41 protein-coding genes and 1 tRNA gene are annotated in these 49099 nt (G+C 60.2%); 22 read left to right on the top strand and 20 right to left on the bottom strand.

The genetic code is table 11. From position 1 onward, the window contains the following. Window positions 1–364 precede the first annotated feature (364 nt). Window positions 365–913, top strand: a complete 549-nt coding sequence (locus HMPREF2842_RS09355; protein ID WP_070614891.1) for a DUF6609 family protein — start codon at window positions 365–367, stop codon at window positions 911–913. Window positions 914–991: 78 nt separating this feature from the next. On the opposite strand, the gene HMPREF2842_RS04670 is transcribed toward HMPREF2842_RS09355, so the two are convergent. After that, window positions 992–2389, bottom strand: a complete 1398-nt coding sequence (locus HMPREF2842_RS04670) for a chloride channel protein (RefSeq protein WP_070643016.1) — start codon at window positions 2387–2389, stop codon at window positions 992–994. A 342-nt stretch (window positions 2390–2731) separates the two neighbouring features. Between HMPREF2842_RS04670 and proC the strand changes: the two genes are divergently transcribed. Continuing rightward, the gene (proC, locus tag HMPREF2842_RS04675) at window positions 2732–3577 is read left to right on the top strand and encodes a pyrroline-5-carboxylate reductase (RefSeq protein ID WP_070643018.1); all 846 of its coding nucleotides are present in this window, start codon (window positions 2732–2734) and stop codon (window positions 3575–3577) included. Window positions 3578–3719: 142 nt separating this feature from the next. Here the strand turns inward: proC and HMPREF2842_RS04680 are convergent, their stop codons facing one another. Both HMPREF2842_RS04680 and HMPREF2842_RS04685 read right to left on the bottom strand, forming a co-directional pair. Continuing rightward, window positions 3720–4382 carry a potassium channel family protein gene (locus HMPREF2842_RS04680; RefSeq protein ID WP_005504725.1) on the bottom strand — a complete coding sequence of 221 codons (663 nt, stop codon included), beginning with the start codon at window positions 4380–4382 and terminating at the stop codon, window positions 3720–3722. Continuing rightward, window positions 4375–5994: a TrkH family potassium uptake protein gene (locus HMPREF2842_RS04685; protein WP_070643020.1), complete on the bottom strand. Its 1620-nt coding sequence runs from the start codon at window positions 5992–5994 to the stop codon at window positions 4375–4377. Before HMPREF2842_RS04685 ends, HMPREF2842_RS04680 begins: the two co-directional genes overlap by 8 nt. A 434-nt stretch (window positions 5995–6428) precedes the next feature. On the opposite strand from HMPREF2842_RS04685, the gene HMPREF2842_RS04690 reads away from it, so the two are divergent. From HMPREF2842_RS04690 to HMPREF2842_RS04700, 4 genes are all read left to right on the top strand, one after another. After that, window positions 6429–7706: an ArsR/SmtB family transcription factor gene (locus HMPREF2842_RS04690; protein WP_070643022.1), complete on the top strand. Its 1278-nt coding sequence runs from the start codon at window positions 6429–6431 to the stop codon at window positions 7704–7706. Between the two features lie 90 nt (window positions 7707–7796). Further along, window positions 7797–9902: a FadR/GntR family transcriptional regulator gene (locus HMPREF2842_RS04695; RefSeq protein ID WP_070643024.1), complete on the top strand. Its 2106-nt coding sequence runs from the start codon at window positions 7797–7799 to the stop codon at window positions 9900–9902. A 263-nt stretch (window positions 9903–10165) separates the two neighbouring features. Next, window positions 10166–10264 carry a 30S ribosomal protein bS22 gene (locus HMPREF2842_RS09075; protein WP_005504750.1) on the top strand — a complete coding sequence of 33 codons (99 nt, stop codon included), beginning with the start codon at window positions 10166–10168 and terminating at the stop codon, window positions 10262–10264. A gap of 144 nt (window positions 10265–10408) precedes the next feature. Continuing rightward, complete coding sequence (locus tag HMPREF2842_RS04700; RefSeq protein ID WP_070643026.1) at window positions 10409–11098, top strand: histidine phosphatase family protein; 690 nt, start codon at window positions 10409–10411, stop codon at window positions 11096–11098. Window positions 11099–11250: 152 nt separating this feature from the next. On the opposite strand, the gene HMPREF2842_RS04705 is transcribed toward HMPREF2842_RS04700, so the two are convergent. The 6 genes from HMPREF2842_RS04705 to gluQRS all read right to left on the bottom strand — a co-directional run bounded on the left by HMPREF2842_RS04705 (window position 11251) and on the right by gluQRS (window position 18285). Further along, complete coding sequence (locus tag HMPREF2842_RS04705; RefSeq protein ID WP_070643029.1) at window positions 11251–11661, bottom strand: PLD nuclease N-terminal domain-containing protein; 411 nt, start codon at window positions 11659–11661, stop codon at window positions 11251–11253. A 102-nt stretch (window positions 11662–11763) separates the two neighbouring features. Beyond that, window positions 11764–12678: a 1,4-dihydroxy-2-naphthoate polyprenyltransferase gene (locus tag HMPREF2842_RS04710; RefSeq protein ID WP_005508295.1), complete on the bottom strand. Its 915-nt coding sequence runs from the start codon at window positions 12676–12678 to the stop codon at window positions 11764–11766. A gap of 109 nt (window positions 12679–12787) precedes the next feature. Beyond that, window positions 12788–14143: an AMP-binding protein gene (locus HMPREF2842_RS04715; RefSeq protein WP_070643031.1), complete on the bottom strand. Its 1356-nt coding sequence runs from the start codon at window positions 14141–14143 to the stop codon at window positions 12788–12790. Window positions 14144–14302: 159 nt separating this feature from the next. Beyond that, entirely contained in the window at window positions 14303–15256 is a 954-nt protein-coding gene (locus HMPREF2842_RS04720; RefSeq protein WP_049356266.1) for a 1,4-dihydroxy-2-naphthoyl-CoA synthase, read from the bottom strand. A 134-nt stretch (window positions 15257–15390) separates the two neighbouring features. Next, entirely contained in the window at window positions 15391–16878 is a 1488-nt protein-coding gene (gene putP, locus HMPREF2842_RS04725) for a sodium/proline symporter PutP (protein WP_049341036.1), read from the bottom strand. Window positions 16879–17259: 381 nt separating this feature from the next. Further along, complete coding sequence (gene gluQRS / locus HMPREF2842_RS04730; RefSeq protein WP_070643033.1) at window positions 17260–18285, bottom strand: tRNA glutamyl-Q(34) synthetase GluQRS; 1026 nt, start codon at window positions 18283–18285, stop codon at window positions 17260–17262. A gap of 308 nt (window positions 18286–18593) precedes the next feature. On the opposite strand from gluQRS, the gene HMPREF2842_RS04735 reads away from it, so the two are divergent. Continuing rightward, on the top strand, window positions 18594–19502 hold the full coding sequence (locus tag HMPREF2842_RS04735) for an MBL fold metallo-hydrolase (protein ID WP_049356271.1): 909 nt from the start codon (window positions 18594–18596) through the stop codon (window positions 19500–19502). 108 nt (window positions 19503–19610) lie between these two features. Here HMPREF2842_RS04735 and HMPREF2842_RS04740 read toward each other — a convergent pair whose 3' ends face one another. From HMPREF2842_RS04740 to HMPREF2842_RS04750, 3 genes are all read right to left on the bottom strand, one after another. Further along, a complete protein-coding gene (locus HMPREF2842_RS04740; RefSeq protein ID WP_070643035.1) occupies window positions 19611–20630 on the bottom strand; it encodes a glycosyltransferase in 1020 nt (339 codons plus the stop codon). A gap of 277 nt (window positions 20631–20907) precedes the next feature. Then, a complete protein-coding gene (gene menD, locus HMPREF2842_RS04745; RefSeq protein WP_070643037.1) occupies window positions 20908–22737 on the bottom strand; it encodes a 2-succinyl-5-enolpyruvyl-6-hydroxy-3-cyclohexene-1-carboxylic-acid synthase in 1830 nt (609 codons plus the stop codon). A gap of 78 nt (window positions 22738–22815) precedes the next feature. After that, on the bottom strand, window positions 22816–23859 hold the full coding sequence (locus tag HMPREF2842_RS04750; RefSeq protein WP_049360810.1) for an o-succinylbenzoate synthase: 1044 nt from the start codon (window positions 23857–23859) through the stop codon (window positions 22816–22818). A 293-nt stretch (window positions 23860–24152) separates the two neighbouring features. On the opposite strand from HMPREF2842_RS04750, the gene HMPREF2842_RS04755 reads away from it, so the two are divergent. The 3 genes from HMPREF2842_RS04755 (at window position 24153) to HMPREF2842_RS04765 (ending at window position 27434) form a co-directional block, all read left to right on the top strand. Next, entirely contained in the window at window positions 24153–25832 is a 1680-nt protein-coding gene (locus HMPREF2842_RS04755; protein ID WP_049360813.1) for a phosphatase PAP2 family protein, read from the top strand. A gap of 167 nt (window positions 25833–25999) precedes the next feature. Then, complete coding sequence (locus HMPREF2842_RS04760; RefSeq protein ID WP_005504776.1) at window positions 26000–26377, top strand: cupin domain-containing protein; 378 nt, start codon at window positions 26000–26002, stop codon at window positions 26375–26377. 223 nt (window positions 26378–26600) lie between these two features. Next, the gene (locus HMPREF2842_RS04765) at window positions 26601–27434 is read left to right on the top strand and encodes an oxidoreductase (RefSeq protein WP_070643041.1); all 834 of its coding nucleotides are present in this window, start codon (window positions 26601–26603) and stop codon (window positions 27432–27434) included. 101 nt (window positions 27435–27535) lie between these two features. Here HMPREF2842_RS04765 and HMPREF2842_RS04770 read toward each other — a convergent pair whose 3' ends face one another. The 3 genes from HMPREF2842_RS04770 to HMPREF2842_RS04780 form a co-directional block, all read right to left on the bottom strand. Next, entirely contained in the window at window positions 27536–28315 is a 780-nt protein-coding gene (locus tag HMPREF2842_RS04770) for an amino acid ABC transporter ATP-binding protein (RefSeq protein WP_070643043.1), read from the bottom strand. 33 nt (window positions 28316–28348) lie between these two features. Beyond that, window positions 28349–29152, bottom strand: a complete 804-nt coding sequence (locus tag HMPREF2842_RS04775) for an amino acid ABC transporter permease (RefSeq protein WP_005504788.1) — start codon at window positions 29150–29152, stop codon at window positions 28349–28351. A gap of 148 nt (window positions 29153–29300) precedes the next feature. After that, window positions 29301–30140: an ABC transporter substrate-binding protein gene (locus HMPREF2842_RS04780; RefSeq protein ID WP_049349163.1), complete on the bottom strand. Its 840-nt coding sequence runs from the start codon at window positions 30138–30140 to the stop codon at window positions 29301–29303. A 254-nt stretch (window positions 30141–30394) separates the two neighbouring features. Between HMPREF2842_RS04780 and HMPREF2842_RS04785 the strand changes: the two genes are divergently transcribed. The 4 genes from HMPREF2842_RS04785 to HMPREF2842_RS09080 all read left to right on the top strand — a co-directional run bounded on the left by HMPREF2842_RS04785 (window position 30395) and on the right by HMPREF2842_RS09080 (window position 34359). After that, window positions 30395–31126: a demethylmenaquinone methyltransferase gene (locus tag HMPREF2842_RS04785; RefSeq protein ID WP_049349165.1), complete on the top strand. Its 732-nt coding sequence runs from the start codon at window positions 30395–30397 to the stop codon at window positions 31124–31126. Between the two features lie 54 nt (window positions 31127–31180). After that, window positions 31181–32242, top strand: a complete 1062-nt coding sequence (locus HMPREF2842_RS04790) for a polyprenyl synthetase family protein (protein ID WP_070643047.1) — start codon at window positions 31181–31183, stop codon at window positions 32240–32242. Window positions 32243–32623: 381 nt separating this feature from the next. Further along, window positions 32624–34207 (top strand): sodium-dependent transporter, encoded by a 1584-nt coding sequence (locus HMPREF2842_RS04795; protein WP_070615271.1) that lies wholly within the window; start codon window positions 32624–32626, stop codon window positions 34205–34207. Window positions 34208–34215: 8 nt separating this feature from the next. Continuing rightward, window positions 34216–34359: a methionine/alanine import family NSS transporter small subunit gene (locus HMPREF2842_RS09080; protein WP_080974200.1), complete on the top strand. Its 144-nt coding sequence runs from the start codon at window positions 34216–34218 to the stop codon at window positions 34357–34359. A gap of 98 nt (window positions 34360–34457) precedes the next feature. Here the strand turns inward: HMPREF2842_RS09080 and rarD are convergent, their stop codons facing one another. Together rarD and HMPREF2842_RS04805 are read right to left on the bottom strand one after the other, a co-directional pair. Continuing rightward, window positions 34458–35429 carry an EamA family transporter RarD gene (rarD, locus tag HMPREF2842_RS04800; protein ID WP_070643049.1) on the bottom strand — a complete coding sequence of 324 codons (972 nt, stop codon included), beginning with the start codon at window positions 35427–35429 and terminating at the stop codon, window positions 34458–34460. 188 nt (window positions 35430–35617) lie between these two features. Then, complete coding sequence (locus tag HMPREF2842_RS04805) at window positions 35618–36955, bottom strand: DUF6882 domain-containing protein (protein ID WP_070643053.1); 1338 nt, start codon at window positions 36953–36955, stop codon at window positions 35618–35620. Window positions 36956–37234: 279 nt separating this feature from the next. On the opposite strand from HMPREF2842_RS04805, the gene HMPREF2842_RS04810 reads away from it, so the two are divergent. Continuing rightward, window positions 37235–38569 carry an SseB family protein gene (locus HMPREF2842_RS04810; RefSeq protein ID WP_049338047.1) on the top strand — a complete coding sequence of 445 codons (1335 nt, stop codon included), beginning with the start codon at window positions 37235–37237 and terminating at the stop codon, window positions 38567–38569. Between the two features lie 114 nt (window positions 38570–38683). Here HMPREF2842_RS04810 and HMPREF2842_RS04815 read toward each other — a convergent pair whose 3' ends face one another. Then, window positions 38684–39274, bottom strand: a complete 591-nt coding sequence (locus tag HMPREF2842_RS04815; RefSeq protein ID WP_049353820.1) for a Fur family transcriptional regulator — start codon at window positions 39272–39274, stop codon at window positions 38684–38686. 194 nt (window positions 39275–39468) lie between these two features. Here HMPREF2842_RS04815 and HMPREF2842_RS04820 point away from each other — a divergent pair, with 194 nt between their 5' ends. Next, window positions 39469–39732, top strand: coding sequence for a hypothetical protein (locus HMPREF2842_RS04820; RefSeq protein ID WP_005504804.1), 264 nt, complete (start codon window positions 39469–39471; stop codon window positions 39730–39732). A 139-nt stretch (window positions 39733–39871) separates the two neighbouring features. Then, on the top strand, window positions 39872–40756 hold the full coding sequence (gene htpX / locus HMPREF2842_RS04825) for a zinc metalloprotease HtpX (protein WP_005504807.1): 885 nt from the start codon (window positions 39872–39874) through the stop codon (window positions 40754–40756). 223 nt (window positions 40757–40979) lie between these two features. Here htpX and HMPREF2842_RS04830 read toward each other — a convergent pair whose 3' ends face one another. Continuing rightward, entirely contained in the window at window positions 40980–41471 is a 492-nt protein-coding gene (locus HMPREF2842_RS04830) for a YajQ family cyclic di-GMP-binding protein (protein ID WP_005504808.1), read from the bottom strand. Window positions 41472–41612: 141 nt separating this feature from the next. Here HMPREF2842_RS04830 and HMPREF2842_RS04835 point away from each other — a divergent pair, with 141 nt between their 5' ends. From HMPREF2842_RS04835 to HMPREF2842_RS04845, 3 genes are all read left to right on the top strand, one after another. Then, window positions 41613–41999: a hypothetical protein gene (locus HMPREF2842_RS04835; RefSeq protein WP_005504812.1), complete on the top strand. Its 387-nt coding sequence runs from the start codon at window positions 41613–41615 to the stop codon at window positions 41997–41999. 267 nt (window positions 42000–42266) lie between these two features. Then, window positions 42267–42348, top strand: a tRNA-Tyr gene (locus tag HMPREF2842_RS04840). Between the two features lie 348 nt (window positions 42349–42696). Next, on the top strand, window positions 42697–43074 hold the full coding sequence (locus tag HMPREF2842_RS04845; RefSeq protein WP_005504813.1) for a thioredoxin family protein: 378 nt from the start codon (window positions 42697–42699) through the stop codon (window positions 43072–43074). 96 nt (window positions 43075–43170) lie between these two features. Here the strand turns inward: HMPREF2842_RS04845 and HMPREF2842_RS04850 are convergent, their stop codons facing one another. Continuing rightward, window positions 43171–44445 (bottom strand): DNA-3-methyladenine glycosylase family protein, encoded by a 1275-nt coding sequence (locus HMPREF2842_RS04850; protein WP_070643055.1) that lies wholly within the window; start codon window positions 44443–44445, stop codon window positions 43171–43173. A gap of 236 nt (window positions 44446–44681) precedes the next feature. Between HMPREF2842_RS04850 and HMPREF2842_RS04855 the strand changes: the two genes are divergently transcribed. Further along, complete coding sequence (locus HMPREF2842_RS04855; protein ID WP_070643057.1) at window positions 44682–46526, top strand: DUF2079 domain-containing protein; 1845 nt, start codon at window positions 44682–44684, stop codon at window positions 46524–46526. Between the two features lie 647 nt (window positions 46527–47173). Further along, window positions 47174–49099 (top strand): DEAD/DEAH box helicase (locus HMPREF2842_RS04860; protein ID WP_070643059.1); only part of this gene is annotated, 1926 nt, incomplete at its 3' end.

The following is a 49099-nucleotide window of genomic DNA, read 5'->3' on the forward strand; positions in this document are numbered from 1 at the left end:
AATCCGGAACTCATGACCGAATCTCCGGCTGCGCCAGGTAAGTGAGAGCTGGTTATTGGGTTATGCCTTGCCTTTTCGTCGATAGGTTAGTGTCTTCACTGCGGGTTAAAGACCCACGGCGAAGGCACTAACCTATCGAAAACCTCGGTCTAAAAAGCAGGCGGCCCCGGATGCATGCACGCATCCGGGGCTGTCTCTTTTGCTTTTTTGACGAATTCTCTATTGCTATTTTGATATAATCATAGGAGATGTAATTAATAGTCAGAAGGACTGGGTAATATTGATATATTGCAGAATTTTTTCATATTAAAATTTAGTGACGTAACAAGAGAAGTGACTCTACGAGAGGCTATTGGAGGTATCGATGAGTTTTCTAAACTATAACAAAGATGAAAAGCTAGAATTTAACTATAAGAGGGCATGCGGCCTGTGGTTAATTGTGGTGGCGGCAGTTATAGCAATAGCCGCCATGACTGGAGGAAAGCAAATAATAAACATGCAAGTATTCAGTATTGGCTATGTTATTAGCTTTTTCTCGATCAACATGAACAAAAAGGTGCTAAATAGCCTGTCTGATGGTCCTTCAAGTGAATTTCAAAAGAAAGTATCTTCACGTGCCGTTATTCTATTATTTGTCTTGATGATTTTGCTGGGCGGCCCATTCTTTGCAACTGAAAATTGGAGACTGATTTGGCTGGGAGCGCTGATGGCAACCGCGCTGCATTTCTTCCCATACTATTTTGTGCATGGAAAGTCAATGATATATCTGGGTCTTATCTGTGCCATTAACGTGTTTGCAGGATATATTTTTACCAGCATCCCGTTAGAGGTAATTGCATATATCGATGCGGCGATTAAGCTCCTCTTCGGAATCTATCTGCTATTCCTTTCAAAGCCGTCAAAACAAAAGTAAGGCAAATCTTCGGCACGGCAAAACAGGGCGGCCCCGGACGCACACACGCATCCGGGGCCGCCCGCCACCTGTCAGGACCTACTTCTTAGCGCCGAACGCCCGTGTCCACGCCCAGCGGGTCAGCACCGCCGTGCTCACCGCAACCGCCATCGGCAGCCACGCACTCGCACCCTGACCCGTAAAACCAATCAACAACGTCAACGCAGACAACGGCGCATTCATCGAAATACCCAAAAACGCCGCCGTACCCGTCAACGCCGCCGCATACAACACCATCGACGCGCCACCCGGCACCCCGCCCAAACCCGGGAACGCCCACAGCACCAGCGCCGCCACACAAAACGCAACCGCCGCACCCAACGCCAAACCCGGCGTCAACGTACCGCCATAAGAACCGAAACGCAGACTCAACACCACCACGGCAGCCTTCGCAACAGCCAACGCCAACACATACACTGCCGCCGATGCGGTCAAACCGCCCGCCGCCGCATCCAACGACACATTAAACGTGTGCTGAGTCAGCAGACGACCATTACCCAGAATCTCCGGAAGCCACAGCGAAACCACCGCGACCAGCGCAAACGCCACAGGAATACGCCACAGAAGAGAACGATCCTTCGCCTTCAACTTCTCCGCACGCTGCGACAACGCCCTAAAACCCAACGCCAATGGAGTCAACACCACACCCGTCAGCGCCGCCACTGTCAGCGTCGTCGCATCCAACGGAAGCTGCGGCACCGGGTACGTCGGCTCATTGACAATCACCAGATTTGCCGTGACCGTCGCCGTCCACACCGTCACCGCACCCACATATAGCGACCGCAGGCTCAAACCAACAGCCATCGCCTCCACAAGGTACACCACGCCACCAATCGGCACCTGATACACCGCCGCCAAACCAGACGCCGCACCCGCCGCCACCAGCAGACTACGCTCACGAACACCCAACAGCGCGGCACCGTCAGCGCCCACAAAACCAAGACGCTCCAGCAGATTCGAGGTACGGCCAGCCGCCAAAGCACCCAGCTCACGAGGCGCGACCTCCTTACCCACAGGAGAGCCCGCACCCACCGCAACAATCTGAATCACCGAATGCGAAATCTGCCGCCACAGCGACGGGGTGCGGTCCTCCTCGGTAGCACCGGCAATCTGCGACTTCACGCCGACCACACGCCGCCCACCGGACTGCAGGTAGTACCACACCAGCGCCACAAACGGGCCCAGCGCCGCCAAAACCAGGGCACGACGCGCCGGATCGGCGCCGTCAGTCACCATCGGGTGATGCCCCTCAGACTGACCGAAAGTTAGCTCCTGCATAAAATCCAGCACATAGTGCAGAGCAATCGCACCCAAACCGCTGAACACGCCCGTGACCAGCGCGGCAAGGGTCAGCCCCAGTAGGAGGCGAAACGAAAAAGAACGGAAACCCGCAGGGTTCTGCGGGCTATTCGAGGAAGAACCAGTATGAGAAGACATAGAAAAATGAGGGTTGTCGTGTGTTGGTGTGCTTCAACGGGGCATTCCAAAGGGCACTGGGTGAAGTTGTTTTCATTCTACGCCCGCAGAATTACGCCCTCCCCGGCATGCCAGAACGTGAGAAGCGTAGCCCCGCCCATTGGGTCGCGGAGCATGAGGTGAAGCCGCCGCCCAGAAAACGCGGAAGAAACACGAGGCAGGTCACATGCCCGTAGCCGCACCCGCTATGCTGGAAGGGTACGCCTCCACGCGCCCGCCGCGCACCGAACAGTAGCCCCCGGAACACACCGGCGGCACGCCTGCCGGCACCCGGCGCAGGCACCCCATTAGGAAGGATCAACGATGACCGCAACTATCGCTTTTCTCGGCACCGGCTCCATGAACGGCTCCATCGCCGCAGGTCTGCTCGCTGCAGGCCACGACCCCGCCCACATCCGCGCTACCGTGCGTAGCAAAGAATCTCGCGCCGCCCTCGCCCAGCGCCTCGGCGACAAGGTCGAAATTATCACCACCGGCGGCGAAGCTGACGGCAACCACAAGGCAACCGCCCACGCAGACGTCGTGCTACTCGGCGTGAAGCCCTACGGCATCGTTGAGCTTGCCCGTGATATCGCACCCGCCCTCGCACCGAATGCTGTTGTGGTGTCCGTTGCTGCTGGCGTGACCCTCGAAACTCTCGCTGAGTGCCTTCCCGCAGGTCAGCCCATTGTTCGCTGCATGCCGAACACCCCCTCCTCCGTGGGCAAGGGCGTGCTCGCCATCTCTACCACCGATACCGTGAAGGACGAGCAGAAGAAGCTCGTCGAAGAGGTCCTGGGCACCGTCGGCTTGGTCGTTGAGGTCCGCGAAGATCAGATGGATGCGGTCACCGCCGTCTCCGGTTCCGGCCCGGCATACGCGTTCCTGCTTGCGGAGGCGATGGCAACCGCCGGTGAGAAGCTCGGCCTGGACGCAGACACCGCCCTCAAGCTTGCCAGTGCAACCGTTGCCGGTGCGGGCTTCCTGCTCGACACCAACCCGGATGCGCCCGCCCTGCGCCGCGCCGTGACCAGCCCGAACGGCACCACCGAGCGTGCACTGAACACCTTCGTGGACGGTGGCCTCTTCCAGCTGACCGAGGACGCGATGCGCGCCTGTGCGGCACGTTCGGCGGAAATGAGCCAGCTGTACACCGCTGACGAGGACTAATCAGCGGGGACTAATACCGTCCGGTAGTATCCCCTCTGACTAGGTGAAACTACAGAAAAACAGCCTCCTCCCGGCAGAACGGGAAGAGGCTGTTTTTCTATGTCTATTCGCGGGCTTCTCAAAGCAGCGAGGAAAAATGCGCTTAGGGCCGCGCCGCGAAACGCTCAATCAGGTCCACCTGACCGGACACAATCAGAATGTCACGTGAATGAATGCGGGTGGTGGCGTCCGCGTAGGTGAAGTCCTCACCGGGCGACTTAATACCGACCACGGACACGCCGTACTTGGAGCGAATATCCGACTCGGCGAGGGTAAAGCCGTGGGTTTCCTTCGGCGGGCGCATCTTCGCAATCGCGAAGTCGTCATCAAACTCAATGTAATCCAGCAGACGACCCGAGACCAGGTGCGCGGCGCGGCGACCAGCGTCAGCCTCCGGGTAGACCACGTGGTGCGCGCCAATACGCTCCAGAATCTTGCCGTGCGCGGGGGTAATAGCCTTCGCCCAAATACGCTCCACACCAATGTCCACGAGGTTCGCGGTAATCAGCACGGACGCCTCCACGGAGGTACCCACACCCACCACGGCGGAACCGAAATCGTCCGCACCCAACTGGTGCAGGGTGTCGATATCGGTCGCGTCGGCGGAGACCACGTGCGTCAGCACGCCGGACCACTTCTGCACCAGCTCGGGATCCTTCTCAATAGCAAGGACCTCCTTGTTCTGCAGGCGCAGCTGGGCCGCCACCGCGGAGCCGAAGCGTCCCAGACCAATCACGAGGACGGGGGCGTTATGTGCACTAGCCAATGGTGGGCCTTTCTTCGGGGAACTTGTAGAGGCGGCGGCGTGAACGCAGCGCCAGGCCGGTCGCGGCGGTTGTGGTGCCCACACGGCCAATGAGCATGAGCACACTGAGCACGTACACGCCTGCCGGAGGTAGGCTCGCGGAGAGGCCGTTTGAGAGGCCGCAGGTCGCGAAGGCAGAGATGACCTCGAAGATGACTTCTTTGAGATCTGCGCCGCTAATGATGAGAATCGATGCGGTGCCAACACCTACCACGGTAGCACCCATAACGATCACAGAGATGGCAATGCGCAGAGAGGATTCGGGGATGGTGCGATTGAACGCTACGACCTTCTGGTCACCTCGCGCCTCGGCAAGAATCGATAGGGCAATCACGGCGATGGTGGTGACCTTCACGCCGCCTGCGGTCGAGCCGGAGCCGCCACCAATGAACATGAGCGTATCCGTCAGCAGCGTGGAGACGGGGGTGATGGCGTCCATGTCAACCAGGTTGAACCCGCCCGAACGCATCATGACGGAGGCAAAGATGGCGTTGAGGATTTTATCGCCGGGAGAGTAGGAACCGATGGTTGCGGGGTTATTCCACTCGAAAGCACCCCAGAAGAAGGCACCGAAACCGAAGAAGAAGAGGGTGGTGACTATGGTCAGTTTTGCGGTGAGCTGCCAGTGCGATGGGCGGAAAGGGTTGCGCTGAATCGCAATGAACACGGGGAAGCCGAGCGAGCCGAGGAACACCGCGATGCAGATGGGTACGAGCAGGAAGAGATCGTGGCCGTAGGGTACGATGCCGTCCGAGTGCGGGGTGAATCCGGCGTTGTTGAATGCCGAAACCGAGTAGAAAATGCCGTGCCACAGAGCCTCGTGTGGTGCTTCGCCGAGCGCGAGGAAGCGCGGGGTGAGGAGCATTGCAATGAATGCTTCGATGGAGAAAGACGCGTACGCCACCGCTTTGACGATGCCGCCGACCTCGCCGAGTCGGCTAATATTCAGGTCTTCCTGGGCGATGAGTTTGGTGCGCAGACCCATTTTGCGGCCGATAGCCAGCGCCAGCAGGGAGGTGATGGTCAGCGTGCCCAGGCCACCCACCTGGCAGGCGAGAAGAATCATTGCCTGACCGAAGGTTGACCACTGATCTGCTGTGGAGACGGTGGTCAGACCGGTCACGGTGACCGCGCTGGTTGAGGTGAAGACCGCGTGGTGTAGCGCGACGCGCTGCCCGTCTGCCGAAGAAATCGGCAGGGACAGCATGATGGTGAAGAAGATGATGACTAGAAAGAAGGCACCGATTGCGGTGCGTGAGGGAGACGCCAGAACTGAGGAATCAATGAAGTCGCGGAAGCGTTCGAGAGTCTTCTGGTTGAACTCTAGTGGGGTTCGTTTGCGCTGAGTCTTGGGGTCTTCGTGGTCACGTAGGGTAGGCAGACGGTCAAGATCGATGCCGGGCACGCTGGTGAGGATGCTGAGCTTTTCAGCTTCGAGGCGGTCGCGGCGGCTTCGGCGAACCTGCTGCTTTTGCGGTTCGGAGGTGGCACCGCTGAGGGTGTCCCAGCGGCGGTTGAGCTGGCCCTGGGGGTGGTGGTGTCGGCGCCGGGTGCGGCGGAGTATGCGTCCCATGCGCCTCCTTCAGCGGTGTCTGGGTGTTCTTCAGCGGGTGTTTGGGTGTTGGTATGTTGGGCGGCGGTTTGAGCCTGTGTTTAACGCCTTCTAGTGTATCGCGCCGGGTGCCCGCTGAGGGGGTTGAGGCTCTGGTGGTTCGGGGGTAAATATGTGAGCTTGGAGAAGACGTGTGGCTGGTTTTGTGGGGTGGAGCCACGAAAACTATATATTCTGTATTGGTTATATAAGTATTGAGGGGTTTGCTGGGTCGCATATGCCTAGGATGAGATACAGGAAACCACCATGAGATGTGATAGGCACTTCATGCTTTTCTCCCCTTCAGTGCTCCATATTGAGCTAGCACTCAGTAGTCTTTCAGAATTTTTGAAGGTAATTTCTGTATCACCCTCATTCTAAGCTTGAGGCGCCACTTTATATGTCATAATCGCTATATGCATTCTGATGTTTTTTCTGTCATCGCGGATCCGACTCGCCGCCGAATTGTGCGTATTCTCGCTGAGCAAACCCACACGGTGGGCGCAGTGGTTGAAAAGCTGGGCATGAGCCAGCCGACCATTTCGAAGCACCTGAAAGTCCTTCGCGATGCAGATGTGGTCTCCGTGACCGTGGAGGGGCAGCGCCGCCTCTACTCCCTGAACCCGGATGTATTCGCCACCGTGACCGAGTGGATTAACGAGACCGTTCAGATTGCACGCCAGTCCAATGAGGCGCACGCACCCGTGGCACTGCCCGGTGGCGTGACTGTATCTGCCTCCGATAAGGCGACGGCTGAAAAGATAGCAACTGAGAATGCAGTCGAGAAGGCTGGGCAGAAGCCGGTCGAGAAGGCCTCTGAGAAGAGCGCCCAGAAGCCTGCAGTCGAAGAGCCCGCTCAGAAGCTTGCGCCCGCCGCAACCGCGGAGAAGGCTGATGAGACCGGCTCTGAGACTTTCGTCGTTGAGGCACCCACCTCCGAAGAAATCGAGCAGGCTCGCATTCAGCGCGCCCGCGCACAGTACCTGACCCCCAGCGCGCGCATCTACTCGCGCCCGGCGGAGCAGGCTGCTGAGAGTGCCGCTTCCGAAGCTGTCGCTGAGAAGGCAGGAGCTACTGAGCCTACCCCGCAGGAAGAGGCAGTGGATAGCACCCCGATGCGTCCCTTCACTCCCGCATCCTACGGTTACGACGCTGGGGTGACCCCCGCGGCGTCGGCATCCCCCGCTCAGGCCGCTACCCCTGCGGCACCTGCTGAGGTGAAGCCCGCTGAGACCACCAAGACCACTGAGGCTAAGCCTGTCGTAGCGCATAAGCCGGTGGTATTCCCTCAGCCTGCCGCTACTGTGTCTTACGGTATTGACCCGGCTGCGGTTGTGGGTGGTTCGATTCAGCCTATTGCTGTGACCCCCGAAGCTCCTGCTACCGAGGAGCCTGCGGTGGCTGAGAAGACTGTCAACGAACAGTCCGCAGAAAAGGCTGAGGAGAAACCCTCGGTTGAAGAAACCGTAGCTACTGAGAAGCCAGCAGTTGAAGAATCTGCACCTGAGAAGGTCGCGGCAGAAGAGTCTGACAAGGCTGAAAGCAAGTCTGAGCCCTCCTCTGAAGAGGCTGAGTATCAGACCATGCCCGCCTACGATTCGGTGTACCGCCCCAGCACTGAGACGACCAGCACCGAGGCGAAGGATAACCACCGCGGTGGTCTCTTCGGCTTCCTGCGTGGTCGCCGCCGCTAAAGCGCGCCCTGACGCCGTTCGACCTCCGGCATAACTCTGTATAAAGCACACACACTCTCACTCACCTTATTGACCGAAAGACGCATTCACGTGGCTATTCATCGTAAAATTCTGCGCTGGCTCGAGAACGAACTGTTCGAGGGCAACATTCAGCTGGGCCAGGACCTGCCCAGCGATAGCGAAATTGCGCGCGCTATTGGTGTGGGTCGTTCCCGTACCCGCGAGGCTCTACGCACCCTGGAAGATATGGATCTGGTGCAGCTGTACAACGGTCGCGGCAAGGAAATTCTGGTGCATCTGAGTGACGAGCCGGCTTCCGCGGCGAGTGCCGCTCTGCGCCTGCACATGTCCAGCTCGGGTTACCCGACTCGTGACCTGGTGCAGACCCGTATTCTGCTGGAAAGCTGGGCGATTGCGCGTATTGACCCGAAGACCGCCTCCTTCGCGGAGATGGATGAGGTCCTGGCGCAGATGGAAGATTTCGACCTGTCGATTCGTGATTTCCTGGAGCTTCTGCTGACTTTCCACCACCAGGTGATGCGTTGTGCAGGTAATGAGCTGCTGGTGGGTCTGCTCGCGTCGGTGCGTCAGCCGAGTTTTGAGTCGATGCTGTCGCTGGTGGGTCGTATGCCGCTGTGGAGTAGCGCTGTGGAGCGTCTGCGCGCTGAGAGTCGCGCTATTGCGGAGGCTTTGAAGGCTGGCGACGCTGCGACGGCTCGTTCCATGGTGATTGGTCAGCTGCGCGGCATGTATTCCGATGCCGGTATTGACCTGGAGCAGGAAGCGACCTCTGCGAACGGTCTGCCGGGTGAGCCGATTGCTTCTGAATTTGCGCCGGTTGATGTGGATGAGTTTGCCGCTGATGACTTTGATGATTTGATGCAGGATGACCCGTCCTTCGCCGATGTGGGGGCACTTCCTGCCGCGGATGCTCCTGTTGCGGCACCCGCTTCTGTGGAGCCTGCGGCTGAGCCTGTTCAGGCTTCTGCTCCGTCTTCTGCCGTGGAGTACACGGTGCCTGAGGGCGATATTGTCTACATTGAGGAGACTGCTGCTGAGGCTCCTGTGGAGCGGGTTGATGAGCCTGCTGAGGTTCTTTCTAGCTCTAACGCTTCTGGCTCTGACAAGGTAGAACGTTCCATTCCCGCTGTTGCTCAGCCCGCACCTGCTGCTGCTCCCGCGCAGCCTGCCGCTCATTCGGTGAGCGCGGATGTGCCGCTGAGCTTCGGCACCCCGCGCCGTAGCACCTCGGTATCGCAGGTTACCCCGGCTGCTTCTGCGGCACCGGTTGCTTCTGTAGCGGCTAGCTCCCAGACTCTCGCTTCCCAGCCCCTCAGCTCGCAGACTCTCAGCTCCCAGACCCCCAGCGGTCAGCTGCCGAGTGTCCCTGCCGCGTACGCGCAGGAAGAGGCTGCGGGTCCCGCGAAGGTTCTGCGCGCCTCCACGGCGGCTCCGCGTCGTCGTAGCGGCCAGATTGTTTCCCCGGTGCGTGCGACCATCATTAAGCCTGTGGATCGTAGCAAGGTGCTGACTGCGCCTGCCCGTGCCGCGCGTCCTGCGGCTGTTGTGACTGCCGCGGCGCCTGCGGAGTCTGAGTCGGCTGAGAAGGTTCTGCGTGCCCCTGCGCGCCAGGAGGCGCCCGCCGTTCAGCCTGCTGAGCCTACCCGCCTTGAGGCGGCAGCGACCATCCACGACACCTACGAGAAGCTTCCGCATGATGAGCCGGTGCAGGAGCGCGGCGGCATCTTCTCGAAGATGAAGCGTTTCTTCGGCGTGGATGTGTACGAGCCTGAGCATGACGAAGCGCAGGAGAGCGCTGAGAAGGATCAGGCAGTGAAGGAGCAGGTTCTGAAGGCTGAAACGAAGCCCGAGTCCCAGCCTGAGCCCCAGCCCGTCATTGATGAGGAGGCGCTGGCTCGTGCCGAGGCTGAGCGCGCTGAGCGTCTGAAGGCGTTGCATGCGGCGGCTGAAGAAGAGGCAGCTGAGGAAAGCGCCGTTGAAGAGGTTTCGGCGGAAGAGCCGGTTGAAGAACCCGCTGAGGCTTCTGAACCCGCGCAGGAATCGGCTGAGGAATCGGTAGAGGCCGACTCCCCGGCTGAGGAGAGCGCTCCTGATGCTGCTGTAGCTTCCTCCGGTTCGGTGCTGTCTCATGGCCGCGCTAAGGGCTCGAAGAAGTCGAAGAAGAAGCGTCGCTAGGGTTACCGAATCCCCATTTTGGGCCCGATATACCCCGGATATACCCGCGGGAAAAGCGGAAATTCAGGGAAAAACTCCTGAAAAGCCGCTCTCGAATGGTGAAAATGGGGGTAAACCTAGTACTCTAGGTAGGTAGCGCTCTAAAACGCAAGGGTATTTCTGTGCCTAAAATGCGTTTTGGATCGGTTATACCGGTATAAATATCCCCGGGTAGCTACCGAGTCGAATGGCTCGGCCGGGTACGAGTAAAGTGAGGAAATCCTATGGGTTCCGTTATCAAGAAGCGCCGCAAGCGTATGTCCAAGAAGAAGCACCGCAAGCTGCTTCGTAAGACCCGCCACCAGCGCCGCAACAAGAAGTAAATAGACTTCTTTCGCCCCGCCCTCCGTATGGAGAGGCGGGGTTTTTGCGTTCCTACAGTTTTTGCGGGCCGGGTTTTGTATTTGTAGAGGGTATGTGCGGGTCACCTGTTTGGGGTGCGGCGCGCTATCTGAGAGACTGGGATTATGACTGAAACTTCCACCATTAAAGTTCACCTCATGCGTCACGGCGAGGTGCACAACCCCGAGCGTATCGTGTACGGCCGTCTGCCCGGTTACCGTCTGTCCGATAAGGGCCAGCAGATGGTGCGTCTGAGCGCTGAGGAGTTCGCGGCTCGTGCTGAGCGAGGCTCCCGTTTCGTGCATCTGGTCTGCTCGCCGTTGCAGCGTACCCGTGAATCTGCCGCCCCGGTTGAGGAGCTGCTGGGCCTGACCGCGCAGCCGGATGAGCGCGTCATTGAGGCGGATAACTACTTTGAAGGTCTGCACGTGAACGCGCAGGAGCTGCTGAGGAACCCGCGTCACTGGACGAAGCTGTACAACCCGGCGCGCCCCTCCTGGGGTGAGTCGTACCTGGATCAGATCCGCCGTATGGCGGCGGCTGTTCAAGATGCGGCGCGTACCGCCTACGAGCGCGGCGGCGAGGGTGCGGAGGCGATTATTGTGTCGCACCAGCTGCCGATTTGGATTACTCGCCTGGGCGTTGAGGGCCGCATGCTGCAGCATGACCCGCGTGCCCGTGAGTGCAACCTGGCGTCGATTACGACTCTGGCGTTTAACACCACTGATTTTGAGCATGAGATGCCGCATTTTGTGGGGTATTCGGAGCCTGCTGCGCCGCTGTACGGTGGCGTGATTCAGCTGCCCGGTAGCTAACAAACCCGGTAGCTAAAACATCCGGTCGCTAAGTTCCTGAAGCTGTTTTTGAGCATAGAGAAGAGGCTGTGAGCCCATCCGTTGCGGATGCGCTCACAGCCTCTTTCTGTAAATCTTGAGGGGCGCACGAGCTGCAAACCTAGCTGTCCTGACTAGTTCTGCCCGTTACCCTGATTTGGCGTGCCGTCCTCGGGGTCCTGCTTGTTGTTCGATTCTGCTTCGCGGCTGCGGCGTTCGCGTTCTGCTTTTGCTTTGAGCCAGCGCAGGTACTCTTCATCGTCGTCGGGGGAAGATACCGAGGGCGCCGGGGTGCTGCGTCGCTGACCGAAGCTGGGGCGAGGAGCGCCTGCTGCGGGCTGTGCTGCGGGCTGTGCTTTGGGGCGGCCCAGGATAAGCCACATGAGCGGGCCCACCACGGGGAAGAGCAGGGTGACGAGAACCCACAGCCACTTGGGCAGGGTTCGCGCCTCGTGTGCGGGGGTGCGGACGGCGTCCAAGAGGGTGTAAAGGGTCAGCCCCACGATGAGGGCGGCGCCGCCAATAATCAGCATGGCTCGAATCATAAGCACTACTATGACATACCGCCGCGTTATTGCGGAACTGTGAACGGGGTGCCCGCCAACGGCTTAACGGCGCGGCAATCCGGCGCAGATTCGTACGTCGGCTTAGTAACCGGTGAACACCTGAACCTCGTGGCTAATAATATCCAGCGAGCCCAGCCACACGGCGAGGGCAAGAATCACGGAGTACACGAGCGCCACAATACCCGCCTGCTTGAGAACGGGAATCAGGTCGCGGCCGCCGCGCGTCCACACGGTCACGCAGGAGTGGATGGTCGGGCCGACCAGCAGGAAGATCAACAGGAACCAGGGGTTCTCATCGAGCAGGAGCACACCCAGGCCCAGTGCCAGCGCCATCTCCACGATGTAGGTGATGCGCGACCAGCGTTCGCCCAGGCGGACCGCCATGGTCAGCTTGCCCGCCTCAATGTCGGTGGGAATGTCACGTACGTTATTCGCCATGAGCAGTGCACAGGAAATCAAACCAATGCCGATAGCACCAACCCAGCCGAGCAGGGTCAGGGTGTGCGCCTGTGTGTAGAGGGTGCCCAGGGTCGCAACCAGACCAAAGTAGACGAAGACGAACACGTCGCCCAGGCCCATGTAGCCGTAGGGGTGCTTGCCGCCGGTGTAGCCCCACGCCGCGAAGACGCTGGAGGCGCCAATCGCCAGGAACCACCACTGGTTCGCCAGAGCCACCAGGGCAAGACCGGCGAGCATCGCTAGACCGAAGCAGGCGAAGGCGGCGTACTTGACGGAGCGGGGGCTTGCCACGCCGGAACCGACGAGGCGTAGCGGACCCACGCGGTCTTCGTCGGTGCCCTTGATGCCGTCGGAGTAGTCGTTGGCGTAGTTCACGCCGACCTGCAGGAAGAACGCGACGAGGAACGCCAAGAACGCGTAGAGCGGCTTGAATTCGTTGACCTCGTAGGCGGCAGCTGAGCCGGCAATAATGGGGGCGACGGCGAGCGGCAGGGTGCGCAGGCGAGCGCCTTCAATCCATTGGGCGGCAGTTGCCACGGGGGTTCCTTCCGGGTCTAAGTGCGTATGATGCGTGGGTTTTGTGCGTGACGGTCAGGGTGTGCGGGCGGCTGCGTGTGCGGGGTGAAAACCCGCGGATGAGCCTGCTTTAGCCCTGACGGTAGTCTCTGTCCAGGATACTGTATATTTCTGCACGGTCCGGCTTGCCGGTGCTGGTGAGCGGGAAATCGGGCAGGATGCTCAGCTGCTTGGGGGCGGCGGGGGCGCCGAGCTTTTCGGCGCAGCGGGCACGCAGCAGGGCGCAGAGTTCTTCGTTCAGGGCGGGGCGATTCTCGGTAGGTGCAGCCGCTGCACCGGCAGAAGGTACGAGCGTGACCGCGGCGGCTATGGCTGTGCCCCAGCGGGCATCGGGCAGGCCGACTACGCAGGCTTCGCGTACGACGGGGTGCTCTTCGAGGACGGTCGCCACGGCGCGGGCGGAGATTTTTACGCCTCCGCTGATGAGTACGTCGTCGCTACGGCCGAGCACCTGCAGGCGCTGCTCACTACAGTTCTTGTTGCTGTTGGGAGCTGCTGCAGGGCTCAGCAGCCCGTAGTCGTCGGTGCGGTACCAGCGGGTGCCGTCGGCGGCGGTGAAGAAGTGCTCGGCGGTGCGGGCGGCGTCGCCAATGTAGCCGCTGGCGAGGTGCGCGCCGCTAATCCAAATACGACCCACCTGCGCGGGCTTCCCACCGGTATCCGGTACGGCGGGCATACCTTCTTCGGGTACGAGCTCAACCCGCACGCCGGGCAGTACGGAGCCGGAGTAGACGCATCCGCCGGCGGTTTCGGCGCTACCGTAGGTGGTCACAGTGTTCAGCCCCAGGGCGGTGGCGGCGGCGAGCAGATCGGCGCTGGCGGGGGCGCCTCCAAGCAGGATGCCGGTGAAGGAGCCGAGCGCCTCGTGAATTTCAGCGCCCAGGTGCGGGTTGGCGTCCGCGCTTTCGAGCAGCTTATGGAGCTGGGTGGGCACCAGAGAGATAAACCGGCGTGCCGAGCTCATGCGCTCAACCGCCTGCAGGAACACCTCGGGGCTAAAGTGCACGGGCTCAATGACGGAGCGGGCAATGACCGGGGCGGTACCGGCGAGTACGGAGCGGGCGAGCACCTGCGCGCCGGCAATATAGTGCGCCGGAAGGGCCAGGAGCCACTGCGATGCTGCATCGGAGTTTGAGCCGAAGAAGCGCTCGGTGGCTGACGCACTGGCGGCAAGAGCTCGGGCGGTCAGTGCGGTGCGTTTGGGGGTTCCGGTGGATCCGGAGGTGCCCACCACCAGGGCAATAGGCTCCGCAGCCGCGCCCGCACCAGCATCCGCCGCGTACCCGCCCAGTAGCTGCTCAAAGGCGCCCAGCATGGTGTGCGGGTCGGCGGGCTGGTCGGCGCGCACCTGTACCGCCTGCGGGTGCAGGGCTGCCTCCTGCGGAGCGGGGGAGGGGACGAGCCCGGGTACGGGGGTATTCATCATGGCTAAATCCTTAGCGGCTGCGTGCTGTCATGCGCCGGTGTCATATGCCGGTGCGGCATCAAATGCGCCGGAGCCGGATTCTTAGCTGAGGTTCTCAGGGTTGAATCCGGCTCCGAGCCTATGCATCTGAATCTACTTCTGCAGAAAAGGGGCTGTCTCTTAGAAGTAGTAGGGGTAGTTGGACCAGTCCGGGTCACGCTTCTGCAAGAATGCGTCACGACCCTCCACAGCCTCGTCGGTCATGTACGCCATGCGGGTTGCCTCACCGGCGAAGACCTGCTGGCCGAGCATGCCGTCATCAGGCAGGTTGAAGGCGTACTTGAGCATGCGGATTGCCTGCGGGGACTGGCGGGCAATGTGCGCCGCGTATTCCAGTCCCTTGTTCTCGAGCTCTGCGTGGGGGACTACGTCGTTGACCGCGCCCATTTCGTACATGCGCTGTGCGTCGTATTCCTTGGCGAGGAAGAAGATTTCGCGGGCGAACTTCTGACCCACCTGGCGTGCGAGCAACGCCGAACCGTAGCCTGCGTCGAAGGAGCCGACGGTTGCGTCGGTCTGCTTGAACTTGCCGTACTCTTCGGAAGCGATGGTCAGGTCGGCTACCACGTGCAGGGAGTGGCCGCCGCCTGCAGCCCAGCCGGAGACGAGTGCGATAACAACCTTGGGCATGGTGCGGATGAGGCGCTGCACTTCCAGGATGTGCAGTCGGCCTGCGCGTGCCGGGTCGATGCTTTCTGCGGTGTCGCCGCTGGCGTAGTGGTAGCCGTCGCGGCCGCGGATGCGCTGGTCGCCGCCGGAGCAGAATGCCCAGCCGCCGTCCTTGGCGGAGGGGCCGTTGCCGGTGAGCAGTACGGTACCTACGTTGGAGGTCATGCGGGCGTGGTCGAGGGCGCGGTAGAGTTCGTCCACGGTGTGCGGGCGGAATGCATTGCGGACCTCGGGGCGGTCGAATGCGATGCGCACGGTGGGCAGATCGCGTAGGATTTCACCGTTTTCGTCGCGCTGAACCTGGCGGTGGTAGGTGATGTCGGTGAAGTCTTCGAAGCCTTCGACGACGCGCCAGTCGGCGGGGTTGAAGATGTCCGAGACCTTTTCGGGAAGTTGTGCAGTCATAGACCCTATTCTACGTTGCCCGGGCGCTGTCTGAGGCTGTGAACCTGGTTGCCAGGTATAGCGAATCAGGTTGCCGAGCATATAAGAAGGCTCGGACCGCGTGTGTGCGGCCCGAGCCTTGGGGAAGAGACTCTTTACTTGACCTTGGCGAGCTCAACCGCGCGGTCGAACTCTTCGTCAATGGCGTCGTTCTTCTTGTAGGTCATGAGCGAAACCACGATGGCGACAAGCAGCGCCGAAGCGAAGCCGGGAACCATTTCGTAGAGCACAGACTTCATGGGGCTCTGGCCCCATGCGAATGCCACAACGGCGCCGGTAATCATGGAGGCCAGTGCACCCTGGGTGGTCAGCTTACGCCAGTAGAGGGAGAGCAGAACGGTCGGGCCGAATGCCGAACCGAAGCCAGCCCAAGCGAATGCGACCAGCTGCAGAATGGAGCTGTTGGGGTTCCATGCCAGGGCACCGGCGACCAGCGCCACGATTGCCACGCCTGCACGGCCGAGCCACAGGGACTTGCCGGCGCTGAGCTTCTTCGAGGAGAAGATGCCGTAGAGGTCCTCCACCAGAGCGGAGGAGCACACAATCAGCTGCGAGGAGAGGGTGGACATAATTGCCGCCAGAACCGCAGCCAGAATTAGGCCCGCAATGAGGGGGTGGAACAGAATCTGGGCGAGGTCCAGGAAGACCGACTCAGCGGTTTCCGGGTTGGTGAGGGACGCCTCGGGGTGGCGTGCAAAGTATGCGATACCCATGAACGCGCCGCTCAGTGCGCCGAACACGGTCAGGACCATCCAGCTGATGCCGATGCGGCGGCCGGACTTGGCGTCAGCGGGGGTGCGCATTGCCATGAATCGCACAATAATGTGCGGCTGACCGAAGTAGCCCAGACCCCATGCGAGGGATGAAACAATACCGGCGAAGGTGGTACCCGCGAAGATGCTCAGTGCGTCGGGGCGTACCTGGCTGATGGACTCAACCACGGGGCCCACGCCGCCGAGGTCAATGATGGTGACGACCGGAACGGCAATCAGTGCTGCGAGCATGAGCAGACCCTGAACCATGTCGGTGTAGGACGCGCCCATGAAGCCGCCGAAGAAGGTGTAGAACACGGTAATGCCTGCCAACAGGAGCATACCGGTGTGGTATTCCTGACCGAAGGAGGACTTGAAGAACAGACCGCCGGACACCATACCGGAGGAGACGTAGAAGGTGAAGAATACCAGAATCACGACACCGGAGACGATGCGCAGCACGCGCTTGGTGTCATGGAGGCGGTTGCTCAGGAAGACTGGGACGGTCACTGCGTCGCCTGCTACTTCGGTGTAGCTACGCAGTCGCGGTGCCACGAACGTCCAGTTGCACCATGCGCCGATGGTCAGGCCGACGGCGAGCCATGCCTGGGAGAGGCCGCTGAGGTAGACGGCGCCGGGCAGACCCATGAGGAGCCAACCGGACATGTCGGAGGCGCCCGCTGAGAGTGCGGCGACGGTGGGGGAGAGCTGACGCCCGCCCAGCACATAGTCGTCGAGGCTGTTGTTCTTGCTATTTGCCCATAGGCCGATTGCGATCATGGCAACAAAATAAATCGCCAGCGCGATGACCTGGTATGTACTCGCGGCCATAATGTTCCTTCTCTCCTGGTGGTAGTGTGCGCCTGTGTGTATTTATGCGCTACCCCATAACTTTATGAGTGGCATAGGATACAGTCTAGGCTTTGAGGGGCTGAAAATAAAGTCTATTTGACGCCTAGGGATGAGAAGCTGTGGAATAAATATGTATTTGCTGTGTAAAATCCATGGTCGTACACGTGGGGCGATGTGGGAGCGTGTGCGAAAAAGTGCCCGAAAAATCCCTGAAATTCAGGGTTTCGGGCACTTGGGTGAAAGATATGTAGTTGAAAAGCAACGCAAACGCTCAATGGCATATGCATCTAAAACGAATTAAACGAAAAATTTAAAAGCCGTTCGGAGTGTTGAACTGTTACACAACAATGTCACAGAGGCTTAGAGATCCCTCACGACCCACGGCTCAGAAGCCATACGAGCCGGGTCAAAACGCTCCAAAATCGCCGCCGCATTGGGCACCGGAACATCCGCGGAATGGGCGGAGCCATCAGCGTTATACACCGGAATAGAAGCGGCAATCCAGCCCAAAATCGTCGGAGTCTCGACACCCGCCTCACGTAGCTGCGGCAGGGTTACCGCCCCGTCACGCTTCGCCAGGCGCTTACCCTCCTCGTTGAGTGCCAGCGGCACGTGAGCGTAACGCGGCTGCATCAAACCCAAAAGCTGCGCCAAATACGACTGGCGAGGCGCCGAAGGGAGCAGGTCATCACCGCGCACAATCTGCTCAACCCCCACAAATGCATCGTCCACCACGGAGGTTAGGTTATAGGCGTAGGTGCCGTCATTGCGTACCAGCACAAAATCATCCACCAGGCCGGTGTAGGTGCCGTAAAAATCATCCTGCACCGTGTAGCTTGTGCACTCGGCGCGCAGACGCAGGGCCGGCGGACGCTGGGTGCGGCGCTCCTCCCGCTGCGCTTTGCTCAGCTCACGGCAGGTGCCCGGGTATGCGCCCGGCGCACCGTGCGGGGCACTCGACGCCTCCTGAATTTCGCGGCGGGTACAGAAGCACTCATAGACGAGGTTTGCCTCGCGCAGCTGCGCAACCGCCTGCTCATAGGCGGCAAGGCGCGTGCTCTGGTACAGCACACCTGCTTCCTTGCCCTCGGTGCTTTCGCTACCCTCAACACGCTCTGTCGGGGCGCCGGGGCTCGCATCCCAATCCAGACCCAGAGCTGCCAAATCAGCAATCTGACGCTCTGCAGCACCCGGGCGCACGCGATCCAAATCCTCCACGCGCAGGTAGAAGGGCTTGCCGCCGCGGCGCGCCATAGCCCACGCCAAAATGGCGGTTCGCAAATTACCCAGATGCAAATCCCCCGAGGGGGAGGGGGCGTAGCGTCCGGTACCGCTGGGGAAAGGCGGGTTCGAAGGGGTGGAAGACGAGGTGGGGGAAGAAGCCATACTCCTATCCTATAGGGGTGTTAGATGCGGGTTGAACCGTGCGCACGATTCTAGATTGAGCGGCATCGTGACATAAATATTGCTTCTACGGATGCACGCCAGGCTTTTCGAGGGGCTCCTTTGGTGATGATGTGCTGTTCAAACAATCCGGAGAGGTTGATAAGCCTCACCACTTTCTTGTTGCTAGAGATAAGTTTGCGCAAAATAATGCACTTTCATTGCCTTGAATTGTTACCGAACCGTAAATTTCTGTTCTCTGAAGCCCGAATAACTCCTCAGCCGCTAAAAATTCCAGTAGGGTTGTATCTATGGCTCGTACTATTGAACTCGCAGACGGCGTGTACCGCATTGCGACCGACAACTACCGACTGAACACCGGACTGGTCCTCGGACTGGAGCGTGCACTAGTCGTAGATACCGGCGCAGGTCCCCGTCAGGCAACCGAAATTTATGATGAGGTTCGCCGTCTCACGCGCCTTCCTATTACCGTTGTAAACACTCACGGACACTATGAGCGTTTCTTCGGCAACGATGTTTTCGCGGCAATGGGTACCGAAGAATTCTGGGCGCATCCTCGCGCCGCGCGTGCAATCCGTAAATACGGTGAGGCGCAGCGTCCCTACGTCGAGACGCTGGAACCGGAAATGGCACACAATCAGGGTGCCGCCACCAATATTGTCGTTCCCAACCGCCTGGTCGCCAATAGGGGCGACGGCATCACTTTCACCCCCATCGACCTGGGTGAGCGTAGCGCAACCCTCATGTACATGGGACCCGGCCACACCGACGGTGACATTATGGTCGGTGTTGAGGACGTGCTGTTCATGGGCGGTCTGATTGAAGAGGGTACCGACCCCTACTTTGAGGATTCTTTCCCCGACCGTTGGATTGACACTCTCGGTGCCGTGCTCGAATTTGATCGCTACCGCGTGTTTGTGCCCGGTAACGGTGAGCCGGTAGACCGCACCTTCGTGGAGCGTGAACGCAACACCATGGTGACCGCTATTGAGTCGATTCGTTCCTCCACTTTAAATCGTGATGACGAGGCGACGACCGCGGCAATGTATAAGCTGCCGTATGCACCGGGGGCTACTCGCTTCCTGCTGGATCGTTTGGCTCAGCTTGAAGGTGCACCGGTAGCGGCATATCTCGAAGCGGATCACCCGGATACCAGTGGTTTCACGGGTCCGATTACTCTGGGTCAGGCTTCGTACTAAAACCCCGTATGCAATATGCCTCATGGGGCATAAATACAGGTGAGGGCTGGTTTCTATGATAGAAACCAGCCCTCACCTTTTATATACCCATAACCTTAGGGCACGTATTTAGCGCTGAACGTACTGGGCGCGCATTGCCTCGCAATCAGCCTGCAAAGAAGCCGGGACTTCACCCATTGCCTCGCAAAGCTGCACGAAACGGTGACGCCAATCCAGGTGCTGCAGCGCCTGACGAATCTGCTGCTCACCCTGCGCGGGGGTCCAACGGGAGACCGCATCGGCAACCTGCGCGAGGCCCGCGCGTGCATCCGCATGATCAATGTCGATGGTCGCGCCATCCCAAAGGATTTCACGTACGGTGGTGGTGTTCGGAACCTTGCCGACCACGGTCACGCCCGAAGCCAGGGCATCGGTCCAACGACCGGTGATGTACTCCTTGGTCGGGTGAGTGTACGGCGCCGGGCTGACCGAAGTGGAGAACGCCAGCAGGAACTTCGCGCGGTTCAGCGAATCCTGCAGATGCTGAGCCGACTCGCGGTCATTTGCACCGAAGGGCGGGCGGCCCTCAAAGCTCAGACCCAGCTCAGCGGCGAGGGCGGCGGTCGCCTCGTCATCTTCGTAGGCGGCGGGCTGACGGCCCACGCGCAGCAGGTCGGTGCTCTTCGACTCCAGCGCCGCCAGACGGTCGCTGAACTTGCTCCAAACATCCGCACCCCAGGGCAGAACGCCGGGGGCCTTCACGCCCGCAGCGGTCCAGGGCTGAACGTCGTCAACGTCCGCAACGAAAATACGGTCGTAGGTGGAGGACTTAGCCACCGCGGGAATACGGTCATCCCAGAAACTATCAATCACCCAGCCGTAAATCGCGCCGTAGCGGCGGAACGCGAAGGAACGCTGCGAAATGGCGTACAGCTGGCCGGGGTCAGAAGCAATCACCAGGCAACGCTTAGAGCCGCCCTTGAGGCGGGGCAGGCGCGCCAGAAGCTTGGTCTCCTTGCTGAGGGATGCGCCCACATCCACGGTGTGCACGGTGCCGCCGGTGTAGCGGGCGAGAAGCTCCGCCATGGCGTGTACGGGAACCCAACCGGCTCCGGAGGGGACGGCAACAATAATATCGAGTGAGCTCATGAGAATCCTTGGGGGCAACGTCCGCCGCATGCACCGGGCTCACCGGGGTAAAACCTCGGGTCGCGGGCGGTGTGCATCAGCGGCAAGAGCGTGAATGTCAATAAATGATAGATAGGGTGCCTTACGTCAGCAGGCGCGCAAAAAACGCGAATGCAGCGGCGAGTGAAACCGCTACGACCGGCTAGCGTTCAGCCACGGAAGGCTATGGCACAGGTAGTTTTCAGTATATCGGTCAACCCTGCGCACGGGGCTTAGCCTGCAGCCTTTAGAAACAGCTTTAGGGTGTGTGAATGCGCACCTCAACGCCCGATTCGGTGCCAAACCCGGCAGCCATGCGCGCCAAATCAGTATTCGGGGCGGCAGCCACCGTGAAGAAACGATCCACAGCCGCAGTGAACTGCTCCTGACGAGCCATATCACCGTGTTCAAGGGTCGTGAAAATACCGCCGCCGGCATCGTCAAAGACCTCAACGCGCAGTTCGGGCAGAAGCTCAGTATTCGGCAGGTTCAGCGAGGACACATCGTGCTGGAAGGTCAGGTCACCGCACAGCAGGGTCACCGGCAGGGCGGCACCACCAATGACCGGGCGGGAGTTCTCATCTACACCGGCAGGGTAGTAGCCAGACAGGGATACACCAATAGCGGTTGCAATCGTGCCGTCAATACCGGCAAGACCGCGATTAGCAAACACGCGCGCGGGGGCGGGCTCGCCCAGGGAGGGAGCTGCCGCATCCAAATCACGCACCAGGTTTGAGGAGCCCAGCACCATGAGGCGGCGCTGAGCCACCGCATCCTGCCAGACGCGGCGCGCGTAGGAACGACCGGCGGTGCGGTTGCGGTAATCGGTGTAGTCAACCGTGCTCTCAGCACCGGGATGTTCGTAGGCGGCAATGGCGCGCAGGCACTCATCCTGCAGCTCGCGGGCGGGCTCAACCCACTGCTCTAGCCAGCTCAGCTCGTCCACCAGCTCATCAGCGGCAGCAGAGGATGCGCACGCAAACTCGGCGAGCTCGCGCGGGGTTGACAGCTCCACGAAGGAGCGAGCGCCCGGCTCGTACCAGCTGGCGCGGCGCGGGGCGTAGAACGCGCACTGAATATCTTCGCGTTCCAGCAATGCGGTAATCGGGCGCGAAAGCGTCGGGTGGCCGAAGAGCACCACACGCTCAATCTGCGCGGCGGGGGCGAACGAACCATCAGCGAGCAGCTGCGGGTAGTGAGGAATGGAGGTTGCGCCGTGGCGCGCCTCGGAGGAAGGCTCCGCAAACAGCGGCAGGTTCAGCACGCGCGCGAACTCAGCCGCAAACTCGCCGGCACCGTCAGCGGCAACCACCACGGTGCGGTGCGCCGGAGTGAACTCCGCCAGGTCCGCCTGCGCCTCCAAAGAATCCAGAAGCCAACGCTGCTCGGCGCTGGAGAGCCCGGAACCTTCAGCGCGGGCGGCGCGGGCACGGCCCTCAGCCTGCGGGTCGTAATCCTCCAGCAGGCTCTGCGCCCACTGCGGCAGCATCTGCGCAAAACGGCCAGAGGGGGTCAGCGGCGTATCGAAACAAATGTTCAGGTGCACCGGGCCAATCGGCTCCGCCGACTGCTTGCGCCAGTGCTCGGCGCTACGACCGGTCAGCGCATTCAAGCAGGCGGCAAAAGCCTGAGTCTGCTCGCCCTCCACCTGCTCGGGGTAGGAGGTCAGATCGGCTTCAGCACGCACAAAAGGATGGAAGAAACTCGCCTGACGGGTCGTCTGATTCACGCCGCTACCGCGCAGACGCTCCGGGCGGTCCGCGCTCAGCACCGCCAGGGGCACGCCGGCGTGGTACGCCTCCATGACAGCGGGCACGTACTCGCCCAGGGCCGTACCGGAGGTGCACACCAGACCCACGGGCTGACCGGATGCCTTGGCAATACCCAGGGCGGTAAAGGCTGCACTTCGCTCGTCCACGCGCACGTGCGCAATGAGGGCGCCGGCTTCAGCGGCGGCGGCAATAGCGTACGCAAGAGGTGCGCTGCGGGAACCCGGAGACACGACAACATGCCGCATGCCGGCACGAATCAGCGAATCGAGCACGGATACTGCGGTGAGCATGGCGGGGGTTGAGCGGTTTTCAGTCACCGTACCATTCTAATGCCGTAAGGTTTTTCATTCAGTTATGGTTACCCTTCACGGGCGCGACCTTGATAACTGCAGTCTTCACAGTCCGCAGGCGCGTTCCAGTACCCGGTAGCAGGCGGTGACGCGCTCCACCCACCACTGGCGGGTCTGCTCATCGGTGGCAAGACGCTCCAGGCGCTGCGGGCTGGGGGTGATGGCGCGCAGGTCCATGAACCCGTCGCGGGCGATGAGCGGCTCATCGGTGACGTCCTCAGCCATGAGGGAGACCGTGCCCAGACCGCACCCGTACCTCAAAGTCGGAAGGGAAGCCGCCAGGGACGCACCGACACCAATGCCCACCGAAGACTCCAACGCAGAAGAAACCACCGCCGGAAGCTGCGCCTGCTCCACCAGCGCGAGCGCACGGCGTACACCGCCCAGAGGTGCCGCCTTAATAACCATCAGGTCCGCGGCGTTCGCGCGCGCCACCTTCAGCGGGTCTTCCGCCTTACGAATCGACTCGTCCGCGGCAATGCGGGCGGGCAGCCTCTCCTTAGCAATGGCAAAGCGGAGCGCAGCCATATCCTCAATGGATGCCACGGGCTGCTCTGCGTAGATAATGCCGTACTCACAGAGCTTGCGCAGTGCATCAAGGGCACCGCCGAGGGTGTAGCCCATGTTCGCGTCCACCTTCAGACGCGCATTCGGGAGGGCATCTCGTGCCGCCGCCACGCGGGCAATATCGTCGGTGAGGCTCTGACCCTTCTCAGCCACCTTGATTTTGAGTTCCTGAATCTCACCCTCGTACTTGGCGAGTACCTCCGGCACACGCTCCGCCGGTACCGCGGGCAGGGTCGCGTTCAGCGGGATGCGCGTACGCACCGGCTCCGGGGTGGGCAGCCACGCCGCCTCCAGCGCGCAGGCAAGCCACGCGGCAGACTCCTGCGCACCGTACTCGAGGAAGGGCGCGAACTCGCCCCAGCCGTGCGGGCCGCGAATCAGCGCGCTCTGGCGGCTATTGACCCCGCGGAAGGTGACCGTCATCGGAATTTCGACCGTGAAAAGGTTCTCCAGAACCTCCTGCAGTGGCGGCAGGGGAGTGTTCGTGAGGTGAAAACCGTAGCCGAGAGGCGGCACGCTCATACTGGTGTTCAAGGTATCTGCCCTTCTGTGATGCGCTATGAGCTCACCATAACATTCCGGGGGCGGGTGGGTGCGCTCGCACCCTGTCACGCATTCTCTGGAAACTCTCAGGTTGTGGTCGAAAAAACTTTAGTTTTTCATAGCTTAACCTGGGATAGTAGGTAGTTATTCGCCCGAGAACTCGGACGGTGCTTCGCATAAAACGGCAGCTTGGGGGCTACTGTTTTGAGGGGCTGGCATCGGCGGGCTCGGGTATGGCTAACAGACATGAGGGCGAGAAGGTACGAAGGGTTATGAAGAAGACACCGCAAGCGAATACATCAGGTTCGGGAAACTCCGGTTGGGAGAGCTCCGAAAACCTCGACGCTACCAGTGTGCTTCACCCCGATGACGTGCGTGCAGCCGCTGCCGATAACGCGCCCACTACGGTGTTTTCCTCTGATGAGACTGCGGTTCTCTCCGATTATCAGGACCCGACTGCGGTGCTTTCTGATTATCAGGACGCTACCCAGGTGCTCGCCTCCCACGAAACGGCTACCCATGCCGCTGCGCACAGTGATGACCGTACGAAAGTTTTGACGGATTACGGTTCGTCGCCGGCTCACGAAGCTGCGCCTGTAGGTTCTGCAAACGTGGGTTCCGTAAACGCGGGTTTCGTGAACGCTGAATCGGCGAATACCGAAGTTATTTCTTCGCACCCCGACACCTCAGAGGTTATTGGTGCGACCCGTCCTTTGCCGCGCGTTTACCGTGCCCCCATTAAGATTCCTGAGACGATTCCCTCGCCGCAGGAACGCGCCTCTCAGGGGAACTACAGCGCGGATGAGCTGATGCAGGCTACGCGCCGCCTCGATCCGCCGAAGCCTCCGGTGAGCGGTTTCCCGCTGAACAATCAGATGGGTGCCTCCCCAATGGGTGCGCCTCAGATGGGCGCGCAGCAGCCTCTTCCCACGCGTGCGATGCCTCCGCAGGCACCTCCGCAGCCGGTGGCTTATCCTCCCGAGGCGTATCCTGCCGCCGCCTACCCGAACGGTGCGTATGTTCAGACCGGTCAGGTTCCCGTGGATGCTTCGGGCCGCCCGGTGAATCGTCCCGGCGAAGAGCAGGGGCACCATCTTCCGAGTACCGGTATTTTGATGCGTCACGTGATGGCGTTGCTGTTCTTGGGTCTGTCTCTCTACGGTGCGTTTGTGTTCTTCATTTACACGGCGACCGGCCAGCAGGTTGATGAGCAGGCGTACACCGAGTATGCGCATCAGTTCAAGAGTTACCGCGGTCCGACCCTGACTGCGCTGGATTCTTTGCCCACGATTGTTGGTGTGATTGCGGTGCTGGGTCTGATTGCGGTGCTGATTTGGAAGCACCGGTTCCTGCCCTCGCTGATTGGCGTGCTAGTTGGGGCTGCGGCGGTGACGAGCACGTACCTGCTCAAGCACTACCTGATCGTGAAGCCCGACCTGGGTGTTCAGGAGGCGCTGAGCAACTCGGCGCCCAGTGGCCACACGACCTTCGCGGCGGCGGCTGGCGCGGCGCTCTTCCTAGCGGCGCCTCGTTTCTTGCGGCCCACGGTGGCTCTCTGCGCGGCGGTGGCGACCTGCCTGACGGGTGCCTCCACGATTATTAACGGTTGGCACCGCCCGGCGGATGTGGTGACCGCTATTCTGGTCACCGCCATCTGGACGGTCGTGGGTATGGGCGTGTTGCGTTATGTGCGTCCGGCAGATTTTGCGGTGCCGGCGCGTGGCGGTTTGGTGCTGGTGCCGTTGATGACGATTGCGACGCTGTTCCTGTCGTTCTGCGCGGTCATCCTGTATCTGATTGCGATTTTTGCGCCGATTCCCGGTGGTGCGTTTACCGCGGCGACCTGCATGATTATTGCGGTGAGCTTTGGTACGACGGCGTTGATGGTGAACCTGTTGCGTCCGCGTAATAGTAATCGCTCCGCCTATTCGAAGGTGTGGAGCTACCAGTAAGTATTGTTCCCCTCTCTGCGCGGGATGTTTCAGCTTGATGTGAGCTGAGATATTGTCCGGGTGCGGGGAGGGGAATACAATATAAGAAATTTAGTATTTTTAATACCAATATTAGAGAGGGGGTGTGTGCCCCCTTTCACTCACCCCTGAAGAGAAAGGTGCGTACCATGGCAGGTACCCATGAAGGCCGCGTCCTCGTATTCCCCCAGCTCACCGAAGCGCTGACCCCCTTTGAAGATAAGCCCCAGGCCCGCAAGATCGTTGATGCCGACGGCGGCAACCTGACCCTCATGGAACTGGCTGCAGGCCAGTCCTGGCACGAGCACCACAGCGTCCACCCCGTCTTCGTGCAGGTGCTCAAGGGTGAAGTTATCTTCCACGTGAAGGACCGCGATATTACCCTGGTACCCGGCAAGCCGATTCACGTGACCGCCAAGCTGCTGCACTCCCTGCGCGCCGTGAAGGACTCCACCCTGCTAGTGACCATGCTGACCGGCGAATCGCACCCCGAACCCAAGGTTAACATCGACGTCGAAGAGGTCTAAACCCCGGCCTCTAAACCCCTGACCCCAAAACCTTAGCTCGCCGCCGCATCTGCACAGGATGCCGCGGCGAGCTTTTTCTCTGTCCTCCTGCCCTCATATATACCGGCGAGAATGCCCTCACGCTACGCCCTGAGCTTTCTGCACGCTGGTTCGTCCCGCGCGGGCGTACCCTGAGAAGTACACTCCCGCTAACCTCACAGGGAGCAACCCGAAAGGATACGCAATGCCCAAGTCACTGCAACGCCCCGTCGTTCTTCTCACCGGCGCCAGCTCCGGTATTGGCTACGACGTGGCGCCGCTACTGGTGCGCTACGGCTACACCGTCTACGGTGCCGCCCGCCGCGTTGAGAAGATTGAAGAGCTCGCCTCCGAGGGTGTGAAAGCGCTCAGCATGGATGTTACCGATGAGGCGTCCATGGAAGCCGCCGTACAGCAGATCATTGATGCAGAAGGCCGCATTGACGTGCTCATCAACAATGCAGGCTACGGATCCTACGGTGCTATTGAAGACGTCCCCATCGACGAGGCGCGCCGCCAGTTCGAGGTGAACCTCTTTGGCCTGGCGCGCCTCACCCAGCTGGTGCTGCCGCATATGCGCGCACAGGGCAGTGGGCGCATCCTGAATATCTCCTCGATGGCGGGGCGTATTACCTCGCCCCTGGGTGCCTGGTACCACGCCACCAAGTACGCCCTTGAGGCGTTCAGCGATGCACTGCGCATGGAAGTTGAAGAGTTCGGTATTGACGTGGTCATTATCGAGCCCGGCGGCATCAAAACCCCCTGGGGACTCATCGCGGCAGACCACCTGGAGGAATCCTCCCGAAACGGTGTCTACGCGGCTCAGGCGCAGCGGGTTGCGGCAAATATGCGTAAGCTCTACTCGCCGTCCTCCAACCTCTCGGAACCCAAGGTTATCTCTAGGACCATTCTGCGAGCCCTGGAGGCGCGCCGCCCCAAGACCCGCTACCTGGTAGGTTTCGGTGCTAAGCCCTCCGTGCTCCTGCATACCGTGCTGCCGGACCGTCTCTTTGACAAGGTGGCGCGCCGTATCTTCTAGAACCGAAATAGCGGCGAACTAGAGCATTAAAAAGCGGGCGGTGCTGCGCGAAACAGAATGTTTCGTACAGCACCGCCCGCTACGTTTTTCAAGAGCTAGTACTAGTCTACTACGGCGTGGGTCGGATCGAGCACGCGCGCCAAGAAAGCCTGAGTACGTTCGTGCTGGGGGTTGCCAATCACCTGATCGGCGGGACCCTCCTCCACGACCACGCCATCGGCCATGAAGACGACCTTATCGGCGACCTCGCGGGCGAACGCCATCTCGTGAGTTACCACGATCATGGTCATGCCCTCGTCAGCAAGGTTGCGCATAATGCTCAGAACCTCGCCGACCATCTCCGGGTCGAGTGCACTGGTCGGCTCATCGAAGAGCATCAGGTCCGGGTTCATAGACAGCGCACGCGCAATAGCCACACGCTGCTGCTGACCACCGGACAGCTGAGCCGGGAAGCGGTCTTCCTTGCCTTCCAGACCAACCTTGGCGAGCTGCTCGAGGGCAACCGCCTCCGCCTCAGCCTTGGAACGGCCCAGAACCTTAATCTGAGCGATCGTGCAGTTATCCAGAATGTTCAGGTGGCCGAACAGGTTGAACTGCTGGAACACCATACCCATGTGGGTACGCACGCGGTTAATGTCTACGTCCGGGTCGGTGACCTCGGTATCGCCCACCATGATGGTGCCGTCATTCGGCTCCTCCAGCAGGTTCACGCAACGCAGCAGGGTGGACTTACCGGAACCCGAAGGGCCGATAAGGCACACGACCTCGCCCGGCTTGACCTGCATGTCAATGCCCTTGAGAACCTGAACCTTGCCGTAGGACTTGTGCAGGTTAGAAATGCGCACCGAGGAGGCGGCCATGGATGAAGTTGAAACAGTCATAGTATCTTCCGTAATCCGTATCTGTCGTTGCGCTTACTTGCGGCCCGCAAGCTGGGTGCGGCGCTCAAAGTATGCGGAGAGCTGGCCCAGCGGAACAGTGATAATCAGGTAGCACAGACCCGCAACCACCAGGGGAGTTAGGCCCGCGTTAGCGGCGGTCAGGCCCTCACGGCCGAACTTCGCCAGCTCGTACTGAGAAACCGTCACACCCAGCAGGTACACGAGGGAGGAGTCCTTGGTCAGCAGGATAACCTCGTTGGTCAGCGGGGGCAGAACCACGCGGAACGCCTGGGGAATAATGATCGAAATCATCGCGCGAGTGTGGGACATGCCCAGGGAGCGTGCCGCCTCCATCTGGCCCTTCGGGATCGCCTGCAGGCCCGCACGCAGAACCTCACTAATGTAAGCAGCCGAAACCATACCCAGGGACAGAGTCACCGGAATCAGGTTATCCACGAAGCGGATCTTGAACGCCAGGGGAATACCGTAACCGAACGCGAAGAAGACCAGCAGTGCCGGGATGCCGCGGAAAAGCTCCACGTACAGGGTCGCAATCCAACGGTAGGGAGCGATAGAGGAAATACGCATGAGCGCCAGCAGCAGACCGCCGGAGAGGCCCACGATGAAGCCCAAGGTGGTGTACAGCAGGGTGTTCTTCAACGCCACGGTGATGACGTCAGGGAACTGCTGAGCCGCAACGTCCAGGTTGAATACCTGCTGGCTGAGGGTCTTCCAGTCAGCCAGAAGAATGGCTGCCAGGGCGATAACTGCCAGAAGGGCGTACTGTGCGTAGCGGAAGAGCTTCTGCTTCTGACGGGGTGAGAGTTTAGAGGACATGCGTTTTCTTATCCGTGTGCTGTTTATCCGTGTGCTGTTCGGTCAAGAGCGTTCTACACGCTCACAAGGGGTGAAGGCCGGAGAATCCCCCAACCCAAAAGTAATAAGGGTACTCCTGAATCGGGGGAGAGGCTAACCGGCTAGACGCTTAGGAAGCGGAGGAAGAGGCGCTCGCGGAGGTGGAGGAAGTGGCACCAACCCACTTGGCCTTCATCTTGTCGAGTTCGCCGTTTTCCTTGAGCTTGGCGATGGTGGCGTTTGCCTTGGTCAGCAGCGCCTTGTTGTTGGAGGAAACTGCTGCGGCAATCTGCTCGGTGTTCTCGGAATCCTGGTAGGCGATCTTGAAAGAGTCCGGGTCATTGGTCAGTGCCTCGGACACCACGGAGAGGTTCGCTGCGACTGCCTTGACCTGACCGGTCTTCAGGGCGGAGAACATGAGGGAGGTGTCTTCGTACTGGATGACCTCTGCACCGTTTTCCTTGGCGTAGGTTTCGCCGCTGGTTGCCTGCTGTGCACCAACGCTGACACCCTTCAGGTCTGCGGCGGAGGTGATGGAGGAACCCTTGGGGACCAGGATTGCCAGGTTGTCGTCGAAGTAGACGGTGGTGAATTCCATCTTGCTCTTACGTTCATCGGTCACGCCGATACCCGCCAGGGCGATATCGCACTGACCGGTAGCCAGGCCGGTACCGGAGTCTAGGCCCTCGAAGCTAATGGAGGTCAGCTGAGCCTTCACGCCCAGGTCGGAGGCGATAGCGTTGGCGATGTCTGCATCCAGACCGACAATGGTGCCGTTTTCTTCGTATTCGAAGGGCTTGTAGGGGGTGTTGGTGCAGACGCTGAGGGTGCCGGACTTGACGAGGCTGACCTCGCCGTTGGCGTCAGAGTTCTCGTTGGCGGTGGAGACGCAGCCGGTCAGGGCCAGAGGTAGCACTGCCAGTAGTGCGAGGGGCTTAAGGGATGCCTTCTTGAGGATTGCGGTGTTCATTGGGATGCTCCTGTGTAGGGTGTGCTCTATGAAATCTATGGTCTATTGTGCGCGCCTATGTTAAAAAATGCAAGCATATACATAAATATTCATAAATTTTTGCTGAATATGAATAATTTACACCCCAAAAACTGAATAAAACCCCGAATTAGCGACTCGAAAACCACTTCAGAACGCACCTTAACGCACCGTGCGACACTACTACGGTTTACCCAACTATCGAATCTAGTAACCTCCATGCCACAATTGAGAGCGTGAACGCAGAGAAGAACACCCGCGCAACCCGCGCAACCCTAGACAAGAAAACCAGCGACATCGCCGCCATGTTCGATACCGTAGCCGAACGCTACGACCTCATGAACGGCATCCTTTCCCTCGGCCAGCACATCTACTGGCGCAAGCAGGCAGTCGCAGCCGTAGACGCGCACCCCGGCCAGAAAGTGCTGGACGTAGCCGCAGGCACCGGAGTCTCCTCCGAACCCTTCGCCGACGCCGGCGTGGACGTCATCGCAGCAGACCTCTCCGAAGGCATGCTGGATGTGGGTCGCCGCCGCCGCCCCGACATGACCTTCGTGCAGGCAGACGTCACCGCCCTACCCTTCGATGACGAAACCTTCGACGCAGTGACCATGTCCTACGGCCTGCGCAACGTCGCAAACTACCCCAAAGCGCTGAGCGAAATCTACCGCGTGCTCAAGCCCGGCGGACGCATCGTCATCCTCGAGTTCTCCACCCCGACTTTCGCTCCCTTCGGCGCGGTCTACAAGAACTACATCATGAAGGCGATCCCGCCGATTGCCCGCGCGATCTCCTCCAATCCCGAATCCTACGAATACCTCGCCGAGTCCATCATCGCCTGGCCCAACCAGCAGGAACTGGCGCAGAAGTTCAAGGAGGCGGGCTTCACCTCCGTGCAGTACCGCAACCTCACCGGCGGTATCGTCGCCATTCATCGCGGTTTCAAGCCCGAAGCACACAACGCATAGACACCGCGTTCACACACCACCGAAGACACCAACACCAAGAAGATAGAAGACACCGTGAGCAACGCAGAGCAGCCCATTGCCGCAACCGACCTGCTGGGAGACCTCGACCTGAAGCTTCCCGCGGGCTTTGAACTCATCGCCGCAGACCCCAAGCTGGGCCCGCAGATTCTCTCCTCCCTGGCGCGTATTGAGGAGCGCCTGGCAGAGGCAATCGCCCAGACCGACCACCTGGCGGATGTCGCATCCCGTCACCTGCTCTCCGCGGGTGGCAAGCGTGTGCGCCCGCTGCTGGCGCTGCTTTCGGCAGCTGTCGACGGCGAAATCAACGACGAGGTCATCGAAGCCGCCGTGGTCGTTGAGCTGACCCACCTGGCAACCCTCTACCACGACGACGTCATGGATGATGCCCCCAAGCGCCGCGGCGTGGACAGCGCCCAGATGATTTGGGGTAACTCCGTCGCAATTCTGACCGGCGACCTGATCTTCTCCCGCGCGTCCCTGCTGGTGTCCGAGCTGGGCACCCGTCCCATGAAGATTCAGTCCCAGACCTTCGAACGTCTGGTGCTCGGTCAGCTCTTTGAGACCACCGGCCCCCGCGAGGGCCAGGACCTGCTCGACCACTACATCGCCGTCATTGAGGGTAAGACCGGCTCCCTGATTGCCGCAGCCGGCGAGTACGGCTCCCTGCTTTCGGGCGCTTCCGAAGACGTTATCTCCATGGTCAAGGCGTACGGCGAGCTGGTCGGCGTGGCATTCCAGCTCGCTGACGACGTGATTGACATTGTGAGCGACGGCAAGACCAGCGGTAAGACCCGCGGCACCGACCTGCGCGAGGGCGTGCCCACCCTGCCGACCATCCTGCTGGACCGCGCGGTAGCCGCTGGCGACGAATCTGCTATCAAGGTTCGTGCACTGCTGGATGCCGATCTCAGCTCCGACGAGGCTCTGGAGACCGCTGTGGAGGCGCTCGCCGCCCACCCGGTCACCCAGGAAGCATGGCAGATCGCCTATGACTGGGCGGACCGCGCGATTGCCGCGATTGCTCCGTTGCCCGAGTCCACCGCGAAGGCTGCGCTGGAGTCCTTCGCTCACGCTGTGGTTCACCGCGAGGGCTAAAATGCCTCACCACGTAACGTGTGCTCTGGCGTAAGCGCTGATGCGTCTCATACTTCAAAACCCCCGCTGAATCTGACTGGATTCAGCGGGGGTTTTCTGCATTATGGCTAGTCAGTACCGGTTTTCAGGGTGGGTGTGAGCGAGTGCCCTGTCCCGCATAGTTCCGTATGCTGGGGTCTTCTTGACCGCTATATGTCTTTAAGGTAATCCTTATAGGCATGCCTGAGGTGCACATCCGCCCTTCAGACGTTTGACGGCTCCCACGCCCACCCCGTGTTGGAGAGCCGTTTACTATTTCTGGACACGAGCAGAGCCCAACCACCCCGACGGGTTATTCTCGCACCAACCATCCGCGTCCCCACACATTCGAGGTTTACAACTATGGGAGCATCTACCCCTAAGGCGCCCACGAAGCGCGAAGGCTTCTCTAGCCGTCGCGTCTTTATCTTTGCCGCCATCGGTTCTGCTGTTGGTCTGGGCAATATTTGGCGTTTCCCCTACATCGCATTTGATAACGGCGGCGGCGCCTTCATGATTCCCTACATTGTCGCCCTGCTGACCGCCGGTCTGACCTTCCTCTTCTTTGACTACGCAATCGGTCACCGTGCGCGTGCGTCGTCCCCGCTGGCTTTCCGCCGTCTGAACCGTAAGACCGAGTTCATTGGCTGGTGGCACATGGGTATTAACTTCGTCATCGCTATCTACTACGCCGCTATTGTGGCGTGGGCTCTGCGTTACATGGTTTTCTCCTTCACCAATGAGTGGGGCGATAACCCGAAGGCGTTCTTCCAGGGCGAGTTCTTGAAGGTCGCAAAGGATCCCGGCGTCTCCCTGGACTTCAACATGAACATCCTGATTCCCATGGTTCTGGTGTGGGGCGTTCTGCTTGCTGTGATGGCTCTGGGTGTTCAGAAGGGCGTGGGCGCAGCCAACATTATCTTCATCCCGCTGCTGCTGGTCATGTTCGTTGGTTTGGTGATTTACTCGCTGACCCTGCCCGGTGCTGTGGACGGTCTGAACGCTCTGTTCACCCCCAGCTGGGACTCCCTGGCTAACCCGGACGTGTGGGTTGCTGCGTACGGACAGATTTTCTTCTCGCTGTCCATTGGCTTCGGCATTATGGTCACCTACTCTTCCTACCTGAAGCCTAAGACTGACCTGACCGGTTCCGGTGCTGTGGTTGGTTTCGCGAACTCCGGTTTTGAGCTTCTTGCTGGCATTGGTGTGTTCGCTGCTCTGGGCTTCATGGCTCAGGCTGCTGGCACCCAGGTGAGCGAGGTTGCGACCAGCGGTATTGGTCTGGCGTTCATCGCGTTCCCGACCATTATTTCTCAGGCACCCGGTGGCGTGCTGATCGGTATCCTTTTCTTCGGTTCCCTGCTCTTTGCTGGTTTCACCTCCCTGATTTCGATTCTTGAGGTGATTATTGCCGGTATTCAGGATAAGTTCGCGACGTCCCGTCTGGCGTCTACCATTCTGGTGATTGTTCCGATGGCTCTGATTTCGCTGCTGCTGATGCCGACCACTACCGGCCTGTACGTGCTGGATATTCTCGATAACTTCGTGAACCTCTTCGGTATTCTGGCTGCCGGCCTGTGCGCCATTATCGTGGTTGCATACGTGGTGCGTGCTCTGCCCGCTCTGGCTGAGCACCTGAACCGCTACTCCTCCATCAAGGTCGGCAAGATCTGGATGGGTCTGCTGGCTGTCGTGACTCCGCTGGTTCTGGGTTACTCCCTGATTCAGAGCGTTTGGAAGCTGATTCAGACTCCGTATGAGGGTTACCCCGCGGATCTGCTGGCGATTTTCGGTTGGGGCATGAGCGCACTGCTGGTGGTTGGCGCGATTGTTATTTCTCTTTTGCCCTGGTCGAAGAAGTCTCGTGCGGCTGAAGAGCCGCCGGCACCTCCGGTGATTTCTGGTCAGGTGGAGCACGGCCACGTTGATTCGACTATTACCCGTTAGGAGCCCTCATGTCTATCTCCGCAATTGTGATGCTCATTGTGGCAATCCTGATCATTTGGGGTGGCCTGGGTTTGGCTCTGCTGAACCTGCACCGTCATCCGGATCTGGATGCCCTCGATGATGCTGCTGAGGCTCAGGGTTCTGAGCTTTAGCGTGTGAACGCGACATAAAGTGATGCCCCGCAGGCGTTAGCCTGCGGGGCATCATTGTGTTTTGTGCGGGACTGTGTTTTGTGCGGATTTGGGGAGAGCTACTTGCTCTGCACGTCTTCAGCCTGTACCAGCGGAATCATGCCGGTTTCCGGGTCGGACAGCGCGGAGGCGCGGTAGGAGCGGGAAGCGCGCACCGCATCCACGGTGAAAATGATGAGCGCAATCCAGATGAGGCTCAGACCCAGCACCTTATCGGCGCTCATCTGCTCGTGCAGAACGGTCAGCGCCAGAACAAACTGGATGGTCGGGCCCAGGTACTGAACCATGCCAATGACTGACAGCGGTAGAGCCTTGGTAGCCGCCGCAAAGAGCATGAGGGGCACAACGGTGACCACGCCGGTGGAGGCGAGGAGCCAGAAATGTCCGGGACCCTCACTGAAGAGAGTCATCTGCCCCTGCGCGTTCAGCACAAGCAACGCTGCTATGCCCAGAGGCGCCAGGATAAAAGTCTCTAGAGACAGCGAGATGAGGGGGCTCACGTCGTGGGCTACACGCGCCTTGAGCAGGCCGTAGATGCCGAAGGAGAATGCCACGCCCAGACCCGTCCAAGGCACCTGACCGTAGATGAGGCTCATCATCAGCACGGCAATACATGAAATCACCACGGACACCCACTGCGCGGCGCGCAGGCGCTCCTGCAGGAAAATCACGCCCAGCACCACGGAGACTAGCGGGTTAATGAAATAGCCCAGAGACACGTCAATCGTGTGGCCGCTGGTCGTTGCCATCACGTAGATAAGCCAGTTCGCGCCGATGAGGAACGATGCCGCCGTTAGCACCAGCATGATGCGGCGATTCTTGAGAGCGCGGCGGAAGTCCGCGGTTGCCCGCACAATCGGTAGTAGCAGGGCGCAGAAAATGAGGGAGAAGACCACTCGCGCCACCACAATCTCAATCGGTCCTGCTGGCGCCATCAGCACAAAATACAGGGGGAGCAGACCCCAAATGATGTAGGTGCCGATGATGGTGATAAACCCGTTGCGGGTGGTGTGCTTCTGCGTTTCTGACATGGTTTCGTCTGACCTGATTCTTCGGTTACGTTCTTCTAAGCTATTCATCGGGATGCGCCAGCTGGGTACCCACACAGGTTTCGATGCGCGCACACTACTGTACCCGATACGGGGTGCAGCATACGCTAGGGACGCCTCAGGCGCGGTACCACGAGGATACCGCGCCTGAGGAATGCTGCGTATTCGGTTTAGAGGCCGAAGAAGCGGGAGAAGAAGCCCTTCTTCTTGGGCTGCTCTGCCTCGCGGCGTGCAGTTTCTTCCTGCTCGCGGCGGGCTGCCTCTTCGTGCTCTGCCTGCAGGTCGGGAGCTGCGCCAGCGTTGCGGATGGGCTCCACGTGCTGCTCTTCGTATTCTGCTGCATCCTGCTCAGCCTCTGCGGACTGCTCAGCTGCAGTCTCAACGGCGACCGGCTCCTCAGCGTACTCTGCGGAAGCCTCAACGGTCTCGTACTCGGGCTGCTCGGCGCCGATGGACTCGTCGGTGTAGACGCGAGCCTGCTCGGTCTCCTCTGCCTCGTACTCGCCGGGCAGGGTCTCCACGGTGACCAGGCCGGGCTCTGCGTACTCTGCCGGCTCCTGATCGAAGGGAGCTTCGTCGGCGGGGTAGAGGTTTTCGGTGCTCTCAACGCCGGGTACCTCGGTGTCTGCGACCGGTGCGTGCTCGGCGATCTCGACGGCGCGCTCTGCTTCAGCCTCGGCACGTGCGGCGGCGCGTTCTGCTGCCTCCTGCTCGCGCTGTGCGTTCTGAGCGGCTGCCTCTGCGGCTGCCACGCGCTCAATCTCGGTGCGCAGTGCGGCGAGGGATTCGCGACGCTGTGCGGCAGCGGCTGCGCACTGCTCCAGAACCTCGGGGCCAACCTGAGGCTCAGCCTGCTCGATGCCGCTGATGCGACCCTCGTCGAACCACAGGCGCAGGGCACCGTCGGTTGCGGTCAGCACGGCGGTTGCCTCGGTGTCCCAGGCGATGTGGAAGCCGCGCTGCTGAGCGTAGGAGTCCACCGCCAGAACCTGGTTGTGGATCTCTTCGCTCTGCAGGGTCTTAGCGATGACGCGGCCAATACCCTTGTAGGTCGGTGCCTCGAGGGTCAGCTCAGCGCCCTCCAGCAGGGTCCATGCGCGCACGCCAGCGCCCGCGGGCAGCGGGTAGTGTGCGTACAGGCCGCTGATGGTCTTGGTTGCCAGGGTCAGGCGGCGTGCCAGGGACTCGGAGAGGGGCAGCTCGTCGGTGGTCAGTTCGGCCAGGCCGTCACGCTCACCGGTTTCGCGCGCCTGAATAGCGGCGGAAACAACGGAGTCGGGGAAGTAGCCCAGCTGCTGCCAAGACCAAATCCAAGTACCGCGGTTCTCGGATTCGGTGCCCAGCAGGTGCGGCTTGAGCGAAAGCGGGGGAGTGGTCTCAAAATCCAGAGACTGGGAGGTGAAATCCACGTTCCACTCGGAGGTACCCACGAGCTCAGCGAGTCGAGCCTGGTACTCGGTGGAGATAAAGATCGATGCGTCGATAAGGTCCTGCAGAGAATTCGTCATGCTTCAAGATTATCAACCTTTTAGCGTTCACTATGCCGTGTATCCCCGGTTTTAGTGTGCGCTTTAGGCGTATTGGACGTTAAGAGGGTCGAATGGGCCATCTAGAGAGGTGCAGGGGAGAGATAGAGCATATATCTTTCGGCGTAAACTATCTGCGTTGAGTGCCTGTGTTCGTTAGAATCGAAGAGACGGCTTCTTCCGGCACCCTGTAAGCCGACACTACGACCGAACACGGATGCCTCCAGCCGCGCCGTATTCACACTCAAGGATGTATGAACTATGACTGAACCCCGCCTCGCCGAGACGAGTAGCCGCGCCGCGCGCATCCAGGATGCGCTGAACAACATTGGAAGCTGGCTGCTGGATGTCGTTAGTGTTGACCCCGGCTGGAGCGAAATGGTGCTGGACGTCAAACCTCTGGCAGGTCAGATTTTCGTGCGTGTGCGTGAATTCCGCGACGGTGAAGAGTTCATTGGCACTATCGGCCCGCTCAAGGACGGCTCGCCCATTATTGCTGAGGTTCGCAAGTTGCAGCGTGCCGCCTACGACGGTAACCGCGGCACCTGGTTCACCGCCTCCATTGTGGTGGCGGCAACCGGCTGGCCGAACCCGCAGTTCAGCGTGGGTGCCTCCTATAACCGTGACGATGAGCCCGCCAGCTGGAAGAATGAAGGCACCCTGACCGCGACCGACGTGCGTGAGCACCTGACTGAGTTCCCGCGTGACGCGTCGCGTATTCCCGCCTGGGCTCGTGAACGTATGGAGGGTCGCGCCCGCCACTCTGCCGCCGCGGCGCTGTCTTCGAGCGAGCACGAGATTCCGAACCCCTACCTGGTCGCCGCTCTTGAGACGTTCCGTAACGATGTGCAGGAGCGAACCCTCATTAACGTGGTTCGCACGATGCTCGGCGGCGACGTTCTACTGGATGCGACCGGTTCCCTGCTGATTCCGTCTGAGACCGACCCGATGGGCCCCGAGTCGGTGCTGACCCACCAGGTCATTCGTATGCCCGAGACCGGTATGCAGGCGCTGTGCGTGTTCTCCTCCTCCGAGCACATTGGCAAGAGCTACGTGCGTCAGGAGTCCGAGGGCGACGAGCTGATTCTGCGTGAACCGGCGATGAAGGTCTTTATCGATTTCCTCGGCAACGAGGCGCTGGACCTGATTGTGGTTGACCCCGGCACCGACCACGAGTGCTACATTGAGCGCGCTCAGGTGCAGTGGATTGTCACTTCGCCCCGTAACGACGGCGCGAAGATGGCGCTGACCCAGGACAACATGCAGATGCTGCTCGGCTCGCTGGTGTCCCCGGCGTCCGTGCTGCTGGTGGGTGTTGACCCGGCTGACCCGTCCGGTACCTCTTTCGTCTTTGACCCGGATGAGAACGGCAACCCGCAGAGCCTGCTGGTGTTCACTTCGCCCATTGAGATTGCGGCACTGGATCCGCATATTGAGGTGCGTTCGGCGAACGCCCTGGATATTCTGCGTTACGCCCTGGAGATTGGTGCTCCGAGCGTGAAGGTGAACGCGATTAACCCCTCCACGGTGTTGACCGCGGCGCAGATTCGCGAGCTGCTGGAGATTGTGGGCTCGCAGCCCCGCATGGGTGCCTAAGCTCCTGCATTAAATAACTTAAACCGTTGAGGCGGCGACACTGCTTGTGTCGCCGCCTCAACGGTTTAAAAGCTCTCATGACCGAGCCTGCCCGATTTCCCGAGCTCTATAGGGTTATGAAGCTAGGGCGCGTGTTGCCGCTTCCTGCTGGGCGCGGGCGAGTGCCGCCTCCTGCTCGGTCTGGCAGTCTACACATACGCCCTGGTAGAGCACGTCTGCGCTGAAGAGTGCCATGCCGTGAAAATCGCTGGGGGTCAGGCAGGGTGCGGAGCCGACCGCGCAGTCCACGTCTTCGACCTTGCCGCAGCGTACGCAGAAGGCGTGGTGGTGGTTGTCGCCCGTGCGGGTTTCGTAGAGGGCGGGGGTTCCCGGCGGCTCAAACTTACGCAGCAGGTCGATGTCGGTCAGGTCGGCAAGAATCACGTAGACCGACTGAACCGTAATGGCGGGGATGCGCTCGCGGACTGCCTGCACGATGGTGTCGGCGGTGGAGTGCGGGTGTTCCTGCACTGCGTGGAGTACGGCGAGGCGCTGCTTGGTGACGCGGCGGCCCCTGGCGCGCAGTCCGGTGGTCCATGCTTCTTCGAGCTGTTCGGGGCTCATTGCGGAGAGCAGGGGCAGGCCGGTGGTGTGGGCGCAACCGGTGTTGTGATGGTCTGGGTGCTGGGTCTTCTTCGTATCGGAGGTTGTCTTTGCGTCGGTCATAGGTTTAAGTCTACACATTATTATGAGAAATTCATCATTATTTTATGAAAAGCTCATAATAAGCCGGCAGGGCGTCCCTTTCATCCACTCTGTGGCGCCCCTCCTCGCCCCGGCCTCGGGTGTGAAGAGATGCCGTACAATCAAAGAACCTAGAGTAACCCGTACCGGCAATCACCATCAAGGAGGATAGGGTCATGGTGTACGACTTCACAAACCCCATCTACATTCTGCTGATGATTCTGCTCTTCGGTGTGCCCATCGTGACCCCGGTGATTTACGGCCAGTACCGCAGTACTACCACCGGTTTTGATCTGGAAGGTCAGCTGATGCTCGGCCTGCTCTTCATCCTTTTCCTGGGTGCTTACGGCACGATTCTGCTGCTGGGTATTTTCCCCACTGCTACGGCGCAGGTGCTGGAGCAGGTGCCCCTAGTAAATATCCCTGGCGCTATTCCCTAATCCCTTATGAGCTTTCGGCGCATGGGTGACGCTCTGGGTGAATCTGCGCTCCAGAAGGTGCGCACGCGAGTGCTTGCACGTATTCTATAGAGTCAAGTACACGCTGTACGCACTGACCTAATTGTTCAGGAGGATACCCATGCACAGCCATAACAACGGACTGAAAACTGCCCTGTTGATGGGCTCCATGGTGGGCATGATGCTGCTCATCGGTGGCCTGCTTTCGGCGACTTTCCGCACCTCCATTTTCATCTGGGTTATGGGCCTGTTTAGCTTGGGTTCGGTCGCGTACACCTACTGGAACTCCGATAAGCTTGCTCTGCGTTCCATGAATGCTTACCCGGTCAGCCGTGAAGAGGTTCCGGTGCTTTACGACATTGTGGAGGAGCTGTCCTCCCGCGCGGGCCAGCCCATGCCCGCCCTCTATGTGGCACCGACCATGACTCCGAACGCGTTCGCGACCGGTCGTAACCCGCAGAATGCGGCGGTGTGCTGCACCGAGGGTATTTTGCAGTTGCTGGATGAGCGCGAGATGCGCGGCGTGCTCGGCCACGAGCTGATGCACGTGTACAACCGCGATATCCTCACCTCTTCGGTGGCGGCGGGTATCGCCTCCATTATCGGTACTGTGGCTCAGTTCCTCTCGTTTGGCGCGATGTTCGGCGGATCCAACCGCGATGGTGAACGCGCCAACCCCCTCGCCATGTTCGTGGTTGCCATGCTGGCTCCCATTGCTACGCAGGTCATTCAGATGGCCATTAGCCGCACCCGCGAATTTGATGCCGACGAAGATGGTGCACGTCTGACCGGTGATCCGCTGGCTCTGGCTTCGGCGCTGAACAAGCTGGAGAGCGGTGTGTCCATGTATCCGATGGACCCGAACAACCGCAACACGGAGGCGGCGAGCGCCATGATGATTGCGAACCCCTTCGGTTCGCTGAAGAACATGCTCTCTACTCACCCGCCGATGGACCAGCGTATTGCGCGTCTGCAGCAGCAGGCTCGTGAGATGGGGCAGTACTAAGTCTTTTCTTCGCTGAATCATCCGGGCGCGAGTGTGTCACTGTATGCATGTGACGCTGTACGAATATGACCCGGCGTGACGATTATGACCCGCGATGACGGGGCTACAGACAAAAATCCTCGGGGTGGCTACTGTGGAAGTAGTCGTCCCGAGGATTTTTTGCGCTCGATGGTGCGCGTCGGATGCGACGGGTGCATCCGCCGGCTCCATTGGACCCGAGCGCTTAGCGGTAGTTGACGAACTGCAGGTCAATCTCAAGGTCAGCGGACTTGAGCATTGCAATGACTTCCTGCAGGTCATCGCGGGACTTGGAGGAGACGCGCAGCTCATCACCCTGGATGTTTGCCTTCACGCCCTTGGGACCCTCTTCGCGAATCATCTTGGAGATCTTCTTCGCCTGGTCCTGCGCGATGCCTTCCTTGATGGAGCACTCGATACGGGTTTCCTTGCCGGATGCGTAGGGCTTGCCGGAGTCCAGGGACTTCAGGGAGATGCCGCGCTTGACCAGCTTGGACTGGAAAACGTCGAGCACTGCCAGGGCGCGCTCTTCGGCGTTTGCCTTGATGAGGATCTTATCGCCGGAGTAGTCGATTTCTGCACCTACGCCGCGGAAGTCGTAACGCTGGGAGATTTCCTTCTGCGCCTGGTGCAGTGCGTTGGAAACTTCCTGCTTGTCCACCTTGGACACAATGTCGAATGACGATTCGCTAGCCATGGGCTTTCCTTTCGTGAATGAGGTGCTACTGGCACCGGTTAGTACTAGCCTACCGGGTTGGGGCTCTTGTTCACAGCTAACTATCAGAATAACGGGCCTGTTTTACAGGTGTTACTAACCTTAAAAGAGGACAATAGAAACATGACCACTCCTAACCTGTCCACGACGGACCTGCGCACGAGCGAGGAAGCTCGCGACCTGCAAACCCTGCTCTTCATTGACTTGCATACCTCTCTGGGCGCTGAGCCCGAAGGTATTCCTGAGGCTGAGCGCCTCAACGAGTCTGACCACCACGATATTCATCTTGACCTGCATGCGGAAGAGTCTAAGCATTCTCCTTTTGAAGGCATTGGTATTACTCTGACTGAGCCTTCGCTGGTGGCACGTTTCCGTGGCGTTCGCCGTGACCTGGAGCGTGAGATTGCCGGTGACATGTGCACTGTGGAGCAGGCGCGCCGCTATCTGGAGCACCTGGAGATTGTGCTTCTGCTTGAGCAGGATGGCGATACTCCGTCCCGCTCCTTCTAAAGCTGCTGTAGGCATTGGCTTTATTCACGGCTTTATTCATGAGGGCTTTATTCAATTAGGATGAGGGCGCGGGCGCTGCGATAGATATGCGCGGTAGATATGGATGCGCGGTGAGCGTGCACCGACGCTCTGATGTGACGAAAAGACGATAAATATAACCAGATATATAACCTTCGTCACAAAACCCTGTGTGAAGTGTACAAGTCCCTAAAACTGCTGTAGAGTAGTCTCTGTTCGCTTGAGCGAGCAACTAGCACCTAGCTAGGCGGCAGGTTACCCGAGCGGCCAAAGGGGGCTGACTGTAAATCAGCTGGCACTGCCTACGGGGGTTCGAATCCCTCACCTGCCACAAATAGCCCGGTTACGAAAGTAACCGGGCTTTTGTGTATCTAAAACCAGTTTCAGGGTGGCTCCCGCAGCGGCCTTCCGTGGGTGCGCCCGTTTTTCCCGATGTCCGCGAGGGGCTTTCTTGCGGGAGGGGAGGGAGAGCTCACACGGGGGCTTTCGCCTGCCGGGTCGTGCGCCTCCATCACCTGGTGCGGAACCTTTCGCGGGAGCCTCCGCGACACGCCCGCGGGCCGGCTGAAACTGCCGCGGAAAGAGCCAACTATGACGGCAATTTGTCATATCTTTCACAATGTTTGAATCCCAGGGCGAACAATTAGCGATTGGGGTCTTGAGGGTGTAGCTTTATCTCATGGCTACTATTGAAATTACTCAGCAGAACCTGACTGCTACCGTCGAGAGCAATGACATCGTCTTCCTGGACTTCTGGGCAGATTGGTGCGGTCCCTGCAAGCAGTTCTCCCCCGTCTACGAGGCGGCTTCGGAGAAGCACAGCGACATTGTTTTCGGCAAGGTTGACACCGAGGACCAGGGCCAGCTCGCTCAGGCAGCAGGCATCACCTCCATCCCCACCATCATGGGCTTCCGTGGCGGTATCCTGGTTTACCAGCAGGCCGGCGCACTGCGCGAAGACCAGCTGGAGACCGTGATTGGTTCGATCCGCGAGCTCGACATGGACAAGGTCCGTGCAGAAATCGCAGCAGCAGAGGGCTCTGCAGAGAAGAAGTAAGCTCACCACCACAAAAGAGCTTGAACGGGGCGCACCCGCCGGCACAACCGGCTGGGGCGCCCCGTCCCCTTTTAACCTCGTTAGGGTGCATGCGTGTTAGCGGTCGCGGTGATCTTCAATGGTCATGCGCGCCCCGAACCTCTGCTTTGAGAAGCCAGAAGCATGCATGAGCCGCACCAGACGTTGCCGATGCGGGCTGTAGGGTACCAGCAGGGCGAGCATACCCGCATCATCGGTGCGTTGACCGGTGAATAGCTCACCGACCGCGTGCGCCAGATGGTAGTCGCCCACGCTGATGGCATCTGGATGCCCGCACACGCGCTGCAGAACCTCGGAAATACTCCACGGGCCCACGCCGCGCACAGTGTGCAGGCTCCGCGCCAGAAGCGCCACGTCGCCTTCTGCCGCAATGTTTTTCAGAGACTCGGCGGAACGAGCGTAAGCGTACACGGCATCGTAGCGGCTTTTATCAACGCCCGCCCGATGCCAATCCCAGGTGGGAATCGTCGCCAGGGTCCGGGCGCTTGGGTAGACGCGCATGCCTTCGGGCTGATGCCCCAACCCGGTCGATGGGGCGGGGGAGCCGTACTTTCGCAGAACCCAGCCTAAGGTTCTGAACGCTTCGGTCTGGGTGATGCGCTGCTCCACAATGGCGTTGAGCATCTGCCGGTCCAACTGCCCCGAGGCGCTGAGGCGGAGCCCCGGATTCTGCCGCCACGCCTGCTGAATACGCGGCGGAAGAGCCTCAAAAGACGACAGCGCGCCAAACTGTTCGGCGGGGTCGTGCAACCCCAGCCAGTACGTCATTTCCTGCGCCAGCGCCTGAAGATCGGCTCGCGCCTGCATCTGCTGATCTGCGGCACTATAAGAAACCCAGATGCGAATACGCACCGGGCGCATCAGCAGGCGATGCAGGGAGGGGAGAGCCTCGGCGCGGGCGGTCACCTGCTCGGCTGGCCGCGCCAAACGTTCGGCGTACAGCACCGCCGGGAACTCGTGAAACGGCGTGCGAGCCGTCACCCAGATTCGCTCGGCACCATCCGCGCGGCTCAGCGCACGATACGAAAGATCCTGAGCACCGCGGCGCAACGAACCCAAAGTCTGCGCCAACTGCACCGGAACATGCGGCTCAATCACAACCTCGCACGCCTCGGGAGCCAGAGCGCCGGGAAGGGGCGAAGCGGCGGGGGAGAGAGTACGAACCTGAACGCGCGGCTGGCTAAGAATGGTAGGCTCCTGAAGAACATCCGCAAGCGCTGGCGCATAGGGCACACCAGCTGCCGCCAAAGGATGCCGGATGCGCCGTGCACCCGCTGCCGCGCGGCTACCGGAGGTCGCACCGCCGGGGTTTGAGGAAGGAAACGTACTCACCCCACCAGTCTATGCGCCCAAACCGGGCAGCAACATCCGCGGCAGATAATTGCGGACCAAGATACAAAAAGTGCAGGAAGGGCAGGCACGCCACTAATGCGATACCCTAAAGGGTAGAGCGAGAACGAACGCAAACTCCGCCACCGGCACGACACAGGCTATGCGTTCCGCCCGTTCACAAGGGCGCCCACGCCCGGACACGCACCCCGGACATACACCCCGAGAGAAGGACGCCTATGGCAGCGGAAGCACAAGAAGCATCCTCGAATACTGACGCACCTGAACAGAAGAACAGCGCCGCCACCAGTGCGGGCCGTACTCAGCGCGCCAAGAAACAGCCGCGTCAGTCCCTCACCGAGCGCGTCAAGAGCATCCGCCCCCTCGAACTACTACCCGGTCTGCTGCTTGCCGCCGCCGTCATGGCGTTGTACACCTACTACTCGCTGCAGCAGATGAAGCACTGGATTACGCCCTCCTGGGACCTGGCGATTTTCACCCAGATGGCACAGGCCTACTCGCATTTCTCCGTGCCCATCGTGCCGATTAAGGGGCCCGACTTTAACCTCTGGGGTGACCACTTCCACCCGATTCTGGTGCTTCTGGGACCCATCTACGCGCTGTTCCCCTCGCCGACCACGCTACTGGTCGTGCAGAACGCCCTGGTCGCCTTCGCAAGCTTCGCCATTGTGCGCTTCACTCAGCGTGCCTTCGCGCTCGCCCAGAAAACTGAAGATGCGCAGAAGAACGAACCTGCGCAGAATGCTCAGTCCGCAAAACTTCAGAGCGTCATCCCGACCCTCACCGGTCTGCTGCTCGGCGCCGGATTCGCCCTCAGCTTCGGCGTTCAGCAGGCTATCGCCGCCCAATTCCACGAAGTAGCCTTCGCCGTGCCGCTGCTTGCCATGAGCCTCGGTTACCTGGTGCTTGCCTCACGAGTGAGTGGCACCGAACGTGCCCGCTACCTCGCCTACGCTTGCTGGTGGTCCCTGCCCATTGCCTTCGTCAAAGAAGATATGGGTATTACTGTCGCAGCCATCGGCCTCATCATCTTTATCCGCACCGGCTGGTTGAGCACCGCTGTTGACATTCTGATGCCGCGCCTTTCCGCTGGTACTCCCGCCCCCATGCGTGCCCGCATGCAGCAGCTCTACTCCTCGTGGGCACGCACCCCCGCCGTCGCAGAATCCACCATGGTCATGATGTGGGGTGTGTTCTGGTCTGTCGTCGCCGTCTACGTGATTCTGCCCTACTTCAATAGCGGTGGAAACTTCGATTACGCCGACAAGGTGAACTTCTCCGCAGCCCTGGGCGACCCCTTCGGCTCAGCGCAGCAGATGCTCAGCAACAACACCAAGCTGGCAACCCTCGGCCTGCTGCTCATTACCGGCGCAATCCTCTGGGTCATTTCTCCGCTCGCGGCAATTGCCCTGCCGACCCTCGCCTGGCGTCTGCTCTCCACCATGGAATCCTACTGGGCAAGCACCTGGCACTACTCGCTCGTGCTCATGCCCGTCGTCTTCCTCGCCCTGCTCGACGCCGTCATGCGGATACGTTACGGCGTGGTTCCCGCCGCGATTCCGGTGCGTTTGGGTGCGCGAGTAGCCGATAGCGCCTCCGTGCAGGAGGCCGATGCAGCGGCTGAGCCTGGCCGCCTCAGCGCCATGGCACGCCGCATGCCCGTATGGGCTCTACCCGCCGCGGCGCTCTTCCTTGCCGCGTCCCCGATTTTTGTGCCCGGCTCCCAGCAGCCCCTCGCATCCCTGGGTAATGCGCAGTTCACCGCCTCCGCGCTGACCACCACTGACCAGATGAAGCAGGACGCCGTGCAGAAGGTACCTGAAGGGGTATCGGTCGCATCTGACCTGTCGATTCTGACCCAGCTGATTCCCGGTCGTACCGTCTACTGGATTGGACACACCGGTAAGCCAGCGCCCGACTACGTGGTCATCGACCGCATGAGCAACTCCTGGGGCGGCAACCCGCCGACCAACGCCGCACAGTATGCGGCTGACCGCTACGGCAGCTCCTACGCTAAGTATGCGACTGTCGGCACGATTGATATTGTGCGACGCGTCGACTAGCCCCTCGGCTCAGCAACTGAAAGAGCGTCCACCCCGCACGCAGCGGGGTGGGCGCTCGCCGTTAAGAGATGAGGTTTTAAGCACCTTTTGGGGTTAAATGGACGCCGCTAAGGTAGACTAGGTAGAATACGGGAACCCCCGATGAAGGTCTTGTGCGCACCCGGCACCCAAGGTGGTGCTGGAATTGTAGGTGCGCCGTACTCACCATCACCGATTGATACGCCCCATAAATTTGCGGTTTACACCGTACACGCGGGCTTCTCTTAACGATCTCTGGTCCAGCGTCTTTGCTGCGTCTGCTGTAACAGACACACCACCGCCGTAGAGCGGGAAGGCGAACCACCAGGAATACGTGACATTGCATGTGAGCATTACCCACCCTGTACACCCTGATTCACAGGAACTACTGTGCGTTGAGCGTAGAGTACGAACAAGCGTGCGGATAATGTGCCGAGAAATTCAAGACCACCCCCAGCAAAGAGCCGCTACCCGTAGCATCCGCAGAACACCTCTGCAGAATGTGCCGGTAACGGAGGACCCCTGGACGCTCTACTCCCCAGGGGATGATGTGTGGCTGGGCCGTGAAGGGGACACCCGGTAAGCGCCGAAAAGCGTGCGCTATCCACCCCTACCGTATAGAGGAAAAATTGACTGAGAATACTGCTACCCCGGCCGAACTGAACGCCGAGGCAGAGACCGTTGTGACCACTGAGAACATCACCGAGAACACCGTTGAGAGCCCTGCTGTAGAAGCAGAAGAAACCATCGCAGAAGCTACTGCAGAAGCACCCGCCGAAGAAACCGCCGACAAGGCTGAAGAAGAAGGCGTACGCTTCACCGACCTGGGCCTGGACGCACGCGTCCTGGCAGCCCTGGAAGAGGTAGGCTACGAGAAGCCGTCCCCCATTCAGGAACAGACTATCCCCCTGTTGCTTGAGGGCCACGACGTGGTTGGTCTGGCACAGACCGGTACCGGTAAGACCGCAGCATTCGCGCTGCCGGCACTGTCCCGCATGGCTGAACTCGCCGACATCAACGGCGTCTCCCGCGACACCCAGGTTCTGGTCCTGGCACCCACCCGCGAGCTGGCTCTGCAGGTTGCAGAAGCCTTCTCCTCCTACGCAACCCACATGGAGGACTTCACCGTCCTGCCCATCTACGGTGGCTCCCCCTACGGCCCGCAGCTGGCTGGTCTGCGCCGCGGTGCGCAGGTCGTCGTCGGTACCCCCGGCCGCGTGATTGACCACCTGGAAAAGGGGTCCCTGGACCTGTCCAACCTGCAGTACCTGGTACTCGATGAAGCAGACGAAATGCTGCGCATGGGCTTCGCCGAAGACGTGGAAAAGATCCTCGAAGGCACCCCCGACAGCAAGCAGGTTGCCCTCTTCTCCGCAACCATGCCCAACTCGATCCGCAAGATCGCTCAGCAGTACCTGAACGACCCCCGCGAGGTTCGCGTCAAGGCTAAGACCACCACCAGCTCAAACATCTCCCAGCGCTACATGCAGGTCATGCACTCCCACAAGCTGGACGCAATGACCCGCGTGCTCGAGGTTGAAAACTACGACGGCATCATCGTCTTCGTGCGCACCAAGAAGGAAACCGAGGAAGTTGCCGACAAGCTGAAGGCACGCGGTTTCGCGGCAGCAGCGATTAACGGTGACATCCCCCAGCAGCTGCGTGAGCGCACCGTTGACGCCCTGCGTGACGGCCGCATTGACATCCTCGTGGCAACCGACGTGGCGGCACGCGGCCTGGATGTTGAGCGCATCTCCCTGGTCGTCAACTACGACATCCCCCACGACACCGAGTCCTACGTGCACCGCATCGGTCGTACCGGCCGTGCAGGTCGCGAAGGTGCCGCAATCCTCTTCGTCACCCCGCGTGAGAAGTACATGCTGCGTCAGATCGAGAAGGCAACCCGCCAGAAGGTCGAGCCGATGCACATGCCCACCGCAGAGGCAGTGAACGAGACCCGTAAGCAGCGCTTCGCACAGCAGATTACCGAGACCATCGAGTCTGAGGACCTGAGCTTCTTCCGCCAGATTATCGAGGACTACGAGAACGAGCACGACACCACCGCTGAGGACATTGCGGCTGCACTGGCTGTTATCGCCCAGCAGGGTCGCCCGTTCTTCCTGGATGAGGAAGAGGATATCGCGCGCAACTCCCGCCCCTTCTCCGACGACGATTCGGACCGCGGCGGCCGCAAGGCAAAGCGCGCGCACAACGACGAGGGCATGGTCAACTACAAGTTGAACGTTGGCCGTTCCTCCCGTGTGACCGCAGGCGCTATCGTGGGTGCGCTGGCTAACGAGGGTGGCATTAAGGGCTCCCAGATTGGCTCCATCGACATTCGCCAGCACTTCACCATTGTTGGCCTGCCTGAGGACCTGCCCCGCGACTTCTTCGACCGTCTGCGTGACACCAAGATCGCTGGCGAGTTCATCAACATCCGCAAGGACAACGGTCCCAAGGGCGGCGGCGGTGGCCGTAGCTTCGGTGGTGGCCGTCGTGAGGGTGGCTACCGCGGCAACCGTGAGGGTGGTCGCGACTTCGGTGGTCGTGATAAC

Source organism: Rothia sp. HMSC069C10 (assembly GCF_001812205.1).
Lineage (GTDB): Bacteria > Actinomycetota > Actinomycetes > Actinomycetales > Micrococcaceae > Rothia > Rothia mucilaginosa.

Bases quoted from the DNA above. Each gene is read 5' to 3' on its own strand.
- HMPREF2842_RS04855 (WP_070643057.1), top strand. From the start codon at position 44,682: ATGGCAGCGGAAGCACAAGAAGCATCCTCGAATACTGACGCACCTGAA.
- HMPREF2842_RS09080 (WP_080974200.1), top strand. From the start codon at position 34,216: ATGTCTATCTCCGCAATTGTGATGCTCATTGTGGCAATCCTGATCATT.
- HMPREF2842_RS04765 (WP_070643041.1), top strand. From the start codon at position 26,601: ATGCCCAAGTCACTGCAACGCCCCGTCGTTCTTCTCACCGGCGCCAGC.
- HMPREF2842_RS04760 (WP_005504776.1), top strand. From the start codon at position 26,000: ATGGCAGGTACCCATGAAGGCCGCGTCCTCGTATTCCCCCAGCTCACC.
- HMPREF2842_RS04845 (WP_005504813.1), top strand. From the start codon at position 42,697: ATGGCTACTATTGAAATTACTCAGCAGAACCTGACTGCTACCGTCGAG.
- HMPREF2842_RS04805 (WP_070643053.1), bottom strand. From the start codon at position 36,955: ATGACGAATTCTCTGCAGGACCTTATCGACGCATCGATCTTTATCTCC.
- HMPREF2842_RS04795 (WP_070615271.1), top strand. From the start codon at position 32,624: ATGGGAGCATCTACCCCTAAGGCGCCCACGAAGCGCGAAGGCTTCTCT.
- HMPREF2842_RS04835 (WP_005504812.1), top strand. From the start codon at position 41,613: ATGACCACTCCTAACCTGTCCACGACGGACCTGCGCACGAGCGAGGAA.
- rarD (WP_070643049.1), bottom strand. From the start codon at position 35,429: ATGTCAGAAACGCAGAAGCACACCACCCGCAACGGGTTTATCACCATC.
- HMPREF2842_RS04740 (WP_070643035.1), bottom strand. From the start codon at position 20,630: ATGAGCTCACTCGATATTATTGTTGCCGTCCCCTCCGGAGCCGGTTGG.
- HMPREF2842_RS04775 (WP_005504788.1), bottom strand. From the start codon at position 29,152: ATGTCCTCTAAACTCTCACCCCGTCAGAAGCAGAAGCTCTTCCGCTAC.
- HMPREF2842_RS04690 (WP_070643022.1), top strand. From the start codon at position 6,429: ATGCATTCTGATGTTTTTTCTGTCATCGCGGATCCGACTCGCCGCCGA.
- HMPREF2842_RS04820 (WP_005504804.1), top strand. From the start codon at position 39,469: ATGGTGTACGACTTCACAAACCCCATCTACATTCTGCTGATGATTCTG.
- HMPREF2842_RS04670 (WP_070643016.1), bottom strand. From the start codon at position 2,389: ATGTCTTCTCATACTGGTTCTTCCTCGAATAGCCCGCAGAACCCTGCG.
- HMPREF2842_RS04810 (WP_049338047.1), top strand. From the start codon at position 37,235: ATGACTGAACCCCGCCTCGCCGAGACGAGTAGCCGCGCCGCGCGCATC.
- HMPREF2842_RS04685 (WP_070643020.1), bottom strand. From the start codon at position 5,994: ATGGGACGCATACTCCGCCGCACCCGGCGCCGACACCACCACCCCCAG.
- HMPREF2842_RS04700 (WP_070643026.1), top strand. From the start codon at position 10,409: ATGACTGAAACTTCCACCATTAAAGTTCACCTCATGCGTCACGGCGAG.
- HMPREF2842_RS04720 (WP_049356266.1), bottom strand. From the start codon at position 15,256: ATGACTGCACAACTTCCCGAAAAGGTCTCGGACATCTTCAACCCCGCC.
- proC (WP_070643018.1), top strand. From the start codon at position 2,732: ATGACCGCAACTATCGCTTTTCTCGGCACCGGCTCCATGAACGGCTCC.
- HMPREF2842_RS09075 (WP_005504750.1), top strand. From the start codon at position 10,166: ATGGGTTCCGTTATCAAGAAGCGCCGCAAGCGTATGTCCAAGAAGAAG.
- HMPREF2842_RS04780 (WP_049349163.1), bottom strand. From the start codon at position 30,140: ATGAACACCGCAATCCTCAAGAAGGCATCCCTTAAGCCCCTCGCACTA.
- HMPREF2842_RS04750 (WP_049360810.1), bottom strand. From the start codon at position 23,859: ATGAGCGTGCCGCCTCTCGGCTACGGTTTTCACCTCACGAACACTCCC.
- putP (WP_049341036.1), bottom strand. From the start codon at position 16,878: ATGGCCGCGAGTACATACCAGGTCATCGCGCTGGCGATTTATTTTGTT.
- HMPREF2842_RS04705 (WP_070643029.1), bottom strand. From the start codon at position 11,661: ATGATTCGAGCCATGCTGATTATTGGCGGCGCCGCCCTCATCGTGGGG.
- HMPREF2842_RS04770 (WP_070643043.1), bottom strand. From the start codon at position 28,315: ATGACTGTTTCAACTTCATCCATGGCCGCCTCCTCGGTGCGCATTTCT.
- HMPREF2842_RS04735 (WP_049356271.1), top strand. From the start codon at position 18,594: ATGGCTCGTACTATTGAACTCGCAGACGGCGTGTACCGCATTGCGACC.
- htpX (WP_005504807.1), top strand. From the start codon at position 39,872: ATGCACAGCCATAACAACGGACTGAAAACTGCCCTGTTGATGGGCTCC.
- HMPREF2842_RS04715 (WP_070643031.1), bottom strand. From the start codon at position 14,143: ATGATGAATACCCCCGTACCCGGGCTCGTCCCCTCCCCCGCTCCGCAG.
- HMPREF2842_RS04830 (WP_005504808.1), bottom strand. From the start codon at position 41,471: ATGGCTAGCGAATCGTCATTCGACATTGTGTCCAAGGTGGACAAGCAG.
- gluQRS (WP_070643033.1), bottom strand. From the start codon at position 18,285: ATGGCTTCTTCCCCCACCTCGTCTTCCACCCCTTCGAACCCGCCTTTC.
- HMPREF2842_RS09355 (WP_070614891.1), top strand. From the start codon at position 365: ATGAGTTTTCTAAACTATAACAAAGATGAAAAGCTAGAATTTAACTAT.
- HMPREF2842_RS04815 (WP_049353820.1), bottom strand. From the start codon at position 39,274: ATGACCGACGCAAAGACAACCTCCGATACGAAGAAGACCCAGCACCCA.
- HMPREF2842_RS04755 (WP_049360813.1), top strand. From the start codon at position 24,153: ATGAAGAAGACACCGCAAGCGAATACATCAGGTTCGGGAAACTCCGGT.